Here is a 57,671-nt window from a genome sequence, read left to right on the forward strand (position 1 = left end):
GTTATAGCGGTTAAAGTTCGGCACTTAGAAAGAATTTGCCTGGCGGCAGTAGCGCGGTGGTCCCACCTGACCCCATGCCGAACTCAGAAGTGAAACGCCGTAGCGCCGATGGTAGTGTGGGGTCTCCCCATGCGAGAGTAGGGAACTGCCAGGCATCAAACAAAACAAAAGGCCCTGTCGAAAGACGGGGCCTTTTGTTTTATCTGCTGTTTACCCATAAACATCATCTCCTGATGAGGATAAATCGTCGGGGAGATGTTGAACGTTGCGCTCGACCTCTCGTAAAACACCATAACATTAGAACGCGAGCGATAAAAAAGGCCACCCGTAGGTGGCCCTGAAATACGGCGATAACGATCAGTGGATAACTTGCGACAGGAAAGCGCGGGTACGTTCTGATTTCGGGTTCGCAAAGAACTCTTCAGGTGGCGCCTGCTCAACAATCTCACCGCGATCCATAAAGATCACACGATCAGCGACGGTGCGGGCAAAGCCCATTTCATGGGTTACGCACAGCATCGTCATACCAGATTGCGCCAGGCCAATCATCGTATCCAGCACTTCTTTCACCATTTCCGGATCCAGCGCTGACGTGGGTTCATCAAATAGCATGATCTTTGGCTTCATGCAGAGCGAGCGGGCAATCGCCACACGCTGCTGCTGACCACCCGAAATCTGTCCGGGGAATTTGTGCGCATGCTCGGCAATACGCACGCGCTCAAGATAGTGCATTGCCAGCGCTTCAGCTTCCTTCTTCGGCATTTTGCGCACCCAAATTGGTGCCAGCGTACAGTTCTGTAACACGGTGAGATGCGGAAACAGATTGAAGTGCTGGAAAACCATGCCCACTTCCTGGCGAACCTTTTCAATATTGCGGATATCTTCGTTCAGTTCGATACCATCAACAACGATACGGCCCTGCTGATGCTCTTCCAGATGGTTGATACAACGGATAGTCGTTGATTTCCCTGAACCAGAAGGGCCGCAGAGTACAATACGTTCACCCTGCTTAACGTTCAGATTGATGTCTTTCAGGACATGGAACTGCCCGTACCACTTGTTCACATTATCGAGCGTAATCATCGCGTCGGCAGGTTGCATAATCATATTACTCATGGTGTTCCTCAGTGCGGTGTACGCCCGGTGTTAAAGCGCTTTTCCAGATGCTGGCTGTAGCGCGACATGCTAAAACAGAAAACCCAATAAACTAATGCGGCGAAAACATAGCCCTCAGTCGACATACCGAGCCAGGCCGGATCGACTGTAGCCTGCTGCACGCTGCTGAAAAGATCGAACAGGCCGATGATGATCACCAGGCTGGTATCTTTAAACAGCGCAATAATGGTGTTCACCAGGCCCGGGATCACCAGCTTCAGCGCCTGCGGCAGAATCACCAGCCCCTGCGTTTTCCAGTAGCCCAGCGCCAGAGATTCCGCGGCTTCGTACTGGCCTTTCGGTAGCGCCTGCAAACCGCCGCGCACCACTTCCGCCACATAAGCAGACTGGAACAGGATCACGCCGACCAGCGCGCGGATCAGCTTATCAATGCTGGTTCCTTCCGACATAAACAGCGGTAGCATGACCGAGGACATAAACAGAACGGTGATCAGCGGCACACCGCGCCAGAACTCAATAAACACTACTGACAAAATACGCACGACTGGCATTTTTGAACGACGCCCCAGCGCCAGTAAAATGCCCAGCGGCAGCGCACCGGCAATACCGACAGAAGCGATAATCAGCGTCAACGTCAGACCGCCCCACTGGCGGGTTTCAACGCGATCCAGTCCCAGAAAGCCGCCAAACATTAACCACCAGACAACGATCGGGTAGATAACAGCCCAGCAGGCAATGTAGCGGCCACGACTTGGTAAAGCTTTCCAGAACATCGGCACAATCGAGAGCAGGCCGATAATCAGCGCCAGATTAATACGCCAGCGCTGTTCATGCGGGTAAAGGCCATACATAAACTGGCCAAAACGCTCATGAATAAATACCCAACAGGCACCCGCTTTTGTACAGTCCGCCCGGGTTGAGCCCACCCAGTTCGCCTGAAAAAACGCCCACTCCAGCAGCGGTGGGATCAGTTCCCACATCAGCCACAGGCAAACGATCGTTAGCAGTGAGTTAGACCAACTGGAGAACAGATTTTTTCGTACCCACAACACCGCGCCATTGCTTCTTGCAGGTGTCTGGCGCGCAGAGGGAGACAGAATAGCTTTTGTCATCGTAATTCCTTAGCGCTCAATCAGTGCAATGCGACGGTTATAAATGTTCATCAGTAGTGAGATCGACAGACTGATAAGCAGATAAACAGACATAGTGATAGCGATGGTTTCAATGGCCTGACCGGTCTGATTCAGCACTGTTCCCGCGAAGAGTGACACCATATCCGGATAGCCGATAGCGGCCGCCAGAGAGGAGTTTTTCGCAATGTTCAGGTACTGGCTGGTCAGTGGCGGAATAATGACGCGTAATGCCTGAGGGATGATGACCTGGCGCAGCGTCACCGGATTCGGCAGCCCCAAAGAACGCGCGGCCTCATGCTGACCATGAGGAACGGACTGAATGCCTGAACGGATAATCTCAGCGATAAACGCTGAGGTATAAACCGATAACGCAAGCGTCAGCGCGGCAAGTTCCGGGATCAGCACCATTCCGCCCTGGAAGTTAAAACCGCGCAGTTGCGGAATCTCCCAGTGCAATGCTGCGCCGAAAACCCAGTGCGTCAGCAGCGGTAGCGCAATAATCAACCCCAGCGCAGCCGGCCAGGTACGACGCAACTGACCGGTCTTGATCTGATGGGCTTTATTAAAACGAAACAGACCGACAGAAATGATCACTGCCACGATAACAGCGGCAGCAAAGGCCAGCAGACCTTCGCCAATTTGTGGCGAAGGAATATAGAGGCCACGGTTGCTTAAAAACAGCAAATCCATTGCATTAACCGCCTGGCGTGGGCCGGGCAAGTTACGCAGTACGGCAAAGTACCAAAAAAAGATTTGCAGCAGCGGCGGGATATTGCGAAAGGTTTCGATATAAATCGTCGACAGTTTTCGCAGTAACCAGTTTTCCGACAGGCGCGCCAGACCAAGGAAGAAGCCGAGGAAAGAGGCGAATACAATACACAATGCCGAGACCAGCAGGGTGTTAAGTAAACCGACAAGGAACACACGGCCATAGGTGTCGCCCTGCTCATAATCAATCAAGTGTTGAACAATTCCGAAACCAGCGGCGCGATCGAGGAACGCAAAGCCGGAGGTGATCCCGCGATTGTTCAGGTTAGTAACCGTGTTGTGTACCAAATAGATTGCGATAACGACCACGGCGACAATCGCAAGGATTTGAAACAGCCAGGCACGAACCGCAGGGTTAGAAAGGGAGAAGGAGCCTTTCACGGTTGGGCGGCGATGGGACATAGCAAAAACCTCAGTAACCATGACTCTGGGCTGGGCACCACGCGAGGTGGTGCCCGTTACAGCACTTGCGAATTAACGCACTGGCGGAGCGTACTGGATACCGCCGTTATTCCAGAGGTTGTTCTGGCCACGTTTGATTTTCAGCGGGCTTTCAGAACCTACGTTACGTTCAAAGATTTCGGAATAGTTACCGACTTTCTTGATGATGTTGTAAGCCCATTTATTATCAAGCTTCAGATCTTTACCAAAGTCGCCTTCTTTGCCGAGCAGGTGAGCCATATCCGGTGTCGCCGGGTTTGCGGCTTTCTGATCAACGTTCTTCGAGTTAACGCCCATCTCTTCGGCGTTCAGCATCGCGAACAGCGTCCAGCGCACGATGGCAAACCAGTCGTCGTCGCCACGGCGAACAACCGGACCCAGCGGCTCTTTAGAAATCACTTCCGGCAGGACGATCCACTCAGTCGGGTTGCTCAGTTTGATACGCAGCGCGTACAACTGAGACTGGTCGGAAGCCAGCGTATCGCAACGGCCTGACTCCAGCGCTTTTGCCGATTCGTCAGAACGATCGAAGGTTACCGGGGTATATTTCATGTTGTTGGACTTGAAGTAATCCGCCACGTTCAGCTCGGTATCGGTACCGGCCTGAATACAAACGGTTGCGCCATCCAGCTCTTTAGCACTTTTCAGACCCGCTTTGTTATGGGTCAGGAAGCCGATACCGTCGTAATAAGTTACGCCAGTAAATGACAGCCCCATGCCGCCGTCGCGGGAAGAAGTCCAGGTGGTATTACGGGAAAGAATATCCACTTCGCCGGACTGCAAAGCGGTAAAACGCTCTTTCGCGGTCAGCGGGGTATATTTCACTTTGCTGTCGTCACCGAAAACGGCGGCGGCGACGCCACGGCAAACGTCTACGTCGATACCGGTGAATTTACCGCTCGCGTCCGCGTAGGAGAAGCCAGGCAGGCCGTCGCTGATACCGCATTGTACAAAACCTTTCTTTTTAACGGCATCCAGCGTTGTGCCCGCATGCGCCTGATTTGCAAGAGCAAACAGCGCACCGGCAGCGACCAGGCTGGCGATCATCATCTTTTTCATAATGTATCCTGTGTGGCGAAAAATTTATCGTTATATAAAGGCGTCCGGGAAACGCCTGAAACCTGTCTGTGGCTATGGCCATTCTCTCTTAAGCAAAGGGAATGCCAATATTGCGAATGACGTGTTTGAAAGGGGCGTATACGCAATATTGAGAGTGTAGACAGGAAAAAATAAAACCAGCGCCCCGTCGTGGTGCAAAACTACAACCTGCGCCACAAAATGGAGCAAAAAAATCACAGAAATTACTTTTTATTAACAGACAGGTTTCGCAGGTGAATATAAGCAATATAGTGAATGGCTGCGTTTGTGAATCAGCTCACGAAGAAAGGGGAGAGATAGAAAAACAGGATATTAATACGCGGTGGTTAATCATTTATTTTTGAATAACGACAGATATGAAATGCTGGACATTTACTGGCGGGAAAAAGAGTGCACCACAATAAAGCAAAAGCGCGGTAAGCCGCGCTTTTGCTAATTTATCGGGTCAATGCCACGATGCCGAGCGTCAGACCAGCCAGCGCCGCTGCGCCGCCCGCAATCGCTCCGGCAGTTTCCCAGTTATCCTGAGTTGTCCCTTTCATGCAGGTATTGGTATGTACCAGGCGACCCTGATCGTCATACACCGGCACGCAAGGAGAATCATGAGCACAACCGGCAAGCAGTGTTGTCAGTAATGCTACAGCGATGAAATTTTTCATAATGTTACCTCGAATAAACACAACTCCCGATATCAATACCCGTGATATCTCTACTGAGTCGATATTGATTATTTTACCATCCGGTAACGGCGATTCCCTGGTGCAATAATCTCAAAGTATGTGCAGTGTAAACATCATGGAGGGAAAAGTGCGCTCAGGAATAGAAAATGCAGAAAAGATGAAGCAGAGAATAAAAATAGCGCCTGTTCAACTACAACGTATTGATTAATGGCCAACCGGCGCGGCATTGTGAAATTAACTGGATACGAATAATAATTCAGTTTATCGGTCAGGTAAAATAAAAGCGCCGTTAAGCGCCTGGATTTAACTGCTTAATTATTTTCAGGAAAAGGTGTCCGTCGGGCTAAGTTTATTACCATAAGCGGTAATGGATTCCGCACTTACTGGTTTCCCTAATAAATAACCTTGCAGCGTGTTGCAGCCCAGTTCAGTGAGAAAAGCCTGTTGTTCTTCCGTTTCCACCCCTTCCGCCACAACTTTCAGGTTCAGCGTTTTGGCCAGCGCGACGATCGCCGAAACAATCGTGGCATCTTCTCCTTCTTTACATAGTTCCCGAACAAAGGCGCGATCGATTTTTAACTCGCAAGCCGGTAGACGCTTCAAATAAAGCAGGCTGGAGTAACCGGTGCCGAAATCATCAATCGATGCCTGCACGCCCGCATTCGTTAACTCGGTTAATACACGTACGCTCTCATCAGGATTGCTCATAGCGGTGGTTTCTGTCACCTCAAGAATCAGCTTTTCTGGCGGAACATCATGCTTTTTCAGTGCGTCCAAAATGGTCTGCACCAGCCCATTTTGCTCGAATTGCATGGTGGAAAGATTAACGGCAATCGACCACTCCAGATGGCCCTGTTTGCGCCATTCGCTAAGCTGCCGACAGGCTTCATCCACCACCCAGTTACCTAGCGGAATAATCAGGCCGGTTTTCTCCGCCAGCGGAAGAAACACCTCCGGCGACAGAACCCCCTGAAAAGGATGATGCCAGCGCAATAGGGCTTCAAAACCAATGACCGGCCCGGACGGTGCTTTAAATTTCGGCTGGTAAACCAGGCGAAACTCCTGGCGTTCCAGCGCTAACCACAAATCATTGAGCAGCTGCAGTTGGGTTTGCGCCAGCGTATTCATTGAAGGCTGGAAGAAGTGATAGCCGTTACGCCCCATATGTTTGGTGTGATACATCGCCGCATCGGCGTTAAACATCAGCTCGCGCTCGTTTTTACCATCGTGAGGATAGAGGGCAATCCCGACACTCAGCGTGACGATCACATCGTAAGGATCGATGTTGAAGGGTTTGTCGATTGCACGGACCAGCGCATTGGCAAGCGTTGCTGCTTCATCCGGGGCATTGACTTCCGCCAGCAGAACAAACTCATCGCCGCCGATACGCGCCAGCGTATATTGCCCTTTCAGCGGTTGCCTCAGACGATCGGTAACCGCCACCAGAAGCTTATCGCCAACATCATGGCCCCAGGCATCATTTACGGTTTTGAAACCATCCAGATCCATAAACATCAGCGCAAAGAAAGATCCTTCGCGCCTGGCTTTATTGATCGCTTGTTCAAGGCGGTCTTCCAGCAATACGCGGTTTGGCAGACGGGTCAGCGTATCATGCAGAGCCAGACGCGCCAGCTCGCGGTTAGCCGCCGCCAGTGAAGCCGCCAGCAGGGAAGTCCGCACCTGTAAACGGGCATCGAACATTGAGACCAGCAGAGTAATACCGAGTACAGAGAACGCCATCATACTGACCAGAATGACCAGCCAGTTGTTGTTGAATCCGTGGTGCCCTGTTGCATGCTGTGGAGGAAATTGCGCCGCCATCATGCCGGTATAGTGCATTCCGGCAATGGCAATCCCCATCAGGATCGCCGCGCCAAAGCGCATCAGCGCTACTTGAGCGCCTTCATGACGCAGACGGAAAGTGAGCCACAATGCAGCGAAGGATGCCGCCAGGGCAATCACCACCGACAGCGCGATCCAGTTCATATTCCAGACGATAGCAGGCGAAACCTGTAATGCAGCCATGCCAGTGTAATGCATAGCGACAATTCCCAACCCCATAATAATGGCGCCGGGTATCAGGCGCTGGAGATGAAGTTGCGAGCCGCTGACGAGCCACAGGGCGAACAGTGATGAGCCGATGGCGATAACCATCGAAAGGGCAGTCAGAAAGGGTTCATACAGCATGCTCATCGAAATGTTCATCGCCAGCATGCCAATAAAATGCATCGCCCAGATGCCGATCCCCATCGCCACGCCGCCGCCGCTTAACCAGACCCAGGACGCGGTTCCGCTACTGGAGGTGACGCGTCCGGCCATATTCAGGGCGGTGTAAGAGGCCAGAATGGCGACAATAAAAGAAACAACAACAAGGATATAGTCGTATTGGCTAACCAGCATGATGTCATCAACTCATTCACTAAGATCGTTACGTATTACTACGGTCGTACGGGCGAAAAGGGCTGAGACATTATCATCGACTAAGGATGACGCAAAATGATTTAAATCCCCGAGATATACAGGGGATAGCAGCAAGTTCGCGAATTTTCGCTACAAGCAATCACTTACAGATTATCGCAATTCACCAGTTTGAGAGGGTTGACGGAATTCATATTGCGGCATTTATCGACCTCGGTGGTGATGTACTCCACCCAGTGCATGATTAAGCCATCCAGCGCAAGGATTGAGAGGGCGAAAACGACCAGCCACCAATATTTGCGAATCATTCCGTATCTCCCTTTCTTGCAACCATTGGCTGAAAATATACACGAATCCGCAACCGTGCAAAGAGAGGGAAAGCGGCGTTTTTAGCGTCATTTCAGGCAATAAAAAAGGCGCTTCCCCATGCCGGTTAGCGCCTTTTTATCAATACAACTTACTGATTCAGAATCAGTTCATGCCGTATTTTTTCAGTTTTTTACGCAGCGTGCCGCGGTTGATGCCCATCATCAGCGCCGCGCGGGTCTGATTACCACGGGTGTATTGCATCACCATGTCCAACAGTGGCTGTTCTACTTCAGCCAGTACCAGCTCATACAGGTCATTAACATCCTGACCATTCAGTTGAGCAAAATAGTTCTTCAGTGCCTGTTTTACCGAGTCACGGAGCGGTTTTTGGGTTACCTGATCCTGAGAGTTAACGGTAGAAACGGTCAGTACGTCAGAATTTACGCGTTGTTCGAACATAGTTCTGTCAGCTCTTTATTTCTGTTTACGCAAAATTTTCGAAGTATGCCTCCAACGCCTCCAGCTGTTCGCTGGCATCCTCAATGGCGTTGAATGTGCGCCGAAACTGGTCATTCGGAGCGTGCTCCTGAAGATACCAGGAGACGTGTTTACGTGCGATTCGGTAACCTTTTGCCTGGCCATAAAAGTCATGCAGTTCCCGAACATGCGCGCAAAGCAAGCGCTTAACCTCTGCCAAAGGCAGCGGGGCCAGCAGCTCCCCAGTGTCCAGATAGTGCTGGATTTCCCGGAAGATCCAGGGTCTTCCCTGAGCTGCGCGGCCTATCATCAGGGCATCCGCCCCTGTATAGTCGAGCACAGCTCTGGCTTTTAGCGGGTCAGTAATGTCGCCATTCGCGATAACCGGAATGGAAACTTTCTGCTTAACTGCCCGAATACTGTTGTACTCAGCTTCTCCGTTGAACAAACAGGCGCGGGTGCGTCCATGAATGGTCAGAGCCTGAATACCACATTCTTCAGCCAGTTGGGCAATTTCTACGCAGTTACGGTGTTCCGGAGCCCAGCCTGTGCGAATCTTCAGCGTAACAGGCACATCTACTGCATTCACTACCGAGGTCAGGATAGACTTCACCAGATCCGGGTACTGCAACAGAGCCGAGCCTGCCAGCTTGCGATTCACCTTTTTCGCCGGGCAACCCATATTGATATCAATAATCTGGGCGCCGCTTTCCACGTTAATGCGTGCGGCTTCCGCCATTTCATCCGGATCGCTCCCTGCAATTTGCACGGTGCGAATACCGGGTTCATCAATGTGCACCATCCGCAGTCGGGATTTGTCGCTTTCCCACACTTGCGGGTTAGACGACATCATCTCGGATACGGTCAAACCTGCTCCCATCTCGTAGCACAACGTCCGGAATGGTCTGTCAGTAATGCCAGCCATGGGCGCTGCGATCAGGCGATTTCTGAGCTGGTGATGTCCGATACGCATGAGTTAAGAAATGACCATACTGTGACTGCAAGGCGGCGTATATTACGCATTTTTTGCACGAGATGAAAGGCCAAACTTTGAGCAATCCTCTGTTGTAGATCAAGGAATCGCCAGTCCGCCAGAGTGATTCTGGAATTAAATTATATATTTCATGGCGTTATGATTAAGATAAAAATTTCACGTAACTAATAAATTCGCGCGAGTTATCGTTTTTTACCAGGCCATCAGCGGCAGAATTGCTGTTTTTTACAGCAGAAAAAAGCGGATTTTGCGAACCTGCTCGCATTTTTATGCCGATGTTTTTTCGTGGCCAGGCCGCCACACATCGGCTTTAGCGGCGATGATGAGCGTGAAAAGCGTCCGGATTGCGATGGGAAAATTGTCAAAGGATGTTTTGACGACAGATAAAGGCGAGGGGAGATAAAAAACGTGGCCCGCAGGCCACGCTTAAGTCCTATTTCTTCTGGCCAGTGATACGGCACCACTCCTCTTTCTCGACCACCGGATCGAGCGTGAAGAGATCGGCGTAAGCCTCGCAGACGCTTTCCGCCTGGCTGGCGAGGATACCAGAAAGCCCCAGCAGGCCGCCCTCTACGGGCAGTACGCTGATTAATGGCGCCAGTTCGCGCAGAGGGCCAGCCAGGATATTAGCGACCACGACATCCGCTTTCATCACCTCTGGCTGGTCATTGGGCAGATAGAGATCCAGACGATCGGAGACGCCGTTACGTTCGGCGTTGTCGCGGCTTGCCTGGATCGCCTGCGGATCGATATCAATGCCGATCGCCTTTGCAGCGCCCAGTTTCAGCGCCGCGATCGCCAGGATCCCCGAACCGCAGCCAAAGTCGATCACTGTCTTGCCGCTCAGATCGAGGCTGTCCAGCCATTGCAGGCACAGCGCCGTCGTTGGATGGGTGCCGGTGCCGAATGCCAGGCCCGGATCGAGCATCACGTTGACCGCGTTTTCGTCCGGTACATCGCGCCAGCTTGGGCAGATCCATAGCCGCTCGCCAAAGCGCATCGGGTGGAAGTTATCCATCCATTCGCGTTCCCAGTCTTTATCTTCCAGCTGCTCGATTTTATGGGCGAAGCCTTCACCCAGCAGTGGGTGCAGCGCAAGCTGGGCGACCACATCGGCCATCTCTGTTTCGGCGTCAAACAGGCCGATAACGTCGGTATCGCCCCACAAGCGAGTTTCGCCCGGCAATGGTTCAAACACGGGCGTGTCGTGCGTATCCTGGAACGTGATGGATACCGCACCCGCTTCCATCAAAGCATCGCTCAGATCTTCAGCATTTGCGCCGGTGGTGTTCAGTTTCAGTTGGATCCATGGCATGTCGTAACTCTTTATTCATTAACAGAAACAGTCGGAGCCTGCGGCGCCGGTTGACCAAAACGGTTCCCGACGACGAAGGCCAGCAAACTTAACAGCAACGAAGGCACAATCGGATGAAAGCCCAGGTACTGAATATTAAACGTGGCGAGAACGGCATACAGTACGCCGCCCGTGACCATGGCGCTCAATGCGCCAGCAGCATTCGCCCGCTCCCAGTACAACCCCAAAACCAGCGGCCACAGGAATACCGCTTCCAGACCGCCAAACGCCAGCAGGTTTAACCAGATAATCATCTCTGGTGGACGCCATGCCGCCAGCATCATCAGTACGCCGAGTATCAGGGTTGTCACGGTGGAGATGCGTTTTAAACGCGGTTCATGACGAATTTTAGTCGGCTGGGCGCTTAACCACAGATCTTTGATGATTGTGGCCGAAGCCTGCAACAAATGCGCATTGACGTTCGACATGATCGCGGCCATTGGCGCAGCAAGAAACAACCCGGCAGCCCAGGGCGGTAAGACCTCGACCATCAGTGTCGGGATCACCTGATCGGGTACCGAAAGATGCGGTAACACGGCGCGGCCGAGTGCGCCAGCGAGATGCATTCCCAGCATTAACAGCGCGATGACAATAGTGCCGATAATAATGCCGCGATGAACCGATTTGCTGTCTTTATAGGAAATACAGCGAACGGCGGTGTGCGGCAAGCCAATAACACCAAAACAGACCAGCACCCAGAATGAGGTCATAAATGCAGGCGAAAGGATATCGTGGGCGCCGTGCGGGCTTACCAGTTGTGGATCGATCTGTTGCAGCGTTTCTACCGCACTGTGCAGCCCGCCAGCGGCATGGATCACGCCGACGAGCAGCACCAGCGTGCCAATCAACATCACCATCCCTTGCATCGTATCGTTGAGTACGCTGGCGCGAAAACCGCCAAATGCGGTGTATAGCGCAATGGTGATGCCAAAGATCAGCAGGCCGGATTCGTACTTGATCCCGGCGGCGGTTTCCAGCAGACGCGCGCCGCCGATAAATTGCACGGCGATGGCGCCGACAAAGGCAACCAGCAGGCTAAGGCTGGCGATCCACACAACCGCACGGTTCTGGTAGCGCGCCATCAGCATGTCGTTCAGGGTAATCGCATTGTAACGGCGCGCCAGGATAGCGAACTTTTTGCCGAGGATACCCAAAGAGAGCCAGATGGTTGGCACCTGGATCATCGCCAGCAACACCCAGCCGAGGCCAAATTTATAGGCTGCGCCCGGTCCGCCGATAAATGAACTGGCGCTGACATAGGTTGCCGTCAGCGTCATAGCCAGCACAAAACCGCCCATCGAACGACTGCCGAGGAAGTATTCACTCAGGAACGTGCCTTTGCTGCGCTGGCGCATAGCATAAAAGGAGAGACCGAATACTACGATCAGGTAGATAACCAGTACGGCGATAATTTCACTCTGCATCGTTATCCTCCAGCGGAATATCACGGAAGATAAAGCGCACCATGGCCCAGCACAGCAACACAAAGACCAGCGGCGTCAACAGGCAGGCCAGCTCAAACCAGCGCGGCAGCCCGGTAAATCCCTGCTCCGTACCAGGTAGGTAAGCGCACACTAACCATGCAGCAAGATAGAGAAGGGTCAGCCACAGTGCCCAGCGGGCTTCTTTGTGGGCCTGAACAAAACGGTTGTCCATTTTTTTCCCTTGTGGATGAAGAAAGCGGGGATTGTACCCTATGGAAAAGATGAGGGGAGAGAAAAAGAAAAAAGGCCGGAAAATCCGGCCCTTTGCGATGATTGCAGATTATTTTTCCTGCAAGCCGAGTTTTTTCTCCAGGTAGTGGATATTGGTGCCACCGTGCTGGAAATTCTCGTCGTTCATGATGCGGGTCTGCAACTCCACGTTGGTTTTGATACCGTCGATAATCAGCTCCTGCAGTGCATTCTTCATGCGCGCAATCGCCACATCGCGGCTCTCGCCGTAGCAGATCAGTTTGCCGATCATGGAATCGTAATACGGCGGCACGGTATAGCCAGCGTAGATGTGCGATTCCCAGCGAACGCCAAAACCACCCGGCGCGTGGAAGCGCGTAATTTTACCCGGGCTTGGCAGGAAGGTGTTCGGATCTTCGGCGTTAATACGGCATTCCACCGCATGGCCTCTGACCACAACTTCATCCTGCTTGATGGAGAGCGGCTGACCGGCAGCAATGCGCAGCTGTTCTTTGATCAGGTCAACACCGGTGATCATCTCAGTAACCGGGTGCTCAACCTGAATACGGGTGTTCATTTCAATGAAGTAGAACTCGCCGTTTTCAAACAGGAACTCGAACGTACCCGCTCCGCGATAACCGATATCGACACAGGCTTTGGCGCAGCGTTCGCCGATATAGCGACGCAGTTCCGGGGTAATGCCCGGCGCCGGTGCTTCTTCGACCACTTTCTGGTGGCGGCGCTGCATGGAGCAGTCGCGCTCGGCCAGATAGATGGCGTTGCCCTGGCCGTCTGCCAGCACCTGGATCTCGACGTGGCGAGGATTTTCCAGGTATTTTTCCATGTACACCATGTCGTTGTTGAAAGCGGCTTTCGCTTCCGCACGGGTCATGGCGATGGACTGCGCCAGGTCGGCATCTTTGCGCACAACGCGCATACCGCGACCGCCGCCGCCGCCGGAGGCTTTGATAATGACCGGATAACCGATGCGTTTGGCATGCGCGCGGTTAGCGTCATTATCATCGCCCAGTGGGCCGTCAGAACCCGGAACGGTCGGTACGCCGGCTTTCTTCATGGCGGTAATCGCGGACACTTTGTCGCCCATCAGGCGAATGGTGTCGGCTTTCGGGCCGATAAAGATAAAGCCGGAGCGTTCAACCTGCTCAGCAAAGTTGGCGTTCTCTGAAAGGAAGCCGTAACCCGGGTGAATCGCCACTGCGCCGGTGATTTCGGCAGCAGAGATGATCGCCGGGATATTCAGATAGCTTTTCACGGACGGTGCCGGACCGATACAGACCGTTTCGTCCGCCAGCAGTACGTGTTTTAAATCGCGATCCGCAGTGGAGTGCACGGCGACAGTCTTGATGCCCAGCTCTTTGCAGGCACGAAGAATACGCAGTGCGATCTCGCCGCGGTTAGCGATAACAATTTTATCCAGCATGTGCGCCTCGTTACTCGATGACGACCAGCGGCTCGTCAAATTCAACCGGTTGGCCACTTTCCACCAGAATGGCTTTCACCACGCCTGCTTTATCCGCTTCGATCTGGTTCATCATTTTCATGGCTTCAACGATGCACAGGGTGTCGCCCACGTTGACTTTCTGGCCGATTTCGATAAACGCTTTCGCGTCCGGGCTCGGGGTGCGATAGAAGGTTCCAACCATCGGGGAACGTACGATGTGGCCACTGATTTCTGCTGCGGCAGGTGCTTCCGTAGCGGTTGCGGCTGGTGCGACAGCGGCTGCCATAGGCTGAGCTACCGGCGCAGCATAAGCCTGCTGCATCATCGGATAGCCGACATTCGGCGCGCTGCGACTGATGCGAACAGACTCTTCGCCTTCAGAAATTTCCAGTTCGGAGATGCCTGATTCTTCAACCAGCTCGATCAGTTTTTTAATCTTACGAATATCCATGAGTGGGTTCCGTACTCTTGTTTAGTGTGTTTGTGACAGGCGTTTTACCGCCGTCTGTAAAGCGTATGTATAACCATCGGCGCCTAATCCACAGATAACGCCGACAGCGATATCGGAGAGATAAGAGTGATGTCTGAATGGCTCGCGCGCATGGACATTACTCAGATGGATCTCGATAAACGGGATATCCACCGCCAGCAGCGCATCACGAATCGCGACGCTGGTATGCGTAAAAGCGGCCGGATTGATCAGGATGAAGTCCGCAGTGTCTTTTGCCTGATGAATACGGTCGATCAACGCAAACTCGGCGTTCGACTGAAAATGCGTGAGCGTGACGTTTAGCGCTTCCGCTTCATTTGTTAAACGGTTAACAATCTGCTGCAGGGTAAGCGAACCATAGGTTTTTGGTTCACGGGTTCCCAGCATATTCAGATTGGGGCCGTTCAAAAGCAAAATACGCAATTTGTCCGCCATTGTGCTGCTATCTCCTGCAATTTTCCGGTAAAAAACAAAATATACCTTCGTTGCGTGGTTGTCACGTTGTTAAAGTCCGAAAACCCTGCCGTGAAAACCAAGGTCGCACATTATAACGATTTCGTAGCATTTGGCAGCTAAATACTGGTCTTATCAGGGAAGATTATTAACCACCCGGCTAACATATGGACGCGGATGATAATAGATTTGCGGGAAACTGCACAGATTGCTGCATTAACGCCACCATTGGCGGAACTTCTTGTAACGCCATGCTAAAAGCGCGATCGCGGCAGCGGCGTACAGGAGCGGTTGCGGGGAAAGAATCTTTACGGACCAGAGATAGTGAATCGGAGCGAGGATCGCCACCAGATAGACGAAGTTATGTAATTGTTGCCAGCGCTTGCCCATTTTGCGCTGCGCCCACTGCGTTGATGTGGCCGCCAGCGCCAGCAAGATCAGCCAGCTTACGGCTCCCAGCGTTAAATAAGGACGCGTGGTCAGCTCCTGGCCGAGCAGCGCCAGATTATTGATGCCCAGCTCCAGCAACGTATAGCTGGTCAAATGAAGCGTCGCCCAGGCAAAACACCACAGCCCGAGCAGTCGCCGCGTGCGGATCAATAAAGGTTGTTTTGCATAGCGCGCCAGCGGTGTCACCAATAGCGTCGCCAGCAGGAATTTCAGCGCCATTCTGCCGGTAAAATGCTGAATATCTTTCGCTGGATCGGCGCTGAAGTAGCCCTGATTTGCCGCCCAGAACAGCCAGAGAAAAGGCAGTAGTCCCGCAAGATGTAACGCGACTTTAAGCCAGGTAACCTGTTTTGCCGTTAAACGCACTTAAAAATTCTCCCGTAGATCCAGCCCGTGATAAAGCGAAGCCACTTCCTCAGCGTAGCCGTTAAACAGTAATGTTGGCTGGCGTTTTACATCCAGCGCGCCGCCGGAACCAATAAAGCGCTCCGTTGCCTGCGACCAGCGCGGGTGATCCACATGTGGATTCACGTTAGCGTAAAAACCATATTCGTCCGGCGCGGCGAGGTTCCACGTGGTGGGGGGCCGTTTACTGGTGAGCTTAATGCTGACAATCGATTTAATGCCTTTAAAACCGTACTTCCACGGTACGGTCAGCCGAATCGGCGCGCCATTTTGCGGCGGTAGCGCTTTGCCGTAGACACCCACCGTCAGCAGCGTTAACGGATGCATTGCTTCATCTATACGGAGTGCTTCGACATAGGGGTATTTCAACCCGCCGCCGATAAACCGATCTTTTTGCCCCGGCATCTCCTCCGGCGCGTAACGGGTTTCGAAAGCGACATACTTGGCGTTGCTGGTGGGTTCGACCAGCGCCAGCAGCTTATGCAGCGGGAAACCAATCCACGGCACGACCATTGACCACGCCTCGACGCAGCGCATGCGGTAAATGCGCTCTTCCAGCGGGAAGCGCGACGTCAGCGCAGCATGATCGAGGGTTAATGGTTTCGCCACTTCACCATCAATGGTCAGTGTCCAGGGATCGGTTTTCATCCCCCCGGCGTTAGCGGCGGGATCGGCTTTATCCAGGCCAAATTCATAAAAGTTATTGTAGCCAGTAACTTTATCTTCCGGTGTCAACTCAAGCTTGGCTTGCCACTGCGCCGGCTGGCTGAAGTCGAGGGGTTTTCCTGCTGGCGCTTTCGGACGGTCATGACCTTTAAACCAATCCAGCAGATCCGCTTGCGCCATCGGCGACAAACTTAGCGTTGTCGCGCCAATACCGAGCATTTTTAGCACCTGACGGCGCTGTAACATAAATACGGATTCAGCGGTTACGTCGGCTTCAGTCAGTTTTTTCTTCATTGCATCCTCCGCGAATTTTGTTAATAAGCATGGTGTAAGCGATGCGATAGCGCGAGTGGGAGTGTGTTACCAAACATTGGGATCATTTGCCGAAACAATCATCCATATGATTGCTGATTGGAAAAATATTTATGAGGACTATACTCGCAGGGGTAAAAACGGCCTCGGATTTTTCTAACTTTACTCCTGACTATTCCATATCGCGGTTAGATTTGAAAGTTAGTGCTTACTTTTTAACAAGCTCCGGGTCGATATCGTCTTGTTCTTTAATACAACGGAGTTAACACAGGGATGCGATTAACGACGAAATTTTCCGCTTTTGTGACACTGCTGACCGCGTTGGCGATTTTCGTCACGCTGATCGGCTGCTCACTGAGCTTTTATAATGCCATACAAAACAAGGTGGCTAATCGCGTGGCGGCGGTCGCAGCGGTTGTGGATACCCGACTGATTTCTACACCTGTCAACCAGCTTTCGCCTCAGCTTGATGAGCTGATGGTGCCGCTGGATATCATTAAAGTTGAGATCAAGCAGGGGAAGAAAACCCTGCTCAGCTATGCGCGCAATGGTAGCTACCGTCCGGCAGGCAGTAGTTTGCAGACCCGTGAACTGTCCGTTTCGGGGCTGAAAAACCCCGGCCTCACGATTTCGCTTATCTACCAGGATCCGATGGCCAACTACTTTCGTTCGCTGGTCAATACGGCGCCGCTGACTCTCGCGATCGGTTTTATGATCGTCATTATCTTTCTTGCTGTGCGCTGGCTGCGTCGTCAGCTTTCCGGACAAGAACTGCTGGAAGGGCGAGCGACGCGGATCCTTAATGGTGAGCGAGGCCCGCAGGTTCGCGGCAGCATCTACGAGTGGCCATCACGCACCAGCAGTGCGCTGGATGTGCTGCTGACCGATATCCAGTTTGCCAGCGATCAGCGCAGCCGGATGGATACGCTGATCCGCTCTTATGCGGCGCAAGATACGCGTACCGGCCTGAATAACCGTCTGTTTTTTGATAATCAACTGGCGACACTGCTGGAAGATCAGGAAAAAGTCGGTTCGCACGGCGTGGTGATGATGATCCGCCTGCCGGATTTTGATCTTATGCGCGAAAGCTGGGGGCTGACTACGGCGGCGGAAGAGTATTTCTTCACCCTCATCAACTTACTTTCTACTTTTATTATGCGTTACCCTGGCGCGCTGCTCGCACGTTATCACCGCAGCGATTTTGCCGTGCTGTTGCCGCACCGGACATTAAAGGAAGCGGAAAGTATCGCCGGGCAGATCCTGAAATCTGTCGATGGGCTGCCGCACAATAAGGCGCAGAACCGCGAAGATATTATGCACATTGGCGTTTGTGCATGGCGTAGCGGCCAGTCAACGGAACAAGTGATGGAGCATGCGGAAGCTGCGGCGCGTAATGCGGTATTGCAGGGCGGTAACAGCTGGTCGGTTTATGATGATTCATTGCCCGAGCAAGGGCGTGGCAATGTGCGCTGGCGGACGCTGATAGAGCAGATGCTGAGCCGGGGCGGGCCGCGCGTTTATCAGAAACCCGCGGTTAATCGCGATGGACTGGTGCATCACCGGGAGCTGATGTGTCGTATTTTCGACGGTGAACAAGAAGTGATCGCCGAAGAATATATGCCGATGGTGCTCCAGTTTGGTCTCTCTGAAGAGTATGACCGCCAGCAGATCACCCGTCTTATTCCCTTCCTGGGTTTCTGGCCGGAAGAGAATTTGGCGATGCAGGTGACAGTTCAGTCTCTGGTACGCCCGCGTTTTCAGCGCTGGCTACGCGACACATTAATGGAATGCGAAAAATCTCAACGCAAACGGATTATTTTTGAACTTGCTGAGGCTGATGTTTGTCAACATATCAGCCGGTTACAGTCGGTGGTGCGATTAATTAACGCTCTGGGCGCGCGCGTAGCGGTGGTGCAGGCGGGTCTGACGTTGGTGAGCACCAGTTGGATTAAAGTGTTGGATGTGGAGTTATTAAAGCTGCATCCGGGACTGGTCAGGAACATTGAAAAGCGTACCGAAAATCAGTTGCTGGTTCAGAGTCTTGTGGAGGCGTGCAAAGGCACACGGACACGCGTTTTCGCGACAGGCGTTCGCGCGCGGGCTGAATGGCAGACGCTGGTGGATCGGGGCGTTGTCGGGGGACAGGGCGATTTTTTCGCGTCTTCTCAACCGCTCGATACCAATGTGAAAAAATATTCGCAAAGATACTCGGTTTGAACTGCTGTTTGAGTCGTTTTCACGTAGAATAATGCGCGCTGCCATTTTTGGGGGTGTGCTTGCCTGCCCGCCGGATTGTGACAGTAATACAAAGCCGGTTTGACCTTTGAAATAACGCAAAAGCAATACGCTGGAACAGAAGAGTTTTTTCTGCTTCCGGCTGAAGTCGTGTCGTTTTGCAACAAAGGAAACAAACTGCACTAATTTTCACCGTAGCAGATGATTCTTACGCCTTGTCGCTGCTGCGTGTGGTTGGTAAAGTAAGCGGATTTTGTATCCGCCCCAGCTTTCAGGATTATCCCTTAGTATGTTGAAAAAATTTCGTGGCATGTTTTCCAATGACCTGTCCATTGACCTGGGTACCGCGAATACCCTGATTTATGTAAAAGGACAAGGCATCGTATTGAATGAGCCGTCCGTGGTGGCCATTCGTCAGGATCGTGCCGGTTCACCGAAAAGTGTGGCCGCAGTAGGTCATGAAGCGAAACAGATGCTTGGGCGTACACCGGGCAACATCGCAGCGATTCGCCCGATGAAAGATGGCGTTATTGCTGACTTCTTCGTGACCGAAAAAATGTTGCAGCACTTTATTAAACAAGTGCACAGCAACAGTTTTATGCGTCCAAGCCCGCGTGTGCTGGTTTGTGTGCCGGTTGGCGCGACCCAGGTTGAACGCCGCGCGATTCGTGAATCCGCACAGGGCGCAGGCGCGCGTGAAGTGTTCCTGATTGAAGAACCGATGGCGGCCGCAATCGGCGCAGGCTTGCCGGTATCTGAAGCGACCGGCTCTATGGTTGTGGATATCGGTGGTGGTACCACGGAAGTTGCGGTTATCTCTCTTAACGGCGTGGTTTACTCCTCTTCTGTGCGTATTGGCGGCGATCGCTTCGACGAAGCGATCATTAATTATGTCCGTCGTAACTACGGCTCCCTGATTGGTGAAGCGACCGCTGAACGTATCAAACACGAAATCGGCTCCGCTTACCCGGGCGACGAAGTGCGTGAAATCGAAGTGCGTGGTCGTAACCTGGCTGAAGGCGTACCGCGCGGCTTTACTCTGAATTCTAACGAAATCCTCGAAGCGCTGCAGGAACCGCTGACCGGTATCGTCAGCGCCGTGATGGTTGCCCTGGAACAGTGCCCGCCGGAACTGGCTTCCGACATCTCCGAACGCGGCATGGTATTGACCGGTGGTGGCGCGCTGCTGCGTAACCTCGATCGCCTGCTGATGGAAGAGACCGGTATTCCTGTTGTGGTTGCAGAAGATCCACTGACCTGTGTAGCGCGTGGTGGCGGCAAGGCGCTGGAAATGATCGACATGCACGGCGGCGACTTGTTCAGCGAAGAATAGTCCGCGTCAGAACCGGAGTGATATTCCGCTCCGGTTCTGTCTGGCCTGAGAATACGCAAAGCCTATGAAGCCAATTTTTAGCCGTGGCCCGTCGCTACAGATTCGCCTTTTTCTGGCGGTTTTGGTGGCGCTTGGAGTCATCATCGCCGACAGCCGCCTCGGTACGTTCAGCCAGATCAGAACGTACATGGATACTGCCGTCAGTCCCTTCTATTTTATTTCCAACGGTCCCCGTGAATTACTCGACAGCGTGTCACAAACGCTGGCATCGCGCGATCAACTCGAGCTTGAAAACCGGGCATTGCGTCAGGAACTGCTGCTGAAAAACAGCGAACTGCTGATGTTAGGGCAGTACAAACAGGAGAATGCGCGCCTGCGTGAACTGCTGGGATCGCCGCTGCGTCAGGATGAGCAGAAAATGGTGACCCAGGTGATCTCGACGGTGAACGATCCGTACAGCGATCAGGTGGTGATCGACAAAGGCAGCGCGAACGGCGTTTACGAAGGCCAACCAGTGATCAGCGACAAAGGCGTCGTCGGTCAGGTAGTCGCGGTGGCGAAACTGACCAGCCGCGTGCTGCTGATTTGCGATGCGACGCATGCGCTGCCGATTCAGGTTCTGCGTAACGACATCCGCGTAATTGCCGCCGGTAACGGCTGTACCGATGATCTGCAACTGGAACACCTGCCCGCGAACACCGATATTCGCGTGGGCGATGTGCTGGTTACCTCCGGTCTTGGCGGTCGTTTCCCTGAAGGATATCCGGTTGCTGTTGTTTCATCGGTGAAACTGGATACGCAGCGTGCGTACACGGTGATTCAGGCGCGTCCGACGGCAGGCCTGCAACGTTTACGTTATCTGTTGCTGCTGTGGGGGGCGGATCGTAACGGCACCAATCCACGGACGCCGGAAGATGTGCACCGTGTGGCGAATGAACGTCTGCTGCAAATGATGCCGCAGGTTCTGCCTTCACCTGATGTGATGGGGCCGCCTGCGCCGATGCCTGCTCCGGCAACCGGTATTACACAGCCGCCGCCGCAACTCTCTCCGGGAGGGCAATAGTGGCAAGTTACCGTAGCCAGGGGCGCTGGGTTATCTGGCTCTCGTTTTTCATTGCTCTGTTGCTTCAAATCATGCCCTGGCCGGATGACATTCTTGTTTACCGGCCAAACTGGGTTCTGCTTATTCTGCTTTACTGGATCCTGGCGCTCCCGCACCGCGTAAATGTCGGTACGGGTTTCGCTATGGGTGCCATACTGGATCTTATTAGCGGATCCACCCTTGGCGTTCGTGCGTTGTCATTAAGCATTGTCGCCTATCTGGTTGCACTGAAATTTCAGTTATTCCGTAATCTGGCGCTCTGGCAACAGGCGCTGGTGGTAATGTTGTTGTCGCTGGCGACCGAAGTGATTGTTTTCTGGGCTGAGTTCCTGGTCATCAACGTTTCGTTCAAGCCCGACATTTTCTGGAGCAGCCTCGTAAATGGCGTGCTCTGGCCGTGGCTCTTCCTGTTAATGCGTAAGATCCGCCAGCAGTTTGCGGTGCAATAAAGGTTGTTATGACAGATATCTGGCTCGCTTCCGGCTCCCCCCGTCGTCAGGAACTGCTCACCCAATTGGGTGTGGCTTTCGAACGTATCGTTCCGGGAATTGAAGAACAACGCCAGCCGCAAGAGAGCGCGCGGCAGTACGTTCTGCGCCTTGCGCGTGAGAAGGCACTGGCGGGCGTAGCGATGGCACCGCGCGATCTGCCGGTGTTAGGCGCGGACACGATTGTGATATTTAATGGTGAAGTGCTTGAAAAACCGAAAGACTCCTCGCATGCTGCCAGTATGTTACGTCTGCTTTCCGGGCAAACACACCAGGTCATGACTGCTGTGGCGTTGGCCGATCGCCAGCACCTGCTCGATTGTCTGGTAGAAACAGAAGTGACCTTCAGAGTGTTATCAGAAAAGGATATTGCCGCCTACGTCGAAAGCAAAGAACCGCTGGATAAAGCCGGCGCGTACGGCATTCAGGGGCTGGGTGGGTGTTTCGTCAGGAAAATTAACGGTAGTTATCATGCCGTTGTGGGTTTACCGCTGGTGGAAACCTGGGAATTGCTGAGCAATTTTAACGCACTGCGTGAAGGAAGAGATAATCATGACGGCTGAATTGTTGGTCAACGTTACACCATCGGAAACACGCGTCGCCTATATTGACGGCGGTATTCTTCAGGAAATTCACATCGAGCGCGAAGCACGGCGCGGGATAGTAGGCAATATCTACAAAGGTCGGGTCAGCAGGGTACTTCCGGGTATGCAGGCGGCTTTTGTAGATATTGGTCTGGAAAAGGCGGCGTTTCTACACGCCTCCGACATTATGCCGCACACCGAATGCGTCGCCGGAGAAGAACAGAAAAACTTCACCGTTCGCGATATCTCTGAACTGGTTCGCCAGGGGCAGGATCTGATGGTGCAGGTGGTCAAAGATCCTCTCGGTACCAAAGGCGCGCGCCTTACCACAGATATTACGCTGCCGTCCCGCTATCTGGTGTTTATGCCGGGTGCGGCGCATGTTGGCGTTTCCCAGCGTATTGAAAGTGAAGCCGAGCGTGAGCGCCTGAAGCAGGTAGTGGCCAGCTACTGCGATGAGCAGGGCGGTTTTATTATTCGTACTGCCGCCGAAGGCGTGTGCGAAGAGGATCTCGCGTCTGATGCCGCTTATCTGAAGCGTGTCTGGACGAAAGTGATGGAGCGCAAGAAGCGCCAGCAGACGCGCTGCAAGCTCTACGGAGAACTGGCGCTGGCGCAGCGCGTACTGCGCGATTTTGCCGACGCGCATCTGGATCGTATCCGCGTTGATTCACGGCTGACTTTTGAGGCACTGCTTGAATTCACGGCCGAATACATTCCGGAAATGACCAGCAAACTGGAACATTACAGCGGCCGCCAGCCGATCTTCGATCTCTACGATGTGGAAAACGAAATTCAGCGCGCGCTGGAGCGTAAGGTTGAACTGAAATCGGGCGGCTATCTGATCATCGATCAAACCGAAGCGATGACCACTGTCGATATTAATACCGGCGCATTTGTCGGCCATCGCAACCTTGATGACACCATCTTCAACACCAATATTGAAGCCACTCAGGCGATCGCCCGCCAGCTACGGTTACGTAACCTTGGCGGCATTATCATTATTGATTTTATTGATATGAATAATGAGGATCACCGCCGCCGCGTGCTGCATTCGCTGGAGCAGGCGTTGAGCAAAGATCGGGTAAAAACCAGTATTAACGGTTTTTCCCAGCTTGGGCTGGTAGAGATGACCCGCAAACGCACGCGCGAGAGCGTGGAGCACGTCCTGTGCAACGAATGTCCCACCTGTCATGGCCGGGGAACGGTGAAAACCGTGGAAACCGTGTGCTATGAGATCATGCGCGAGATTGTTCGCGTCCACCATGCCTACGATTCCGATCGCTTCCTGGTCTATGCTTCACCTGCGGTAGCGGAAACCCTGAAAGGCGAAGAGTCGCACGCGCTGGCCGAGGTGGAAATCTTTGTCGGCAAGCAGGTAAAAGTGCAAATCGAGCCGCTCTATAATCAGGAGCAGTTTGACGTAGTCATGATGTAATGCGCAGCGTGCTGCGACACAAGCGGGTCTGATTGGGTTGACAAGGAGAGAGGCGTGAGGCGACTGCCGGGGATATTGCTGCTTACAGGGGCGACGCTGATTGTTATCGCGGCGCTGCTGGTGAGCGGTTTGCGCCTGGTGTTGCCGCACCTGGATAACTGGCGCGAGGAGATCCTGACGCGCATCACGGCGCAAACCGGTATTCCGGTTTCGGCCAGCCAGTTGCAGGCGCGCTGGGAGAATTTTGGCCCAGAGCTGGAAGTGCGCGATATCAAAGCCCGCCTGAATGACGGCGGCGATCTTTCCGTTAAGCGCGTGACGCTGGCGCTGGATGTCTGGCAGAGCCTGCTGCACCTGCGCTGGCAGTTCCGTAATCTCACCTTTTATCAACTGGTCGCGCGCACCAATACCCCGCTGCAACGGAATGACAACGGTGAGCCGATTGCCAGCGATCGCATCAGCGATCTCTTCTTACGCCAGTTCGATCATTTCGATCTTCGCGACAGCCGCGTCAGTTTTCTGACGCTTTCCGGCCAACGCGCCGAACTGGCGATCCCGCAGCTTACCTGGCTTAATGGCAACGATCGTCACCGCGCTGAGGGGCAAGTCAGTCTCTCGAGTCTGACCGGGCAGCACGGTGTGATGCAGGTTCGGATGGATCTCCGCGACGACAACGGGCTGCTGAATAATGGTCGTGTCTGGCTGCAAGCCGATGATATCGATGTTAAACCGTGGCTCGGCACATGGATGCAGGACAACGTGGCGCTCGATTCTGCCCGTTTTAGCCTTGAGGGCTGGATGACGCTGAATAAAGGCGTGGTGGAAAGCGGCGATGCGTGGCTGAAAAAAGGCGGCGCAAGCTGGCAGGGAGAGCAGGCTACCACCCACCATTTGACGGTCGATAACCTGACCGTCCATGTTTCCCGTCAACAGCAAGGCTGGCAGTTTGATGTACCGGTAACACGTATCGCTATTGATGACCGCGCATGGCCGCAGGGCGCTCTGAGTTTTGCCTGGGTTCCGGCGCAGGAAGCGGGCGGGGTGAACGGCGTTCGCAGCGATGAATTGCGCGTTCGCGCCAATAACCTTGAGTTGAGCGGGCTGGAAGGGCTGCTGCCGATTGCGCAGAAGATCTCGCCGTCCCTGTACGACATCTGGCGCACTATGCAGCCGGAAGGTTCGCTGGAGCAACTGGCGCTGGATATCCCGTTGCAGGCAGCCGACAAAACGCGTTTCCAGGCACAGTGGAAAGATATCCGCTGGAAACAGTGGCAGTTGTTGCCGGGCGTTGAACATTTCAGCGGCAAGCTGGAAGGCAGCCTTGCTGACGGGCGCTTAACGGGCACAGTGATGCAGGCGAAAATGCCGTACGTCGGTGTGTTCCCGGCACCGCTGGAGATTGAGAAAGCGGATGCCACGCTGAACTGGCAGAAGAACGAACATGGCTTCCAGCTTGATGGGCATAACATTGATGTGCAGGCGAACGCGTTACATGCGCACGGTGGTTTCCGTTATCTCCAGCCGCAGGATGATGAACCCTGGCTTGGCATTCTGGCGGGGATCAATGTTTCCGACGCCGGGCAGTCCTGGCGCTACTTCCCGCAAAACCTGATGGGCAAAGCGCTGGTGTCGTATCTCAGCGCCGCCATTAAAGGCGGGCAGGCGCAGGATGCCACGCTGGTGTACGGCGGTAACCCGCACTTATTCCCCTATAAGCACAATGAAGGTCAGTTTGAAGTACTGGTGCCACTGCGTAATGCGACCTTTGCTTTTCAACCTGACTGGCCAGCGCTGCAAAATCTGGATATCGAGCTGGATTTCCTCAATGACGGTCTGTGGATGAAAAGCGATAAGGCGGCCCTCGGCGGCGTGACCGCCAGCAATCTGACCGCGGTTATTCCGGATTATGAAAAAGAGAAGCTGCTGATCGATGCCGATATTAACGGCCCGGGCAAAGCCGTTGGCCCCTATTTCAAAGAGACGCCGCTACACGATACGCTGGCCAGCGCGCTGGATGAACTGCAACTTGATGGCGACGTAAGCGCTCGCTTACATCTTGATATTCCGCTGGATGGCGAGATGACTGTCGCCAAAGGCGATGTGGCGTTGCGTAACAACAGCCTGTTTATTAAGCCGCTCAACAGCACGCTGAAAAACCTCAGCGGCAAATTCAGTTTTGATAATGGCACCCTGAAGAGCGAGCCGTTACAGGCGAGCTGGTTTAATCAACCGCTGAACCTCGATTTTTCCACCACCGAAGGCGATAAAGCGTACCAGGTTGCGGTCAATCTCAACGGCAACTGGCAGCCAGCGCACACGGGCGTATTACCCGCTCAACTTGAGTCTGCGCTCAGCGGCAGCGTGGCGTGGAAAGGGGATGTTGGTATTGAGCTGCCGCATCGCGGCGGTGCGACTTACAAGGTCAATATTGATGGCGATCTGAGTAACATCGCCAGCACCTTGCCGCCGCCGCTGGATAAAGCCGCGGGTAAAGCGCTGCCGGTAAAACTGAAAGTGGATGGCGATCTGCGTAGCTTTACGCTGACCGGCAACGCCGGTAGCAATAATCACTTCAACAGCCGTTGGCTGCTTAACAACAAACTCACTCTCGATCGTGGGATCTGGGCGTCGGATAGCCGCACCCTTCCGCCATTGCCGGAGCAGGCCGGGCTGGAGCTAAATCTCCCCGCGATGAACGGCGCGCAGTGGCTGGCGCTGTTCCGCCAGGGCGTGGCGAATAATGTCAGTAATTCAACGAGCTTCCCGTCCAGCATCACGTTACGCACGCCAGCGTTGACGCTGGGCGGGCAGCAGTGGAATAACCTGAGTATCGTCTCACAGCCGCAGCTTTCCGGCTCAACCATTGAGGCGCAGGCACGGGAAATTAGCGGTACGTTGACGCTGCGCGATAATGCGCCGTGGCAGGCGGCCATCCGTTACCTCTATTACAATCCGGCGAATACGCAGCCGAATGATGATGACATTTCGTCGCCGTCGACGTTGTTGCGCGGCAAAACCCGTATTGATTTTACCGGCTGGCCGGATTTGCAGTTGCGCTGCGCTGAATGCTGGCTGTGGGGGCAAAAATATGGGCGCATCGACGGTGATTTCACGATCAATGGCGATACGATGACACTGGCAAACGGCCTGGTGGACAGCGGCACCGCGCGTCTGACGGCAGACGGCGAATGGGTGAACCGGGAAGGAGCGGAACGCACATCGCTGAAAGGCGTGCTGCGCGGCGAGAAGCTCGATTCGGCGATGAGTTTCTTTGGCGTGCCGACGCCGGTACGTGGCTCCTCTTTTGATATCAACTATGACCTGCACTGGCGCAGCCCGCCGTGGCAGCCGCAGGAAGAGTCGCTGAACGGCATTCTGCGTACGCGGCTGGGGAAAGGGCAGATCACCGATATCAGCACCGGTCATGCGGGTCAGGTATTGCGCCTGTTCAGCGTCGACGCGCTGCTGCGCAAACTGCGCTTCGATTTTAGCGATACCTTCAGCAGTGAAGGGTTCTGGTTTGATTCGATCCGCAGCACCGCATGGATCAAAGATGGCGTGCTGCACAGCGACGATACGCTGGTGGACGGGCTGGAAGCGGATATCGCGATGAAAGGTTCGGTCGATCTGGTGCGTCGCGAGCTGGATGTTGAAGCGGTCGTGGCACCGGAAATTTCGGCAACCGTAGGTGTGGCAGCCGCTTTCGCCGTCAACCCGATTGTAGGCGCGGCAGTGTTTGCCGCCAGTAAAGTGCTGGGGCCGCTATGGAATAAAGTCTCTATTCTGCGCTACCGCATTACTGGCCCGGTCGATCAGCCGCAGATTAACGAAGTCCTGCGCCAGCCGCGCACGGACAAAACGCAATGATTTGACGGCATCGGCGAATTGCCTCAAGCTCCTTGTATCGCTTTTTTTATTGCCCGATGTGGCGGCAACGATGAGTAAAAAATGATGAGTCTTAATCTGGTGAGTGAACAACTGCTGGCAGCGAATGGCCTGAGTCATCAGGATCTGTTTGCCATTCTCGGTCAATTGACCGCACGTCGTCTTGATTATGGCGATCTCTATTTCCAGTCGAGCTATCACGAATCCTGGGTTTTAGAAGACAGCATCATTAAAGATGGCTCTTACAATATCGATCAGGGCGTGGGCGTTCGCGCGGTGAGCGGTGAAAAAACCGGTTTTGCTTATGCCGACCAGATAAGCCTGCTGGCACTGGAGCAGAGCGCGCAGGCCGCGCGTACCATTGTGCGTGAAGATGGCGACGGCAAAGTGAAGACGCTGGGCGCGGTGGAACATACGGCGCTTTATACCAGCCTTGATCCGCTGCAAAGCATGAGCCGCGAAGAGAAGCTGGATATTCTGCGCCGCGTGGATAAAGTGGCGCGCGCGGCCGACAGGCGCGTGCAGGAAGTGACTGCCAGCCTGACCGGCGTTTATGAATTGATTCTTGTCGCGGCGACCGACGGTACGCTGGCCGCCGATGTGCGTCCGCTGGTGCGTCTCTCGGTGAGCGTGCAGGTGGAAGAGGATGGCAAACGCGAGCGCGGTTCCAGCGGTGGCGGCGGTCGTTTCGGTTATGACTGGTTCCTGCAAGACGTTGATGGCGATGTGCGTGCAGATGCGTGGGCGAAAGAGGCCGTGCGCATGGCGCTGGTGAACCTGTCTGCTGTTGCGGCGCCTGCGGGCACGCTGCCAGTGGTGCTGGGCGCGGGCTGGTCGGGCGTGCTGTTGCACGAAGCGGTCGGTCACGGTCTGGAAGGCGACTTCAACCGTCGCGGCACATCGGTATTCAGCGGTCAGATGGGCCAACTGGTGGCTTCAGAGCTTTGCACGGTGGTTGATGACGGCACGATTGCCGATCGTCGCGGTTCAGTGGCAATTGACGATGAAGGCACGCCGGGGCAATACAATGTGCTGATCGAAAATGGCGTGCTGAAAGGCTACATGCAGGACAAGATGAACGCGCGTTTGATGGGCATGAAACCGACCGGTAACGGCCGCCGTGAATCTTATGCTCATCTGCCGATGCCGCGCATGACCAACACTTATATGCTGGCCGGTAAATCGACGCCGCAGGAGATTATCGAATCCGTTGATTACGGGATCTACGCGCCAAACTTCGGTGGCGGCCAGGTGGATATCACCTCCGGCAAGTTCGTCTTCTCCACCTCGGAAGCGTACCTGATTGAGAAAGGTAAAGTGACCAAAGCGGTGAAAGGCGCAACGCTGATTGGCTCCGGGATCGAAGCCATGCAGCAGATCTCTATGGTCGGTAACGATCTGAAGCTGGATAACGGCGTTGGCGTATGCGGCAAAGAGGGACAAAGCCTGCCGGTTGGCGTGGGTCAACCGACGCTGAAAGTAGATAACCTGACGGTAGGCGGTACGGCTTAATCGTTAAAATCCTCTCCCTGCGGGGAGAGGATTATCCGCTCAGGCACTGCGCCCCTGCATTCCCTGATATACCTTTCCCACTTCAATAAAATATTCCGTCATGTAGTTAATACAGACCTGCACTTTCAGCGGGAGCTTATCTTTTTCTGTATACAGCGCATAAACCGGGCGCGGATCGGACTGATAGCGCGGCAGCAGGATCTCCAGCTGGCCGCTGTTGATCTCATCGATCACCCACATCAGCGGGACATAGGCCAGCCCGGCACCGGCGGTCAGCCAGCGCGTCAGCGTCATCGGATCGTTGGTGACAAAGCGTCCCTGCGGGATCAGCCGCGTTGAGATCCCTTCTGGCGCGATCAGTTCAAATTCGTTATCCGGACGGACGCTATATTCCAGCCACGAATGATTTGCCAGGTCGGTGGGTTTTTCCGGCACGCCATATTGGGCAAGATAGTTTTTCGCCGCGCACAGCACCATCGGCATCGCGCCGAGGCGGCGGGAGAAGAGGCTGGAATCCTGAAGTGCGCCGACGCGGATCACCACGTCCAGCCCGTCGGCGATCAGATCCGGCGCCGGGATACCGGTTACCAGGTTAACAGTCAACCCTGGATGCTCTTTCAGCATCTCTGCCGTCATTTTTGCCAGCACATTTTGCGCCATGGTTGAAGAACTACCAATGCGCAGCGTACCAATCGGCGTGTTGTTGAAAGCGTAAAGTTGCTCGTGAACATCCTGCACTTCATGCAGCATGCGACGACACCCCTGATAGTAAATTTTTCCGGCTTCGGTCAGCCCCAGGCTGCGTGTGCTGCGGTTTAGCAGCTTGACCTGTAATTCATCCTCCAGCTTCGCCACCGTCTGGCTGATGGACGAAACGCTCATTTCCAGCTGTCGGGCGGTGGCGGTAAATGAACCTAATTCCACCACTTTGGCAAACACCGACATGCGTTTTAGTCGTTCCATTATTCATTCTTACTTAAAAGTGATTTAGATCACACAATATAGATAACAGCATAACAGTTACGTTAATATACTATCTCTTAAGAATATCCACGTCACTCTCGCCCTGGCACGCCTGTCCTATTCCTGCGGTGACGTAAAAACAATTTCACCTGCTTGTTCTCGAATCAAGGTCAACATGAGTCTGTTTCCCGTAATCGTGGTGTTCGGTTTGTCGTTCCCACCGATTTTTTTCGAATTGATTTTGTCACTGGCGATTTTCTGGCTGGTGCGACGGGTGCTGATCCCCACAGGAATCTATGATTTCGTCTGGCATCCCGCGTTATTTAATACTGCGCTGTACTGCTGCCTGTTTTACCTGCTGTCGCGTCTGTTTGTTTGAGGTTGAAGTGAAAACACTAACAAGAAATATCTCCCGTACCGCTATTACGGTCATTCTGGTTATCCTGGCGTTCATCGCAATTTTCCGTGCCTGGGTCTATTACACCGAATCGCCCTGGACGCGCGATGCGCGCTTCAGCGCGGATGTGGTTGCCATTGCGCCGGATGTCACCGGGCTGGTGACCTCGGTCAACGTGCATGACAACCAACTGGTAAAAGAGGGACAAGTGCTGTTCACCATCGATCAGCCTCGCTACCAGAAAGCGCTGGCAGAAGATGAAGCGGATGTTGCTTATTACGACGCGCTGGTCAACGAGAAGCGCCGTGAGGCCGGTCGTCGTAATCAATTAGGCGTACAGGCGATGTCGCGTGAAGAGATCGACCAGGCGAACAACATACTGCAAACGGCGATGCATCAGCTTGCGAAAGCGCAAGCGGCCCGCGACCTGGCGAAACTCGATCTGGAGCGCACTATCATCCGCGCGCCGGCTGACGGCTGGGTCACCAACCTGAATGTTTACGCCGGTGAGTTTATTACCCGCGGTTCCACCGCTGTGGCGCTGGTAAAACAGAACTCCTTCTATATTCTGGCTTATATGGAAGAGACCAAACTCGAGGGCGTTCGTCCTGGCTACCGGGCAGAGATCACGCCGCTCGGCAGTAACCTGGTGCTGAAAGGCACGGTAGACAGTATTGCCGCTGGTGTGACCAACTCCAGCAGCAGCAACGACAGCAAAGGGATGGCAACCATCGACTCCAATCTGGAATGGGTGCGTCTGGCCCAGCGCGTACCGGTACGTATTCGCCTCGATAAACAGCCGGGAAATCTCTGGCCTGCGGGTACTACCGCGACCGTTGTCGTGACCGGGAAAACCGATCGTGACGAGAGCCAGGACTCCTTCTTTCGTAAAATGGCCCACCGCCTGCGTGAGCTGGGGTAATCGCTATGGGGCTGTTGTCGATAGCCAGCCAGCATTTGCGCTTTGCCGTCAAGCTGGCCTTTGCCGTGGTGCTGGCTCTGTTTGTCGGTTTTCACTTTCAGCTTGAAACACCGCGCTGGGCGGTGCTGACCGCTGCGATTGTTGCGGCTGGCCCGGCGTTTGCCGCCGGTGGCGAGCCCTATTCCGGCGCTATCCGTTACCGCGGGATGTTGCGTATTGTCGGGACGTTTATCGGCTGTATTGCTGGTCTGGCGATCATCATTGTATTGATCCGCACGCCGCTGCTGATGCTGATGGTGTGTTGTATCTGGGCCGGTTTTTGTATCTGGCTCTCCTCGCTGGTACGGGTTGAAAACTCTTATGCCTGGGGGCTGGCCGGGTATACCGCGTTAATCATCGTCGTTACCATTCAGACCGAGCCGCTGTTGGCACCGCAATATGCCGTGGAGCGTTGTAGCGAAATCGTCGTCGGCATCCTCTGTGCCATTGTTGCCGATCTGCTGTTTTCCCCCCGCTCGATCAAACGTGAGATTGACCGTGAACTGGATGCTCTGCTGGTGGCGCACTATCAATTGATGCGATTGTGTATCAAGCACGGCGATAGAGAAGAGGTGGATCAAGCGTGGGCTGCACTGGTGCGCCGTACCACCGCGCTGGAAGGCATGCGCAGCAACCTGAAGATTGAATCCTCCCGCTGGGGGCGTGCTAACCGGCGGTTAAAAGTCATCAACACGCTGTCATTAACGCTGATCACTCAGGCTTGCGAAACCTACCTTATTCAGAATACGCGCCCGGAACTGGTCACTGATACTTTCCGGGAATTGTTCGCGGATCCCGTCGACAATGTGCAGGATGTGCATAAACAGTTGAAACGCATGCGCCGGGTGCTAGCCTGGACCGGTGAGCATGATACGCCGGTAACCATCTATAGTTGGGTGGGTGCGGCGACACGCTACCTGCTGCTGAAACGCGGTGTCATCGGTAATGCCAAAATCAGTGCGGTTGAAGAAGAGGTTCTGCAGGGCGAAGTGGTGGTAAAACCGGAATCCGCCGAACGTCACCATGCAATGGTTAACTTCTGGCGCACTACTTTATCGTGCATGCTGGGTACGCTTTTCTGGCTGTGGACCGGCTGGACATCCGGCAGTGGATCAATGGTCATGATTGCCGTCGTTACCTCGCTGGCGATGCGTCTGCCGAACCCAAAAATGGTGGCGAAAGACTTTATCTACGGCATGCTGTGGGCGCTACCAATCGGGGCGTTGTTCTATCTGGTGATTATTCCCTCGACACAACAAAGCATGCTGCTGCTTTGTATCAGTCTGGCGGTGCTGGCCTTTTTCATCGGCATTGAGGTACAGAAGCGCCGTCTGGGATCGATGGCGACGCTGGCGGGCACCATCAACATTCTGGTGCTTGATAACCCAATGACCTTTAAATTCAGCCAGTTTCTCGACAATGCGCTTGGCCAGTTAGTGGGCGTGGTGCTGGCTATGGTGGTTCTGCTGCTGGTGCGGGATAACTCGCAGGCGCGCACCGGGCGTACGTTGTTGAATCAGTTTGTTTCGGCGGCGGTATCGGCAATGACCACCAATACAGCGCGACGTAAAGAGAACCATCTGCCCGCACTGTATCAGCAACTGTTTTTACTGCTGAACAAATTTCCCGGCGACGTGGCGAAGTTTCGTCTGGCATTAACGTTGATTATTGCCCACCAGCGTCTGCGCGATGCGCCGGTGCCGATCAACGATGATCTTTCCGCTTTTCATCGCCAGTTACGCCGTACCGCGTCGCAAGTGATTTCGGCTGGATCGGATAACAAACGACGGCGCTACTTTACGCAACTGCTGGAAGAGCTGGATATCTACCAGGAGAAACTGCGCATCTGGGATGCGCCGCCACAGGTGACGGAACCGGTGCAGCGATTAACCGGGATGCTTCACAAATATCAGCATGCGCTGACCAGCAACTAAACAGAGAACCGACGCTAAAAAGCGTCGGTTTTTTTATGGCTATACTTTGTGAAAGCTGATAACACACCGATCGGGAGAACAAATGACAACGCAGGTATTGCAGGACAACCCACTTTTTCAGACCGGCTATCTGGTGGATGGCGTCTGGAAATCCCTGAACACCACATTTGACGTTCTGAATCCGGCCACCGGTGAAGTCATCGCCAGCGTCGCGAAAGCAGGGAAAAAAGAGACCGAAGATGCCATTGCTGCGGCGAGTCGGGCTTTTCCGGGCTGGCGGGCGAAAACCGCGAAAGAGCGTTCCGCCATCCTCTATCGTTGGTATGAATTGATCATTGAAAATAAAAGCTGGTTAGGGCGCTTAATGGCCACCGAGCAGGGGAAACCATTGAAAGAAGCTGAGGGGGAAGTCGAGTATGCCGCCAGCTTTATTCAGTGGTTTGCCGAACAGGCAAAACGCGCCAACGGTGAAATTATCCCGCCGATCAAGCCGGGGTCGCGCATTCTGGCGACCCGGGAACCGGTAGGTGTGGTGGCTGCCATCACGCCGTGGAACTTCCCGATGGCAATGCTGACCCGCAAACTGGGGCCTGCGTTGGCGGCAGGGTGTACCGGCGTTATCAAACCGGCGAACAATACCCCGCTCAGCGCGTTTGCTTTGTTGGCGCTGGCGAAGAAGGCGGGCGTACCGGATGGTGTGCTCAATGCTATTGCCGGTAACACGGCAGAAATCAGCGATGCGATTATGGCCAGCCACGAGGTACGTAAGATCTCTTTCACCGGTTCGACTGCGGTAGGGAAAACCCTGGTTCGCAACGCCGCCGAAACCATGAAAAAAGTGTCGATGGAACTGGGGGGCAACGCGCCGTATATCGTCTTTGAAGATGCCGACATCGATGCGGCAGTTCAGGGGGCGATTGCTAACAAATTCCGCAATGCTGGCCAGGTATGCGTTAGCGTAAACCGCTTCTATATTCATGAGTCTGTCTACGATACTTTCACGCAAAAGCTGAGTACGGCGGTAAGCGCATTGAAAGTGGGAAATGGTCTGGAAGAGGGCGTGGTAGTGGGGCCGTTGATTGAGCCGGCCGCCGTCGAGAAAGTGCGTGAGCATGTGGAAGATGCGGTGGCCAAAGGCGCTAAAGTGCTGGCTGGTGGTAAAGCGCACAGCCTTGGCGGTAACTTCTGGCAACCAACCGTACTGGGCGATTGTAGCGATGGCATGAAGCTGGCGCAGGAAGAGACATTTGGTCCGGTTGCTGCCTGTTTCCGCTTTACCAGCGAGGAAGAAGTCGTCCAGCGTGCGAATGCGACGCCGTTTGGCCTGGCTGCTTACTTCTATACGCAAAACTTGCAGCGGGTGTTCCGCGTTTCGCAGGCCATTGAGAGTGGAATGATCGGTATTAACGAGTGCGCAGTATCCACCGAACTGGGGCCGTTCGGCGGAGTGAAAGAGTCGGGTCTCGGTCGCGAAGGGTCGGTGCTGGGGCTGGAGGAGTTTCTTGAGGTGAAAACCCTGCATCTCGGCGGATTATAACGCGTCGGCGGCGGATGCCGCCCTGTTGGGCTGGTGGCGGAAATAATGAATACCTACACTTTCGATTTTAAAAACATCGACGATCAGGGCGCGTTCTACCGGGAGTTCTCGCGCCAGTTCGAGCTGGGAAGCGGCAAAATTCGCGATCTCGATTCACTGTGGGACGCGGTGATGGCGGGAGCATTACCTTTACCGCTGGAGATAGAGTTTGTTCATCTGCCGGAGCGACAGCGCCGCCGTTTTGGCGCATTGATCCTGTTGTTTGATGAAGCGGAAGAGGAGTTGGAAGGCGAGCTGCGTTTTAATGTGCGTTAAAGGCAAAAAAAAGCCCCTGACAGGCAGGGGCAAGTCGTCGGACTAGACGACGAGGGTTTATTTATACAGTTCCGCCGTGACGTGGGTGTGGTCACCCGTACGTGCTTCAACGATGCGATAGCTGCTGGCGCCCGCCTGGTCAGCTTTCGCAGAGAGTTCCTGGCGAATATCCATCGGTACACCGGCAACCTGTGAAACAGAAACACTGCCCATAGGTTGGAGGTTGCTTGCTTGTTCGCTGTTAACCAGCGTTGCAGCGCTTGCGCCGAAAGAGATCAGGGATGCAAGGCCAAGGGATGCGATGATTAGATTGCGTTTCATAGTTTGTCTCCTTAAGAGAGTCTCAACGGCAGGGAGGATTGAACTGCTATTTTTGTGCCTGGCGCCGTTGAGTGATGGCATAGGGTTATCGGTAAAACTTATTTGTACAGTTCGGCTGTTGCGTGCCAGTTGTCACCGGTACGTGCTTCGATAATGCGATAAGAAGAAGCACCTTGTTCTTCCGCTTTTTTGTTCAGTTCAGCACGCATATCCATCGGAGAGGAGGCGACAGATCCTACGGATACTGTGCCCAGAGACTGGCGTGATTGCGCCTGGTCTGCGCTGATGGAATCGGCAGCAAAAGCGCCAAATGACAGTGCTGAGAGAATGCCGAGTGTTGCAACAGTTGATTTGATATTCATGATTCTTCACCTCGTCGTATTCTTTTACTTCAATTCATTGGGGCCTTGTTTCGTGACCCTCATCACAAAATCAAGTATACACTAGTCACAGAAAAAATTAATACCATGCTAATTGTTTCTATGGTAATTAAGCCTCTCTGAAATCATTTTTTATAACAAGAAAGCATAAAAAACCTGGATGCGATTAAAAAATGATTGGTGATATCTAAGAAAATCATATAGATATTTGAATTTGATTTTTTGTGCGATGGCATTCACTGCGCCGGGGGTTTGAAACAGGAAATCGCACTAACTGTTAAATTAATGTGAGTGAAAAGTCGTGAACGAAGGGGGAGGCGGCAGAACATTCCCCCGCAATCGAAGCGGGGGGAAGTGATATCAGAGTTCCTGCTCGAACAACACGAGGATCGCTTCGTAGAGATCTTTAACGGTGAAACCTCTGGCTGGGGTGGTAAAAATCGTATCGTCACCAGCAATGGTGCCGAGGATACCTTCTGCTTTACCTAGGGAATCCAGCAGGCGTGCAATAAGCTGCGCTGCGCCCGGGCTGGTGTGAATCACCACGACGGCATCGTTGTAATCGATATCCAGCACCAGGTTCTTCAGCGGGCTGGAGGTTGTCGGGACGCCCAGTTCAATCGGCAGGCAGTAGACCATCTCCATTTTTGCGTTGCGCGTACGCACCGCACCGAATTTGGTCAGCATGCGGGAGACTTTAGACTGATTGATATTGTCGAAGCCTTCATCTTGTAAAGCCTGGACAATTTCTCCCTGAGAACTGAATTTCTCTTCTTTAAGAAGCGCCTTAAACGCTTTAACTAATTCTTCTTGTTTTGCCGAGCTTCGCATAAGTCACCCGTAATATGGCCGTGAAAACAACATTATTATGCATATTAATGAATTTTTATGCAAACAATCTCGTCTGGGAAATTCTGAAATGTATGCTGAAAGGCGCGGAGTTTACCAAATCCTGCGCTGAAGGACAGGCACATGTGTCTTACGTCGCAAATAACATTAAAAAGTAAATTAAATGTTATAAAGTTGATGTTATTTTGGTGGATATCGCAGCTATATTATAAACTCTCAGTGTTAGTTGCTTAGTTTGCCGATCTGACGACGTATTTACCTTCTTATAAGATCTTAAAGTGGAGCGTGCCGCAGAATTTTTGCGCATGCATTGCCATAATTATCAGGGTGAATTAAGGTCGCCGCAACGGAGTAACAAGATATTTAGCTAACCATAATAAGGAGTTTAGGATGAAAGTCGCAGTCCTCGGCGCGGCCGGCGGTATCGGTCAGGCGCTAGCCCTACTACTGAAAACACAACTGCCTTCTGGTTCAGAACTCTCTCTCTATGATATTGCTCCTGTAACCCCCGGGGTTGCTGTTGATCTCAGCCATATTCCAACTGATGTGAGCATTAAAGGTTTCTCCGGCGATGATGCGACTCCTGCGCTGGAAGGGGCCGATGTCGTACTGATTTCCGCTGGCGTGGCGCGTAAACCGGGTATGGATCGTTCCGACCTGTTTAACGTCAACGCGGGCATTGTGAAAAACCTGGTCACTCAGGTGGCGAAAACCGCGCCGAAAGCCTGTATTGGCGTCATTACTAACCCGGTTAATACCACCGTCGCCATTGCGGCGGAAGTGCTGAAAAAAGCGGGTGTCTACGACAAGAACAAACTGTTTGGCGTCACTACGCTGGACATTATTCGCTCCAATACTTTTGTTGCCGAACTGAAACATAAATCACCGGGCGATATCGAAGTGCCGGTGATTGGTGGCCATTCCGGCGTTACCATTCTGCCGCTGCTGTCGCAGGTACCGGGCGTCAGCTTTAGCGAGCAAGAAGTCGCAGAACTGACAAAACGCATTCAGAATGCTGGTACTGAAGTGGTGGAAGCGAAGGCGGGTGGCGGTTCGGCTACGCTCTCGATGGGGCAGGCCGCTGCGCGTTTTGGTTTGTCGCTGGTTCGTGCGCTGCAAGGCGAGAAAGGCGTGGTTGAATGCGCCTATGTTGAAGGCGATGGCGAATATGCGCGCTTCTTCTCACAGCCGCTGCTGCTGGGGAAAAACGGCATTGAAGAGCGCCATGCTATCGGCAAGCTTAGCGCTTATGAACAACAGTCGCTGGAAGGTATGCTGGACACGCTGAAAAAAGATATTCAACTGGGCGTGGATTTCGTTAACCGCTAACGTGTTATCGCCGCCATAAAAAAACCGGAGCCTGTGCTCCGGTTTTTTTATGGCAATCAGTTAGTTGCCGGATACTCTTCGATGGTGACTTGCAGGGTCAGTTTCTTATCGTCACGCATCACTTCAACCGGAATGACGGAACCCGGGCGGATCTCGGCGACCTGATCCATAGTTTCAAGCGCGGAAACGGCCGCTTTACCATTGACGGAGGTGATAACGTCATTGACCTGAATCCCGGCGCGCGCGGCAGGACCGCCAGGCGAAACTTCGTTAACGACAATCCCCTGAATTGGGTCGATACCGCCGCCTTGCGAATGCAGAGGCGCAATTTCTCGCCCGCCGATACCAATGTAACCCCGGATCACCCGACCATCGCGGATCAGCTTATCCATAATCTTGGTGGCCAGCTGGAAAGGGATGGCAAAACCGATGCCTTCCGGTGTTTCGCCGTCGTTGCTCTTATCAAACGACAACGTGTTGATGCCCATCAGCTCGCCCAGTGAGTTGACCAGTGCGCCGCCGGAGTTCCCATGGTTGATAGAAGCATCGGTCTGCAAAAAGTTCTGCCGTCCGCTCGGGTTCAGGCCGATACGCCCGGTAGCGCTGATAATCCCCTGCGTTGTCGTTTGACCAAGGTTGTACGGGTTTCCGATTGCCAGCACCACATCGCCGATATGCGGCGTGCGTTTCGTATTGATGGGGATCACTGGCAGACCGCCGGTTGCGTTGATTTTCAGCACCGCTAAGTCGGTCAGGGAATCCGAGCCAACCAGCAATGCTTCAAACACCCGGCCATCCTGCAGGGCGACGATAATCTGGTCCGCATCATTGATGACGTGCTTGTTGGTAATGATGTAGCCACGCTGATCCATAATCACGCCGGAACCAAGCGTACGGATCTCCAGACGATCATGAGTGGAGCTATTCAGGCTGCGGTTATAGACGTTGACCACCGCCGGCGCTGCGCGGCGTACAGCCGGGTTATAGCTGGCTGGCGTTTCGTCAGCGCTTTCAAGCTGGGGAGCGCTAAGTGGGATGTTTTTGCGCAGCGAAGGCATGGCGACGATGATCAGGCCACCCACAACCAAACCGATTGCAACTGAACGTAAAATCTTCACATACATGATGGGATTATCGCTAAAAGGAAGAACGGCAGCAGCATAACATGAGTTCTCCGGACATCACATGATGATGTCCGGAGAGTGAGGGACCTAGCGCAACAGCAGATAGATGCTGTCGTTGCCGCGCACGATATGCAGCGCCATTACCGAAGGTTTCGTTTCCAGCAATTTACGCATTTCAGCGATCGACTGAACGCGCTCACGGTTGATGCCAATGATCACATCATCTTTATGCAGACCGGCCTGCGCGGCGGCGCTGCCTTTTTCGACATTATTTATCGCGATGCCTTTGGTGCCATCTTTGAGCTGGCTGTCGCTCAGTTCTGCACCCTGCAATGACGGTGAAATCAGATCGGCGCTGGCGGACGAAGACGTGCTTTTATCCAGCGTGACTTCCACCTCCAGCGGCTTGCCATCGCGCAGCAGGCCGAGCTTCACTTTCGCGCCGGGTTCCGTCGTGGCAATACGTGAACGCAGTTCGGCAAAGCTGTTCAGCGGCTTACCGTTCAGACTGACGATAACATCACCGGATTTGATCCCGGCTTTTGCCGAGCCGGAGTTAGGCAGCACTTCGCTGACAAAGGCGCCGCGCTGGACGTTAAGGTTAAAGGCTTTGGCGATATCCGCACTCATTTCCGTGCCTTTGATGCCCAACAGACCGCGTTTGATCTCGCCAAACTGAATCAATTGCCTGGAGAGGGTTTGTGCCATATTGCTCGGAATGGCGAAGCCAATCCCTACACTACCGCCGCCTGGTGCGAGGATAGCAGTATTAATGCCGATAAGCTCGCCATTGAGATTAAGCAGCGCGCCGCCGGAGTTACCACGGTTAATTGAGGCATCCGTCTGGATAAAGTTTTCCAGCCCTTCCAGATTCAGGCCGCTGCGGCCCAGCGCGGAAACAATCCCGGAAGTGGCTGTCTGCCCAAGGCCGAACGGGTTACCTACGGCAATGACAAAGTCGCCGACGCGCAGTTTATCGGAGTCGGCAATCGCAATTTGCGTCAGATTGCTGGCGTTCTGTAATTGCAGCAGAGCAATATCACTCTGATCATCACCGCCGATCAGCTTGGCATCGAACTCGCGACCATCGTTCAACTGCACGCTGATTTTTTGCGCCTGATTGATCACATGATTGTTTGTCAGCACGTAGCCTTTCGCGGCGTCAATGATCACCCCGGAGCCCAGCCCTTCAAAAGGTTGCGGTTGCTGCGGTTGATCCGGCACATCGTCGCCGAAAAACTTCTTAAGCTCTTCCGGAACTTTCTGACCTTGTGTCGTTGTCCCCTCTACCTGCACGCTAACCACCGCAGGCAGTACCTTTTCCAGCACGGGCGCAAGGCTTGGCAACGCGCCCTGACCGGGCACTTGTGATGGCATGGCGGCCATCGCCTGAAACGGTGCCGAGAGAGTTAACCCGACACTTAACGCAAATGCACTCAACAGCAGGGTTGGTTTCTTCATTGATGCTGGCTCTCGTAACCTGAAGTGAAAGGAATGACGCCCCAAAACAGTTTGATGTTATTGAAATTTCAACCGGGTAACAATGAGGTGAATGACTAAATAATAGCTATGATGCGGAAGATGGGGTGGGCGCGGGGAACGCGCCCGAAAAAAACAGATGACAGGGCGGAATTATTTACGGCTTGCGCCGCCGCGCAGCAGGCCGGAAGCGCCATCAGAATAATCACGCGGGATCTGCACCGGCGCCTGATCGTTACTGGCTTCAGATTCGGCCAGACGGTTGCGGAACGGATTCTCTTCTGCGGACATTTCCGGCAGCAAGTTGGACGAGCTTTTCGCCATGTGCTGATACAGTTGGCGATAATCATGCGCCATGTTATCCAGCAGTTCCGCGCTGCGGGCAAAATGGCTCACCAGTTCTTCGCGATACTCTTCCAGTTCCGCTTTGTTTTTTTCCAGCTCATACTGCAAGGCCTGTTGCTGGCGCAATTTACGGTTTCCGAAACGCATACCCACGGCACCAATGATAATGCCGACAACCAACCCGATTAGCGCGTATTCCCAGGTCATGTACTTCTCCCGTTATTTTGTGATTCCGTAGGGTGTGGGCTGCAAGCTCCTTGCCTGCGCCTGATAGTGCCACTATAACCGCTTCTGGTGTAGAAGTGGAATCCTGACAAATCATCGCGTAGTGTAGAACGGCCTTTTTTTCGTCAACCCTGTGGGGGCGGATCGATTTTCAAGGAACAACAATAACACCATGCAAAGCCTTACCCCGACATCGCGATACAACAGCGCCCTCAACGAGGGGAGCCATCAGCCGGATGATGTGCAAAAAGAAGCCGTTCAGCGGCTGGAACATATCTATCAAGAACTTATTACCCGCAGCGACAACAGTGCACCGACAAACGGTGGTTTGCTGGCGAAGTTCGGCAAACTGCTGGGAAAACGAGAACCGCGTGAAAGCGCGCCAGTGCGCGGTCTTTATATGTGGGGCGGCGTTGGCCGTGGCAAAACCTGGCTGATGGACATGTTCTATCAGAGCCTGCCGGGTGAGCGTAAACAACGTCTGCACTTTCACCGTTTTATGCTGCGCGTGCACGAAGAACTGACTTCACTTCAGGGGCATAGCGATCCGCTGGAAATTGTTGCCGATCGCTTCAAAGCTGAAACCGATGTGCTGTGCTTCGATGAATTTTTCGTTTCGGATATTACCGACGCCATGCTGCTGGGCGGGCTAATGAAAGCGCTGTTCGCCCGTGGTATCACGCTGGTGGCGACGTCGAATATTCCGCCGGATGAGCTCTACCGCAACGGCTTGCAGCGTTCGCGCTTTTTACCTGCTATCGATGCCATCAAGCAGTTTTGCGATGTGATGAATGTCGATGCGGGCGTCGATTATCGTCTGCGCACATTAACTCAGGCGCACTTATGGCTGACTCCGCTGGATAGCGAGACCGCGCGGCAAATGGATACGTTGTGGTTAGCGCTGGCGGGCGCAAAGCGTGAGCATGCGCCACAGCTGGAGATTAATCACCGTGCGCTGCCGACGTTGGGTGTGGAAAACCAGACGCTGGCAGTGTCGTTTGCCACGCTCTGCGTCGATGCGCGCAGCCAGCACGATTACATCGCGCTCTCGCGATTGTTCCATACCGTAATGTTGTTCGATGTGCCGGTAATGACGCCACTGATGGAGAGCGAAGCACGACGTTTTATTGCTTTAGTGGATGAGTTTTACGAGCGCCATGTGAAGCTGGTGGTGAGTGCGGCTGCGCCGCTACATGAGATTTATCAGGGCGAACGGCTGAAATTTGAGTTTCAGCGCTGTTTGTCCCGCCTGCAAGAGATGCAGAGCGAAGAATATCTCAAGCGCGCGCATATGCCGTAATCGGTAAATCCCTTTCCCACCGGGAAAGGGATTCGCCTTGCACAAAAGCCGCGCCAAATCACAAAAAGGGGTCGATCTTTGCCCACGACTTCTCTATAATCCTGCGACCCCACGTTACTACAAGGTTTTTTTCCCGAAACTCTTGTGTGCCGGCTAAACATATCCGAAGGGGTAGGTTTACTGGACAATGTCGTGTGAACCTCACTTGTATTTAGGCGTTTGGGTGTTCACCAACGTGTAACTTATTATTTGGGTAAGCTTTATAATGAAAACTTTTACAGCTAAACCAGAAACCGTAAAACGCGACTGGTATGTTGTTGACGCGACCGGTAAAACTCTGGGCCGTCTGGCTACCGAACTGGCTCGTCGCCTGCGCGGTAAGCATAAAGCGGAATACACTCCGCACGTTGATACTGGTGATTACATCATCGTTCTGAACGCAGAAAAAGTTGCTGTAACCGGCAACAAACGTTCTGACAAAATGTACTACCACCACACCGGCCACATCGGTGGTATCAAACAAGCGACCTTTGAAGAGATGATTGCCCGCCGTCCTGAGCGTGTGATTGAAATCGCGGTTAAAGGCATGCTGCCAAAAGGCCCGCTGGGTCGTGCTATGTACCGTAAACTGAAAGTTTACGCGGGTAACGAGCACAACCACGCGGCACAGCAACCGCAAGTTCTTGACATCTAATCGGGATTATAGGCAATGGCTGAAAATCAATACTACGGCACTGGTCGCCGCAAAAGCTCCGCCGCTCGCGTGTTCATCAAACCGGGCAACGGTAAAATCGTAATCAACCAGCGTTCTCTGGAACAGTACTTCGGTCGTGAAACTGCCCGCATGGTAGTTCGTCAGCCGCTGGAACTGGTCGACATGGTTGAAAAACTGGATCTGTACATCACCGTTAAAGGTGGTGGTATCTCCGGTCAGGCAGGTGCGATCCGTCACGGTATCACCCGCGCTCTGATGGAGTACGATGAGTCTCTGCGTTCCGAACTGCGTAAAGCTGGCTTCGTCACTCGTGACGCTCGTCAGGTTGAACGTAAAAAAGTCGGTCTGCGCAAAGCACGTCGTCGTCCGCAGTTCTCCAAACGTTAATTGCTTTCTGCTTCGGCAGAACGATTGGCGAAAAAACCCGGTGCAAGCCGGGTTTTTTATGGATAAAAATCGTGTTATCCACAGTAATCAATCGCTTATTGCGTCTTTTTCAGCATTTGCAGAATCCCCTCACCACAAACCCCGCAAAATCTGGTAAACTATCATCCAATTTTCTGCCCAAATGGCTGGGATTGTTCATTTTTTGTTTGCTTCCTGAACGAAAGTGACAGTACGGGCGGGTAGGTAACTCACATCTGACCGGTCGAGTAAGTCCGGTAGCAGTAAATTCTTGAATATACCTGGAGGTTTTCATGGCTGTCGCTGCCAACAAACGTTCGGTAATGACGCTGTTTTCTGGTCCTGTGGACATCTATAGCCATCAGGTCCGTATCGTGCTGGCCGAAAAAGGTGTCAGCTTCGAAATTGAGCACGTGGAAAAGGATAATCCTCCTCAGGATCTGATTGACCTCAACCCGAATCAAAGCGTACCGACACTTGTAGATCGTGAACTCACCCTGTGGGAGTCACGCATCATTATGGAATATCTGGACGAGCGTTTCCCGCATCCGCCGCTAATGCCGGTTTACCCGGTCGCGCGCGGTGAAAGCCGCCTGTACATGCATCGCATTGAAAAGGACTGGTATTCCCTGATGAATATCATCCAGAACAACAGCGGCGCACAGGCCGATGCCGCCCGTAAGCAACTGCGTGAAGAGCTGCTGGCAATTGGCCCGCTGTTCACCCAGAAACCTTACTTCCTGAACGACGAGTTCAGCCTCGTTGACTGCTACCTCGCACCGCTGCTGTGGCGCTTACCGGTACTGGGCATCGAGCTGAACGGCGCAGGCGCCAAAGAGCTGAAAGGATATATGACGCGCGTATTTGAGCGTGATTCCTTCCTCGCTTCTCTGACTGAAGCCGAGCGCGAAATGCGCCTTGGCCGGGGTTAACTGAATGGATTTGTCACAACTGTCTCCACGCCGTCCGTATCTGCTGCGGGCCTTCTATGAATGGTTACTGGATAACCAGCTAACGCCGCATCTGGTTGTTGATGTGACGTTGCCGGATGTTCGCGTGCCGATGGAGTATGCGCGTGACGGTCAAATCGTGTTGAACATCGCGCCGCGCGCGGTAGGCAATCTGGAACTGGCGAACGACGAGGTGCGTTTCAATGCGCGCTTCGGTGGCGTGCCGCGTCAGGTTGCGGTACCGATGGCGGCCGTACTGGCTATTTACGCCCGTGAAAACGGCGCGGGTACCATGTTCGAACCGGAAGCTGCCTACGATGAAGACGTCGCCATGATGAATGACGACCACGAAACTTCAGCGCAGGAAAGTGAGACGGTGATGTCGGTTATCGACGGTGATAAACCCGATCATGCTGACGATCAGGACAACGACCCTGATGACGATCCGCCGCCGCGAGGTGGACGCCCGTCGTTGCGGGTAGTGAAGTAATCAAACAGGGCCGAATGGCCCTGTTTTACTATCTGCGATCCGCCAATAAAAAAGGAGGCCGAAGCCTCCTTTTGGGTCGCTACATGGGTATTACACTTCGAGGTAGTTCATGATGCCGTCAGCCGCTTTACGGCCTTCGGCAATCGCGGTCACCACCAAATCGGAGCCACGTACAATGTCGCCACCGGCAAAGATTTTCGGGTTGCTGGTCTGGAACGGATTTTCGCTGCCTTCCGGTGCGATAACGCGGCCCTGAGCGTCAAGTTCAACGCTGTGCTTCGCCAGCCACTCCATACTGTGAGGACGGAAACCAAACGCCATCACCACAGCATCGGCCGGAACCACATGCTCAGAACCCGGGACGATTTCCGCACGGCGACGGCCTTTAGCATCCGGCTCGCCCATTTCGGTCCGCGCCATCTTCACGCCGCACACTTTGCCGTTGGCATTGATTTCGATGCCCAGCGGCTGCACGTTAAACTGGAATTCCACGCCCTCTTCACGCGCGTTTTTCACTTCGCGGCGGGAACCCGGCATGTTCTCTTCATCACGGCGATAAGCACAAATTACGTGCGTTGCGCCCTGGCGAATAGAAGTACGCACGCAGTCCATTGCGGTATCACCACCGCCAAGCACCACGACGCGTTTGCCTTCCATGCTGATATACGGCTCATTTGGCGTTTCGCCAAAGCCCATAATCTGACGTGTATTAGCGATGAGGAACGGCAGCGCGTCGAATACGCCCGTAGCGTCTTCGTTCTCCAGCCCGCCGCGCATTGACTGATAGGTACCGACGCCGAGGAACACCGCGTCGTAATCTTTCAGCAGTTCGTCGATCTGCACATCGCGACCCACTTCGGTATTGAGTTTGAACTCAATGCCCATACCGGTAAAAATCTCACGGCGGCGGGTCATCACCTCTTTTTCCAGCTTGAAGGCCGGGATACCAAAGGTCAGCAGGCCGCCGATTTCCGGATGACGGTCGAAGACGACGGCTTTTACGCCGTTGCGGGTCAGTACATCGGCACACGCCAGACCTGCCGGACCTGCACCGATAATCGCCACGCGTTTACCGGTTTGCTTCACGCCGGTCAGATCGGGACGCCAGCCCATTTCGAACGCTTTATCGTTGATATAGCGCTCGATGTTGCCGATGGTGACTGCGCCGAACTCGTCGTTCAGCGTGCAGGAACCTTCGCACAGACGATCCTGCGGGCAGACGCGTCCGCATACTTCCGGCAGGGTGTTTGTCTGGTGCGACAGCTCTGCTGCTTCAAAAATACGACCTTCGTTGGCCAGCTTCAGCCAGTTAGGAATGTAGTTATGAACCGGACATTTCCACTCGCAGTACGGGTTACCGCAGGAGAGGCAGCGATCGGCCTGCGCTTTAGCTTGCCCTTCAGAGAAGGGCTCGTAGATTTCAACAAATTCAATTTTACGCAGCTTGATCGGTTTCTTGGGCGGATCAACACGCTGTAAGTCGATAAATTGGTAAACGTTCTGACTCATCTCAATTCCTTACTGCGCCTGCACGCGCAACTCTGCCGCGCTACGACTACGGTGACCTAACAGGGCTTTCACATCGCTGGACTTCGGTTTCACCAGGGCGAATTTCGATGAGAATGCCGGCCAGTTCGCCAGGATCTCTTCGCCACGCTGAGAACCGGTATGGTGCACATGCTCGGTGATCAGACCGCGCAGATGCTCTTCATGGATGGCGAGGTCATCGACGCTCAGCACTTCCACCAGTTCCGGGTTAACGCGTTTACGGAATTCACCGTCTTCATCCAGTACATAGGCAAAGCCGCCGGTCATCCCTGCGCCAAAGTTGACGCCGGTTTTACCCAGCACGCAAACAATGCCGCCGGTCATATATTCACAACCGTTGTCGCCGATGCCTTCTACAACCGTGATGGCGCCGGAGTTACGCACCGCAAAACGCTCGCCTGCGCGGCCCGCAGCGTACAAACGACCGCCGGTTGCGCCATACAGGCAGGTGTTACCGATAATGCTCGCTTCATGGCTACGGAAGGCCGAACCCACCGGCGGACGCACCGCCAGCAAACCGCCCGCCATACCTTTACCGACATAGTCGTTGGCATCGCCGGTCAGATAGAGCTCAACGCCGCCAGCGTTCCACACGCCGAAGCTCTGGCCTGCGGTGCCGCTGAAATGCGCTTTAATCGGATCGGCTGCCAGCCCTTGATCGCCGTGAGACTGCGCGATATAGCCAGACAGTGAAGCACCCACGGAACGATCGGTGTTGCGGATATCGAACCAGAAAGTTTTGCTCTGCTTCTCATCGACATACGGTTTCGCCTGCTGCAATAACTGCGCGTTCAGCACGCCATTATCAAACGGCGGGTTGTTTTCCGTGCAGTACAGCGCTTTGCCTGGGTGCGGCTCGGCGGTTTCCAGCAGTTTCGCCAGATCCAGCTTCTGCTGCTTGGCGGTAAAACCGTCCAGCTCTTTCAGCAGATCGGTGCGGCCAATCAGATCGACCAGGCGTTTCACGCCCAGTTGCGCCATTAACTCGCGAGTTTCACGGGCGATAAATTCAAAGTAGTTGGTCACTTTGAACGGCAGACCGTGATAGTGATTCTTACGCAGTTTGTCATCCTGAGTCGCTACGCCGGTTGCGCAGTTATTCAGGTGACAAATTCGCAGGTATTTACAGCCCAGCGCGACCATTGGCCCGGTACCGAAACCAAAGCTTTCGGCGCCCAGAATGGCAGCTTTGATGATGTCCTGGCCGGTTTTCAAACCGCCATCCACCTGCAAACGGATCTTGTGACGCAAACCGTTCGCGACCAGCGCCTGCTGGGTTTCCACCAGCCCCAGTTCCCACGGACAACCGGCATATTTCACCGAAGAGAGCGGGCTTGCACCAGTACCGCCGTCGTAGCCGGCGATAGTGATCAGATCGGCATAGGCTTTCGCCACACCGGTAGCGATGGTACCGACGCCCGGTTCGGAAACCAGCTTCACGGAGATCATCGCTTTCGGGTTGACCTGCTTCAGGTCGAAAATCAGCTGCGCCAGATCCTCGATAGAGTAGATATCGTGGTGCGGAGGCGGAGAGATCAGCGTTACGCCGGGTACGGAGTAGCGCAGTTTGGCGATGTACGGGGTGACTTTGTCACCCGGTAGCTGGCCGCCTTCTCCCGGTTTTGCCCCCTGGGCGACTTTGATCTGAATGACATCAGCGTTCACCAGGTACGCTGGGGTTACACCAAAGCGGCCAGAAGCAACCTGCTTGATACGCGACACTTTATTGGTGCCGTAGCGCGCCGGATCTTCGCCGCCTTCACCGGAGTTGGAGAAACCGCCGAGGCTGTTCATTGCTTCTGCCAGCGCTTCGTGAGCCTCCGGGCTGAGCGCGCCGATAGACATCGCTGCGGTATCGAAGCGTTTAAACAGCTCGGTCGCCGGTTCCACATCTTTCAGACTGACCGCTTCACCGTTCGGCGTGATGGCCAGCAAATCGCGCAGCGTAGCTGCCGGGCGTTCGTTAACCAGCTTCGCATATTCCTGATAATCGCTGTACTCGCCGCTCTGTACGGCCTGTTGCAGCGTGCGTACGACATCCGGGTTATAAGCGTGGTATTCACCGCCATGGACATATTTCAGCAGGCCGCCCTGCGACAGCGGTTTACGCGCCAGCCAGGCCAGTTTAGAGAGGTTCAGCAGATCTTGCTGAAAGTCGCTAAAGCCCGCGCCGCCAATACGGCTGATAACGCCCTGGAAGCAGAGCGCAGCAACGTCATCGTGCAGGCCCACGGCTTCAAACAGTTTTGAGCAACGGTATGAGGCGACCGTCGAAATGCCCATTTTGGACATGATTTTGTACAGCCCTTTATTGATGCCGTTACGGTAGTTCAGCATCACTGTACGGTAATTTTTCTCGATGGCATTGTTGTCGACCAGTTTCGCCAGCGTTTCATACGCCAGGTACGGGTAGATGGCCGTCGCGCCGAAGCCGAGCAGCACCGCAAAGTGGTGCGGGTCGCGGGCACTTGCTGTTTCAACAATAATGTTGGCATCGCAGCGCAGGCTCTTATCCACCAGGCGTGTCTGGATCGCGCCCACTGCCATCGGCGCCGGAACCGGCAGGCGATTTTTGGCGATGTTACGGTCAGAGAGCACCAGCAATACAGTACCATTACGCACCATCTGCTCTGCTTTATCACACAGCGCTTTGACGGTCTCTTCCAGCGACGTTTCAGTCACGTCGAAGGTGATGTCCAGCGTGTCGGCGCGGTAGTGCTCCTCTTCCATCGTCGTCAGCTGCTTGAAATCGGAGTACAGCAGGATCGGTGATTTGAAGCTCAGGCGGTGCGCCTGGCCTTCCGCTTCGCAGAAGACGTTCATTTCGCGACCGATGCTGGTAGCCAGCGACATAACGTGGGCTTCACGCAGCGGATCGATCGGCGGGTTGGTGACCTGCGCGAACTGCTGACGGAAGTAGTCATAAATAATGCGTGGCTGGCTGGAAAGCACCGCAAACGGGGTGTCATCGCCCATGGAGCCGACCGCTTCCTGGCCATTTTCGCCCAGCACGCGGATAACCGAATCCAGCTCTTCAAAGCTGTAGTTAAACTGCTTCTGGTAGCTTGCCAGCAGATCGTCGTCCATCTCGCGGGTACCGACTTCTTCATCAGGCAGATCTTCAAACGGCACCAGACGGCGAACGTTTTTCGCCATCCACTCTTTATACGGGTGGCGGCTTTTCAGATCGTCATCGGTTTCGGCAGAGTGCAGAATGCGCCCGTCTCGGGTATCGATAACCATCAGTTCGCCCGGGCCGACACGGCCTTTTTCGACCACTTCGTCCGGCTGATAATCCCAGATCCCCACTTCTGAAGCACAGGTGATCAGCTTATCTTTGGTAACGACATAGCGCGCCGGGCGCAGACCGTTACGGTCGAGGTTACAGGCAGCGAAACGCCCGTCAGACATCACGATGCCCGCCGGGCCGTCCCACGGTTCCATGTGCATGGAGTTAAAGTCGAAGAAGCTGCGCAGGTCCGGATCCATATCCGGGTTATTCTGCCAGGCTGGCGGCACCAGCAAACGCATGGCGCGCACAATATCCATCCCGCCTGCCAACAGCAGCTCGAGCATGTTATCCATTGAACTGGAGTCAGAGCCGGTTTCGTTGACGAACGGCGCGGCATCATGAAGATCCGGGATCAACGGCGTTTTGAATTTGTAGGTACGCGCGCGCGCCCACTGGCGGTTACCGGTAATGGTGTTGATTTCACCGTTGTGCGCCAGGTAGCGGAACGGTTGCGCCAGCGGCCAGCGTGGCACGGTGTTGGTGGAGAAGCGCTGGTGGAACAGGCAAATGGCCGATTCCAGACGCAGATCCGCCAGATCCAGGTAAAAGCGCGGCAGATCCGCCGGCATACACAGACCTTTATAGATGTTCACCAGATTGGAGAGGCTACAAACGTAGAACTCTTTATCTTCCTGCAGGCGTTTTTCAATGCGGCGACGAGCGATAAACAGACGACGCTCCATATCGCGCGGGCGCCAGCCTGCGGGGGCGTTCACGAAAATTTGTTCAATACGAGGCAGCGAGGAGAGGGCGATTTCACCGAGCACCCCTTCGTTGGTTGGCACATCGCGCCAGCCGACGATCGACAGGGTTTCTTGTTGCAGCTCTTCTTCAACAACGCGACGTGACGCGCTGGCTTTTTCTGGATCCTGATTCAGGAACAGCATGCCCACGGCGTAATTTTTGGCTAAGCGCCAGCCGCGCTCTTCCGCCACAATACGGAAGAAACGGTCGGGTTTTTGCAGCAGCAGGCCGCAACCATCGCCGGTTTTACCATCGGCAAGGATTGCGCCACGGTGCTGCATTCGGGCCAGTGCGTGAATAGCGGTACGCACTACCTTGTGGCTAGGTTCGCCTTCTATGTGGGCGATCAGGCCGAAACCACAGTTATCTCTCTCGAGAGATTTATCGTACAACATATCAGTGAACCTCCCCAGGCTCTACGAGACACCCTCCGTTGATCGATACGCACAGGCGCAAAAAGAGCATGGCGACGGGGCATATGCCTCGCATGTCGCCCTCTTTAATTTCCTTTTCGCATCGATACACAAGTGTTGAGGACTTGCTTAAGAGGGAATCTCAATTACTGCATAAATATGATGAGCAGACTGCTCATCCAGAAAGCTTCCAGCGGATTCCCAAGTTATCGGGAATCCGTACACAGGTCAAATGCCGAGCTTATTTATACAAAAATGTGCTAAAGATGGTTTATGTATTTGATATTTATATTTATTTAAGCTTTTTTACATTCATGGAGCGCAGCGACAAGCGGTAGCGGAGTGTGATCTGACTCACTATACCAAAGCGTAGTTTCTGATGTTCTGTCCTGAGCGTGTCTTTAACGGCAGATTTTTATTCTGCTGTGTGGGTGAGAGTTGCATGAAGACACTGTTTTTCACTTACGCACGTATTTCTGCAAAATAAGGCAGGAATATAAGGAAAAGTAATCGCCTTTGAGGTGAATGAAATTGCGATTATATTGACTTTTTATGCAATGAATAAAAGCCTTCCGGGGCGATTGATCCAGGTCATCGCCGATGAAAGCTAAAAGTGGCAGGCTACACCCTTTCGTCAGGGCGGCCTTTCAGATTATGCAGTTACAGAAATTAGTCAATATGTTTGGTGGGGATCTTGCTCGCCGGTATGGAGGAAAAGTCCATAAACTCACTTTGCATGGCGGTTTTAGCTGCCCAAACCGCGATGGCACCATTGGACGCGGCGGGTGTACGTTCTGTAATGTCGCTTCTTTTGCCGATGAGGCACAGCAGCACCAATCCATTGCTGACCAGCTTGCTCATCAGGCGAACCTCGTCAATCGCGCACGTCGCTATCTCGCCTATTTCCAGGCTTACACCAGCACCTGGGCGGAAGTGCAGGTGCTACGGTCGATGTACCAGCAGGCGATAAGCCAGGCGAACATTGTGGGTTTGTGCGTCGGCACGCGCCCTGATTGCGTGCCGGAAGCGGTGCTGGATTTGCTTTGTGAATACCATCAACAGGGTTATGAAGTGTGGCTGGAATTGGGCCTGCAAACTGCTCACGATAAAACGCTGCATCGCATCAACCGTGGGCATGATTTCGCCTGCTACCGGAAAACGGCGCAACAGGCCCGTCAACGCGGTCTGAAAGTCTGCACGCATTTGATTGTCGGGTTACCGGGGGAACGTCGCGTGGATTGCCTGGAGACCCTACAGCGCGTTACAGATGCTGGCGTTGATGGCATTAAGCTGCATCCGCTGCATATCGTAAAAGGCAGTATTATGGCGAAGGCATGGGAAGCTGGCCGCCTGAATGGTATTGGCCTGGAAGAGTATACCGTTATTGCCGGAGAGATGATTCGCCATACGCCGCCGGAGGTGATCTATCACCGCGTTTCCGCCAGCGCGCGCCGTCCGACCCTGCTGGCGCCGCTGTGGTGCGAAAACCGCTGGACCGGCATGGTGGAGCTGGATCGCTATCTGAATGAGCAGGGCGGACAAGGTTCGGCGCTTGGGCGCTGCTGGCAATTGCCCGTCTGAACCGGCGACGAAACTCTAACTCTCACCGCATTTTTCACACAAGCTTCAATCCCTTGCCCAGAATTGAGTATTATTGAGCGCAATTGTCCGAGGGAAACTCTATGAAGCAAATCCGTTTACTGGCGCAATACTACGTCGATCTGATGATGAAGCTTGGTCTGGTGCGCTTTTCCTTGCTGCTGGCTTTAGCGCTGGTGGTGCTGGCAATCGTCGTGCAGATGGCGGTCACCATGGTATTGCAGGGTCAGGTGGAGAGCATTGATGTTATCCGCTCGATCTTTTTTGGTCTGCTGATCACTCCGTGGGCGGTCTACTTCTTATCGGTGGTGGTTGAGCAACTGGAAGAATCTCGCCAGCGGTTATCGCGGCTGGTAGAAAAACTCGAAGAGATGCGCGATCGCGATCTGAAGCTCAATGTGCAATTAAAAGATAATATTGCCCAGCTTAACCAGGAGATCAGCGATCGTGAAAAGGCTGAAGCGGAGCGCCAGGCGACCTTTGAACAGCTAAAAATAGAGATGCAGGAGCGCGAGCAAACGCAGATCCAGCTCGAACAACAATCCTCCTTTCTGCGCTCTTTCCTTGATGCCTCACCGGATTTGGTTTTCTACCGTAACGAAGATAAAGAATTTTCCGGCTGTAACCGGGCGATGGAACTGCTGACTGGCAAAAGCGAGAAGCAGCTCATTCACCTGAAACCGCAGGATGTCTATTCTGAGGAAGCCGCAGCGAAAGTTATTGAAACCGATGAAAAAGTCTTTCGTCATAACGTATCGCTGACCTACGAACAGTGGCTGGATTATCCGGACGGGCGCAAAGCCTGTTTCGAAATCCGTAAAGTGCCTTATTACGACCGAGTGGGTAAACGCCACGGGCTGATGGGCTTTGGCCGCGATATTACTGAGCGTAAACGCTACCAGGATGCGCTGGAGCGGGCCAGCCGGGATAAGACCACCTTCATTTCCACGATTAGCCATGAACTGCGTACACCGCTGAATGGCATCGTCGGCCTGAGCCGGATCCTGCTCGACACGGAGTTAACGCAGGAGCAAGAGAAATACCTGAAGACCATCCATGTTTCCGCCGTGACGCTGGGAAATATCTTCAACGATATTATCGACATGGATAAAATGGAGCGCCGTAAAGTTCAGCTTGATAACCAACCGCTGGATTTCACCAGCTTCCTTGCCGATCTGGAAAACCTTTCCGGTTTGCAGGCGCATCAAAAAGGGCTGCGTTTTGTACTGGAGCCAACGTTGCCGCTGCCGCACAAGGTGATTACCGACGGTACGCGTCTGCGGCAGATTCTGTGGAACCTGATCAGCAATGCGGTGAAATTTACTCCGCAAGGTCAGGTTGAAGTGCGCGTTCGCTACGATGAAGGCGAAATGCTGCACTTCGAAGTGCAGGATTCCGGTATCGGTATTCCGCGCGACGAGCAGGATAAGATCTTTGCCATGTATTACCAGGTCAAAGATAGCCACGGCGGCAAACCGGCCACGGGAACGGGTATCGGGCTGGCCGTTTCACGTCGCCTCGCCAAAAATATGGGGGGGGATATCTCTGTCAGCAGCCAGCCAGGCGCCGGGTCCATCTTTACGCTGACCGTTCATGCGCCCGCAGTGGCGGAAGAAGTTGATGACGCTTTCGAAGATGATGATATGCCGTTGCCTGCGCTGCATGTGCTGCTGGTTGAGGACATTGAGCTGAATGTCATTGTCGCGCGCTCGGTGCTGGAAAAGCTGGGTTGTAGCGTCGATGTGGCGATGACCGGAAGCGCCGCGCTGGAGATGTTCGCCCCTGGCGAATACGATCTGCTGCTGCTGGATATTCAGTTGCCGGACATGACCGGGCTGGATATTTCCCGCACGCTAACCAGCCGTTACCCGCGCGAAGATCTGCCGCCACTGGTAGCACTGACAGCCAACGTGCTGAAAAACAAACAGGAGTATCTCGATGCGGGCATGAATGACGTATTGAGCAAACCGCTGGCGGTCCCGGCATTAACTGCCATGATTAAAAAGTTCTGGGATACAAACGCCAATGAGGAGAAGCAGGTGACAACTGTCGATAACAGCAAAGTACAAACGGTGCTGGATACGGCCATGCTTGAGCAATATATCGAGCTGGTTGGGCCTAAATTAATCACCGATGGGCTGGCTGTCTTTGAGAAAATGATGCCGGGCTATCTCAATGTGCTTGAGTCAAATCTTACGGCCCGCGATCAGAAAGGCATAACCGAAGAGGGACATAAGATTAAGGGCGCGGCAGGCTCTGTCGGTTTACGTCATCTGCAGCAACTGGGGCAACAGATCCAGTCTCCCGATCTTCCGGCGTGGTGGGACAATGTCGGCGAATGGGTGGAAGAGATGAAACAGGAGTGGCAGAACGATGTGGCGGTACTGAAAGCCTGGGTTGCGGCAGTGGACGCTGGAAAAAAATGACCCCGGATTAACCGGGGTGCGCGAATACTGCGCCAACACCAGGGAAACCGTAGCTGCGCCGTAGTTTTTACTCTTTTTTGCAAGGGCGTAGCCTGAAAAAATTCGACCACACGCACATAAGATAGCAAATCTTAAATGATTTGTTACATCAATCAGTGAAATGTGTGAAGCAAGGCTCCCTTATCAAAATTTTTAATTATCGACAGTACGCTGCATAAAGGATGAGCAAAATGAAAAAAGTAGGCGTGATTCTTAGCGGCGCGGGTGTCTATGACGGTGCGGAAATCCATGAAGCGGTGATCACGTTACTGGCGATCGCCCGTTCAGGTGCTGAGGCAGTTTGTTTCGCGCCGGATAAATGGCAGAGCGATGTGGTGAATCACCTGACAGGTGATGTCATGACGGAGAGCCGCAATGTGCTGGTCGAAGCGGCCCGAATTGCGCGTGGAAATATCCGGCCGCTGGCACAACTATCAGTAAATGATCTGGATGCGCTGATTGTGCCTGGTGGTTTTGGTGCGGCCAAAAATTTGAGTAATTTTGCCAGCCAGGGCAGCGCGTGTGTTGTCGATAATACGCTTAAACAGCGAGTGCTGGAGATGCATCAGGCGGGTAAACCGCTGGGATTTATGTGTATCGCTCCGGCGTTGCTGCCGAAAATTTTCGACTTCCCGCTGCGTCTGACAATCGGTACGGATGTCGATATCGCTGAAGTGCTGGAAGAGATGGGCGCGGAACATGTGCCGTGCCCGGTGGACGATATTGTGGTGGATGAAGAGAATAAAGTGGTAACCACGCCAGCGTATATGCTTGCTGAGGATATTGCGCAGGCTGCGGCGGGGATCGAAAAGCTGGTTGCGCGCATACTGGTGCTGGCGGAATGAGAAATGGCTTTCGCGGCCCGCTGAAAACTATGCTGAAACGTATTGCGCTGCGGGTTTTACTGGTACTGGCCATTTTCTGGGGCGGCGGCATTGTGCTGTTCAGCTTTCTGCCGGTGCCATTTTCTGCCGTGATGGTCGAGCGGCAAATTGGGGCCTGGCTGACAGGTAACTTTGGTTATGTTGCTCATTCCGACTGGGTCAGTATGGATGAAATTTCGCCGTGGATGGCGCTGGCTGTTGTCGCAGCAGAGGATCAGCGTTTCCCCGATCACTGGGGGCTGGATTTTGGCGCGATCCAGAAGGCACTTTCACATAATGAACGCCATGAGAACCGTATTCGCGGCGCGTCGACTATCTCTCAGCAAACGGTGAAAAACCTGCTGTTATGGGATGGAAAAAGTTGGGTGCGAAAAGGGCTGGAAGCCGGGCTGACGCTGGGGATGGAAGCGGTGTGGACGAAACGGCGTATCCTGACGGTGTATCTTAATATTGCGGAGTTTGGCGACGGCGTGTTTGGCGTGGAAGAGGCGGCTCAGCGCTATTTTCACAAACCGGCCAGCCGGTTAACCATGTCGGAAGCGGCATTGCTGGCGGCAGTACTGCCAAACCCAATACGTTTCCAGGCGGCAGCGCCATCCGGCTATGTCCGCAGCCGTCAGGCGTGGATCCTGCGCCAGATGCGCCAGCTCGGAGGCGAAGGCTTTTTGCAGAACAATAAGCTGTACTAACTCAGTCTTCGTCAAAGCCCGCGTTAAACAGGGCAATCACGGCTGCCAGGGCTTCTTCTTCCTGCGGGCCGCTGGCTTCGACTTCAATTTGCCGCCCTTTTGCGGAATCCAGCATCAGCAATGCAATCACGCTGCTGGCTTCCGCTTCGGTGCCTTCGTCGTTACGCAGTAACACTTCTGCGTCAAACCCCTGTACCAGCTCAAACAGTTTCATCGCCGGGCGCGCATGCATGCCCAGTTTATTGGTGATCTCAACGGTTTGTTTTACGGTCATGTTTTGCGTTTTTCCAGCGTACGGTGACGGGACTGAACGTTTTTACCGCGCGAGCGGAAATAATCTGCCAGCTGTTCGGCGACATAAACAGAACGATGCTTACCGCCAGTACAGCCGATAGCGACGGTCAGATAGCTACGGTTGTTGGTTTCCAGCATCGGTAACCACAGTTCAAGATAACTGCGGGTCTGGTAAATAAAATTGTGCACTTCGGTATGCCGGTCAAGGAACGCCGCGACAGGTTTGTCGAGACCGGTCATCGGGCGCAGTTTCGGATCCCAGTGCGGGTTGGGCAGAAAGCGAACGTCAAAGACGTAGTCAGCATCGATAGGAATCCCGTGCTTAAAGCCGAACGACTCAAAGACCATGGTCAGTTCGCGCTCGCGCTTGCCGAGCAGGCGAGTGCGCAGCATTTCGGCCAGCTCATGTACCGACATTTCGGAGGTATCGACAATCAGGTCCGCGCGG

General features: G+C 53.9%; 51 protein-coding genes and 1 rRNA gene (1 of these 52 cut by a window edge). 24 read left to right on the forward strand and 28 right to left on the reverse strand.

What is annotated here, in order from left to right; translation table 11 throughout:
* The first annotated feature begins 38 nt into the window (after positions 1-38).
* Positions 39-154 (forward strand): 5S ribosomal RNA (gene rrf, locus DK872_RS09775).
* Between the two features lie 203 nt (positions 155-357).
* Here the strand turns inward: rrf and DK872_RS09780 are convergent.
* From DK872_RS09780 to msrP, 17 genes are all read right to left on the reverse strand, one after another.
* Positions 358-1,116, reverse strand: coding sequence for an amino acid ABC transporter ATP-binding protein (locus tag DK872_RS09780; protein ID WP_007369845.1), 759 nt, complete (start codon positions 1,114-1,116; stop codon positions 358-360).
* An 8-nt stretch (positions 1,117-1,124) separates the two neighbouring features.
* Positions 1,125-2,228, reverse strand: a complete 1,104-nt coding sequence (locus DK872_RS09785; protein ID WP_007369846.1) for an amino acid ABC transporter permease — start codon at positions 2,226-2,228, stop codon at positions 1,125-1,127.
* 9 nt (positions 2,229-2,237) lie between these two features.
* On the reverse strand, positions 2,238-3,419 hold the full coding sequence (locus DK872_RS09790) for an amino acid ABC transporter permease (protein WP_007369847.1): 1,182 nt from the start codon (positions 3,417-3,419) through the stop codon (positions 2,238-2,240).
* A gap of 72 nt (positions 3,420-3,491) precedes the next feature.
* The gene (locus tag DK872_RS09795) at positions 3,492-4,517 is read right to left on the reverse strand and encodes an amino acid ABC transporter substrate-binding protein (RefSeq protein WP_007369848.1); all 1,026 of its coding nucleotides are present in this window, start codon (positions 4,515-4,517) and stop codon (positions 3,492-3,494) included.
* Between the two features lie 476 nt (positions 4,518-4,993).
* Positions 4,994-5,215, reverse strand: a complete 222-nt coding sequence (locus tag DK872_RS09800) for a hypothetical protein (protein WP_035888016.1) — start codon at positions 5,213-5,215, stop codon at positions 4,994-4,996.
* 342 nt (positions 5,216-5,557) lie between these two features.
* Entirely contained in the window at positions 5,558-7,636 is a 2,079-nt protein-coding gene (locus tag DK872_RS09805) for a bifunctional diguanylate cyclase/phosphodiesterase (RefSeq protein ID WP_035888015.1), read from the reverse strand.
* Positions 7,637-7,800: 164 nt separating this feature from the next.
* Positions 7,801-7,962, reverse strand: a complete 162-nt coding sequence (locus tag DK872_RS09810; RefSeq protein WP_007369851.1) for a DUF2556 family protein — start codon at positions 7,960-7,962, stop codon at positions 7,801-7,803.
* 163 nt (positions 7,963-8,125) lie between these two features.
* Positions 8,126-8,422 carry a DNA-binding transcriptional regulator Fis gene (gene fis, locus DK872_RS09815; protein WP_000462905.1) on the reverse strand — a complete coding sequence of 99 codons (297 nt, stop codon included), beginning with the start codon at positions 8,420-8,422 and terminating at the stop codon, positions 8,126-8,128.
* A gap of 25 nt (positions 8,423-8,447) precedes the next feature.
* On the reverse strand, positions 8,448-9,413 hold the full coding sequence (dusB, locus tag DK872_RS09820) for a tRNA dihydrouridine synthase DusB (RefSeq protein WP_035888013.1): 966 nt from the start codon (positions 9,411-9,413) through the stop codon (positions 8,448-8,450).
* 454 nt (positions 9,414-9,867) lie between these two features.
* Complete coding sequence (gene prmA / locus DK872_RS09825) at positions 9,868-10,749, reverse strand: 50S ribosomal protein L11 methyltransferase (RefSeq protein ID WP_007369854.1); 882 nt, start codon at positions 10,747-10,749, stop codon at positions 9,868-9,870.
* Between the two features lie 11 nt (positions 10,750-10,760).
* A complete protein-coding gene (gene panF / locus DK872_RS09830; protein ID WP_072439290.1) occupies positions 10,761-12,212 on the reverse strand; it encodes a sodium/pantothenate symporter in 1,452 nt (483 codons plus the stop codon).
* Positions 12,202-12,444 (reverse strand): YhdT family protein, encoded by a 243-nt coding sequence (locus DK872_RS09835; protein WP_007369856.1) that lies wholly within the window; start codon positions 12,442-12,444, stop codon positions 12,202-12,204. Before DK872_RS09835 ends, panF begins: the two co-directional genes overlap by 11 nt.
* 108 nt (positions 12,445-12,552) lie before the next feature.
* On the reverse strand, positions 12,553-13,902 hold the full coding sequence (gene accC, locus DK872_RS09840) for an acetyl-CoA carboxylase biotin carboxylase subunit (RefSeq protein ID WP_035888007.1): 1,350 nt from the start codon (positions 13,900-13,902) through the stop codon (positions 12,553-12,555).
* A gap of 10 nt (positions 13,903-13,912) precedes the next feature.
* Positions 13,913-14,374 carry an acetyl-CoA carboxylase biotin carboxyl carrier protein gene (gene accB, locus DK872_RS09845; protein WP_007369858.1) on the reverse strand — a complete coding sequence of 154 codons (462 nt, stop codon included), beginning with the start codon at positions 14,372-14,374 and terminating at the stop codon, positions 13,913-13,915.
* A gap of 21 nt (positions 14,375-14,395) precedes the next feature.
* Positions 14,396-14,848, reverse strand: a complete 453-nt coding sequence (gene aroQ, locus DK872_RS09850; protein WP_007369859.1) for a type II 3-dehydroquinate dehydratase — start codon at positions 14,846-14,848, stop codon at positions 14,396-14,398.
* A 234-nt stretch (positions 14,849-15,082) separates the two neighbouring features.
* Positions 15,083-15,682 carry a protein-methionine-sulfoxide reductase heme-binding subunit MsrQ gene (gene msrQ, locus DK872_RS09855; RefSeq protein ID WP_007369860.1) on the reverse strand — a complete coding sequence of 200 codons (600 nt, stop codon included), beginning with the start codon at positions 15,680-15,682 and terminating at the stop codon, positions 15,083-15,085.
* A complete protein-coding gene (msrP, locus tag DK872_RS09860; RefSeq protein WP_007369861.1) occupies positions 15,683-16,681 on the reverse strand; it encodes a protein-methionine-sulfoxide reductase catalytic subunit MsrP in 999 nt (332 codons plus the stop codon).
* Positions 16,682-16,972: 291 nt separating this feature from the next.
* Between msrP and csrD the strand changes: the two genes are divergently transcribed.
* The 8 genes from csrD to tldD all read left to right on the forward strand — a co-directional run bounded on the left by csrD (position 16,973) and on the right by tldD (position 29,276).
* On the forward strand, positions 16,973-18,916 hold the full coding sequence (gene csrD, locus DK872_RS09865) for an RNase E specificity factor CsrD (RefSeq protein ID WP_090397658.1): 1,944 nt from the start codon (positions 16,973-16,975) through the stop codon (positions 18,914-18,916).
* A 307-nt stretch (positions 18,917-19,223) separates the two neighbouring features.
* On the forward strand, positions 19,224-20,267 hold the full coding sequence (gene mreB / locus DK872_RS09870; protein WP_006818047.1) for a rod shape-determining protein MreB: 1,044 nt from the start codon (positions 19,224-19,226) through the stop codon (positions 20,265-20,267).
* 64 nt (positions 20,268-20,331) lie between these two features.
* A complete protein-coding gene (gene mreC / locus DK872_RS09875; protein WP_007369863.1) occupies positions 20,332-21,330 on the forward strand; it encodes a rod shape-determining protein MreC in 999 nt (332 codons plus the stop codon).
* A complete protein-coding gene (gene mreD, locus DK872_RS09880) occupies positions 21,330-21,818 on the forward strand; it encodes a rod shape-determining protein MreD (RefSeq protein WP_007369864.1) in 489 nt (162 codons plus the stop codon). The genes mreC and mreD overlap by 1 nt, the downstream gene beginning before the upstream one ends.
* 8 nt (positions 21,819-21,826) lie before the next feature.
* Positions 21,827-22,420, forward strand: coding sequence for a nucleoside triphosphate pyrophosphatase (locus tag DK872_RS09885; RefSeq protein ID WP_007369865.1), 594 nt, complete (start codon positions 21,827-21,829; stop codon positions 22,418-22,420).
* Positions 22,410-23,879 (forward strand): ribonuclease G, encoded by a 1,470-nt coding sequence (gene rng / locus DK872_RS09890; protein ID WP_007369866.1) that lies wholly within the window; start codon positions 22,410-22,412, stop codon positions 23,877-23,879. Before DK872_RS09885 ends, rng begins: the two co-directional genes overlap by 11 nt.
* A gap of 54 nt (positions 23,880-23,933) precedes the next feature.
* The gene (yhdP, locus tag DK872_RS09895; RefSeq protein WP_079517289.1) at positions 23,934-27,746 is read left to right on the forward strand and encodes an AsmA2 domain-containing protein YhdP; all 3,813 of its coding nucleotides are present in this window, start codon (positions 23,934-23,936) and stop codon (positions 27,744-27,746) included.
* Between the two features lie 84 nt (positions 27,747-27,830).
* Positions 27,831-29,276: a metalloprotease TldD gene (gene tldD / locus DK872_RS09900; protein WP_161518399.1), complete on the forward strand. Its 1,446-nt coding sequence runs from the start codon at positions 27,831-27,833 to the stop codon at positions 29,274-29,276.
* 39 nt (positions 29,277-29,315) lie between these two features.
* On the opposite strand, the gene aaeR is transcribed toward tldD, so the two are convergent.
* Complete coding sequence (aaeR, locus tag DK872_RS09905; protein ID WP_007369869.1) at positions 29,316-30,239, reverse strand: HTH-type transcriptional activator AaeR; 924 nt, start codon at positions 30,237-30,239, stop codon at positions 29,316-29,318.
* 175 nt (positions 30,240-30,414) lie between these two features.
* Here aaeR and aaeX point away from each other — a divergent pair, with 175 nt between their 5' ends.
* The 5 genes from aaeX to DK872_RS09930 all read left to right on the forward strand — a co-directional run bounded on the left by aaeX (position 30,415) and on the right by DK872_RS09930 (position 35,383).
* Positions 30,415-30,618, forward strand: coding sequence for a p-hydroxybenzoic acid efflux pump operon protein AaeX (gene aaeX, locus DK872_RS09910; RefSeq protein ID WP_007369870.1), 204 nt, complete (start codon positions 30,415-30,417; stop codon positions 30,616-30,618).
* Between the two features lie 7 nt (positions 30,619-30,625).
* Positions 30,626-31,558: a p-hydroxybenzoic acid efflux pump subunit AaeA gene (gene aaeA, locus DK872_RS09915; RefSeq protein ID WP_007369871.1), complete on the forward strand. Its 933-nt coding sequence runs from the start codon at positions 30,626-30,628 to the stop codon at positions 31,556-31,558.
* Positions 31,559-31,563: 5 nt separating this feature from the next.
* The gene (gene aaeB / locus DK872_RS09920) at positions 31,564-33,531 is read left to right on the forward strand and encodes a p-hydroxybenzoic acid efflux pump subunit AaeB (RefSeq protein WP_161518304.1); all 1,968 of its coding nucleotides are present in this window, start codon (positions 31,564-31,566) and stop codon (positions 33,529-33,531) included.
* 82 nt (positions 33,532-33,613) lie between these two features.
* The gene (locus DK872_RS09925; protein WP_007369873.1) at positions 33,614-35,068 is read left to right on the forward strand and encodes an NAD-dependent succinate-semialdehyde dehydrogenase; all 1,455 of its coding nucleotides are present in this window, start codon (positions 33,614-33,616) and stop codon (positions 35,066-35,068) included.
* Between the two features lie 45 nt (positions 35,069-35,113).
* A complete protein-coding gene (locus DK872_RS09930; protein ID WP_007369874.1) occupies positions 35,114-35,383 on the forward strand; it encodes a barstar family protein in 270 nt (89 codons plus the stop codon).
* Between the two features lie 57 nt (positions 35,384-35,440).
* Here DK872_RS09930 and yhcN (DK872_RS09935) read toward each other — a convergent pair whose 3' ends face one another.
* The 3 genes from yhcN (DK872_RS09935) to argR form a co-directional block, all read right to left on the reverse strand.
* A complete protein-coding gene (gene yhcN, locus DK872_RS09935; RefSeq protein WP_035887996.1) occupies positions 35,441-35,704 on the reverse strand; it encodes a peroxide/acid stress response protein YhcN in 264 nt (87 codons plus the stop codon).
* 98 nt (positions 35,705-35,802) lie between these two features.
* The gene (gene yhcN, locus DK872_RS09940) at positions 35,803-36,066 is read right to left on the reverse strand and encodes a peroxide/acid stress response protein YhcN (RefSeq protein ID WP_007369876.1); all 264 of its coding nucleotides are present in this window, start codon (positions 36,064-36,066) and stop codon (positions 35,803-35,805) included.
* 378 nt (positions 36,067-36,444) lie between these two features.
* Entirely contained in the window at positions 36,445-36,915 is a 471-nt protein-coding gene (gene argR, locus DK872_RS09945; RefSeq protein WP_007369877.1) for a transcriptional regulator ArgR, read from the reverse strand.
* 408 nt (positions 36,916-37,323) lie between these two features.
* On the opposite strand from argR, the gene mdh reads away from it, so the two are divergent.
* Positions 37,324-38,262, forward strand: a complete 939-nt coding sequence (gene mdh, locus DK872_RS09950; protein ID WP_007369879.1) for a malate dehydrogenase — start codon at positions 37,324-37,326, stop codon at positions 38,260-38,262.
* 56 nt (positions 38,263-38,318) lie between these two features.
* Here mdh and degS read toward each other — a convergent pair whose 3' ends face one another.
* From degS to zapG, 3 genes are all read right to left on the reverse strand, one after another.
* Positions 38,319-39,386 (reverse strand): outer membrane-stress sensor serine endopeptidase DegS, encoded by a 1,068-nt coding sequence (gene degS / locus DK872_RS09955; RefSeq protein ID WP_007369880.1) that lies wholly within the window; start codon positions 39,384-39,386, stop codon positions 38,319-38,321.
* An 87-nt stretch (positions 39,387-39,473) separates the two neighbouring features.
* Entirely contained in the window at positions 39,474-40,847 is a 1,374-nt protein-coding gene (gene degQ, locus DK872_RS09960) for a serine endoprotease DegQ (protein WP_007369881.1), read from the reverse strand.
* Positions 40,848-41,018: 171 nt separating this feature from the next.
* Positions 41,019-41,417, reverse strand: coding sequence for a Z-ring associated protein ZapG (gene zapG / locus DK872_RS09965; protein ID WP_007369882.1), 399 nt, complete (start codon positions 41,415-41,417; stop codon positions 41,019-41,021).
* 190 nt (positions 41,418-41,607) lie between these two features.
* On the opposite strand from zapG, the gene zapE reads away from it, so the two are divergent.
* From zapE to sspB, 5 genes are all read left to right on the forward strand, one after another.
* Positions 41,608-42,735 (forward strand): cell division protein ZapE, encoded by a 1,128-nt coding sequence (gene zapE / locus DK872_RS09970; protein WP_007369883.1) that lies wholly within the window; start codon positions 41,608-41,610, stop codon positions 42,733-42,735.
* 265 nt (positions 42,736-43,000) lie between these two features.
* Positions 43,001-43,429 carry a 50S ribosomal protein L13 gene (rplM, locus tag DK872_RS09975; protein WP_007369884.1) on the forward strand — a complete coding sequence of 143 codons (429 nt, stop codon included), beginning with the start codon at positions 43,001-43,003 and terminating at the stop codon, positions 43,427-43,429.
* Between the two features lie 15 nt (positions 43,430-43,444).
* Positions 43,445-43,837, forward strand: a complete 393-nt coding sequence (gene rpsI / locus DK872_RS09980) for a 30S ribosomal protein S9 (protein ID WP_000829818.1) — start codon at positions 43,445-43,447, stop codon at positions 43,835-43,837.
* Between the two features lie 311 nt (positions 43,838-44,148).
* Positions 44,149-44,787: a stringent starvation protein SspA gene (gene sspA / locus DK872_RS09985; protein ID WP_161518310.1), complete on the forward strand. Its 639-nt coding sequence runs from the start codon at positions 44,149-44,151 to the stop codon at positions 44,785-44,787.
* Positions 44,788-44,791: 4 nt separating this feature from the next.
* Positions 44,792-45,295 carry a ClpXP protease specificity-enhancing factor gene (sspB, locus tag DK872_RS09990; RefSeq protein WP_007369886.1) on the forward strand — a complete coding sequence of 168 codons (504 nt, stop codon included), beginning with the start codon at positions 44,792-44,794 and terminating at the stop codon, positions 45,293-45,295.
* A gap of 90 nt (positions 45,296-45,385) precedes the next feature.
* Here the strand turns inward: sspB and DK872_RS09995 are convergent, their stop codons facing one another.
* Complete coding sequence (locus DK872_RS09995; protein WP_007369887.1) at positions 45,386-46,804, reverse strand: glutamate synthase small subunit; 1,419 nt, start codon at positions 46,802-46,804, stop codon at positions 45,386-45,388.
* A gap of 9 nt (positions 46,805-46,813) precedes the next feature.
* Positions 46,814-51,274 carry a glutamate synthase large subunit gene (gltB, locus tag DK872_RS10000; protein WP_007369888.1) on the reverse strand — a complete coding sequence of 1,487 codons (4,461 nt, stop codon included), beginning with the start codon at positions 51,272-51,274 and terminating at the stop codon, positions 46,814-46,816.
* A 672-nt stretch (positions 51,275-51,946) separates the two neighbouring features.
* On the opposite strand from gltB, the gene DK872_RS10005 reads away from it, so the two are divergent.
* The 4 genes from DK872_RS10005 (at position 51,947) to mtgA (ending at position 56,929) form a co-directional block, all read left to right on the forward strand.
* Entirely contained in the window at positions 51,947-52,873 is a 927-nt protein-coding gene (locus DK872_RS10005; RefSeq protein ID WP_161518400.1) for a TIGR01212 family radical SAM protein, read from the forward strand.
* Between the two features lie 101 nt (positions 52,874-52,974).
* Positions 52,975-55,317 (forward strand): aerobic respiration two-component sensor histidine kinase ArcB, encoded by a 2,343-nt coding sequence (gene arcB, locus DK872_RS10010; RefSeq protein ID WP_079517293.1) that lies wholly within the window; start codon positions 52,975-52,977, stop codon positions 55,315-55,317.
* Between the two features lie 230 nt (positions 55,318-55,547).
* Positions 55,548-56,201, forward strand: coding sequence for an isoprenoid biosynthesis glyoxalase ElbB (gene elbB / locus DK872_RS10015; RefSeq protein ID WP_007369891.1), 654 nt, complete (start codon positions 55,548-55,550; stop codon positions 56,199-56,201).
* On the forward strand, positions 56,198-56,929 hold the full coding sequence (gene mtgA, locus DK872_RS10020; RefSeq protein WP_035942012.1) for a monofunctional biosynthetic peptidoglycan transglycosylase: 732 nt from the start codon (positions 56,198-56,200) through the stop codon (positions 56,927-56,929). Before elbB ends, mtgA begins: the two co-directional genes overlap by 4 nt.
* 1 nt (position 56,930) lies before the next feature.
* On the opposite strand, the gene npr is transcribed toward mtgA, so the two are convergent.
* Positions 56,931-57,203: a PTS phosphocarrier protein NPr gene (npr, locus tag DK872_RS10025; RefSeq protein WP_007369893.1), complete on the reverse strand. Its 273-nt coding sequence runs from the start codon at positions 57,201-57,203 to the stop codon at positions 56,931-56,933.
* Positions 57,200-57,671, reverse strand: the 3' portion of a protein-coding gene (gene rapZ / locus DK872_RS10030; RefSeq protein ID WP_007369894.1) for an RNase adapter RapZ. Its footprint extends 383 nt past the window's final position; the window shows 472 of its 855 coding nt (coding positions 384-855); its start codon lies off the right edge, out of view; its stop codon occupies positions 57,200-57,202. Before rapZ ends, npr begins: the two co-directional genes overlap by 4 nt.

The sequence above is a fragment of the Kosakonia sp. MH5 genome (assembly GCF_009935945.1).
Classification (GTDB): Bacteria; Pseudomonadota; Gammaproteobacteria; order Enterobacterales; family Enterobacteriaceae; genus Kosakonia; species Kosakonia radicincitans.

What these genes read in the sequence shown, in the direction of transcription:
- npr (WP_007369893.1), bottom strand. Translation starts at nt 57,203, where the DNA reads ATGACCGTAAAACAAACCGTTGAGATCACCAATAAACTGGGCATGCAT.
- aaeB (WP_161518304.1), top strand. Translation starts at nt 31,564, where the DNA reads ATGGGGCTGTTGTCGATAGCCAGCCAGCATTTGCGCTTTGCCGTCAAG.
- DK872_RS09795 (WP_007369848.1), bottom strand. Translation starts at nt 4,517, where the DNA reads ATGAAAAAGATGATGATCGCCAGCCTGGTCGCTGCCGGTGCGCTGTTT.
- arcB (WP_079517293.1), top strand. Translation starts at nt 52,975, where the DNA reads ATGAAGCAAATCCGTTTACTGGCGCAATACTACGTCGATCTGATGATG.
- mreB (WP_006818047.1), top strand. Translation starts at nt 19,224, where the DNA reads ATGTTGAAAAAATTTCGTGGCATGTTTTCCAATGACCTGTCCATTGAC.
- DK872_RS09930 (WP_007369874.1), top strand. Translation starts at nt 35,114, where the DNA reads ATGAATACCTACACTTTCGATTTTAAAAACATCGACGATCAGGGCGCG.
- DK872_RS09800 (WP_035888016.1), bottom strand. Translation starts at nt 5,215, where the DNA reads ATGAAAAATTTCATCGCTGTAGCATTACTGACAACACTGCTTGCCGGT.
- mdh (WP_007369879.1), top strand. Translation starts at nt 37,324, where the DNA reads ATGAAAGTCGCAGTCCTCGGCGCGGCCGGCGGTATCGGTCAGGCGCTA.
- zapE (WP_007369883.1), top strand. Translation starts at nt 41,608, where the DNA reads ATGCAAAGCCTTACCCCGACATCGCGATACAACAGCGCCCTCAACGAG.
- DK872_RS09810 (WP_007369851.1), bottom strand. Translation starts at nt 7,962, where the DNA reads ATGATTCGCAAATATTGGTGGCTGGTCGTTTTCGCCCTCTCAATCCTT.
- argR (WP_007369877.1), bottom strand. Translation starts at nt 36,915, where the DNA reads ATGCGAAGCTCGGCAAAACAAGAAGAATTAGTTAAAGCGTTTAAGGCG.
- aaeX (WP_007369870.1), top strand. Translation starts at nt 30,415, where the DNA reads ATGAGTCTGTTTCCCGTAATCGTGGTGTTCGGTTTGTCGTTCCCACCG.
- mtgA (WP_035942012.1), top strand. Translation starts at nt 56,198, where the DNA reads ATGAGAAATGGCTTTCGCGGCCCGCTGAAAACTATGCTGAAACGTATT.
- yhcN (WP_035887996.1), bottom strand. Translation starts at nt 35,704, where the DNA reads ATGAAACGCAATCTAATCATCGCATCCCTTGGCCTTGCATCCCTGATC.
- DK872_RS10005 (WP_161518400.1), top strand. Translation starts at nt 51,947, where the DNA reads ATGCAGTTACAGAAATTAGTCAATATGTTTGGTGGGGATCTTGCTCGC.
- degQ (WP_007369881.1), bottom strand. Translation starts at nt 40,847, where the DNA reads ATGAAGAAACCAACCCTGCTGTTGAGTGCATTTGCGTTAAGTGTCGGG.
- panF (WP_072439290.1), bottom strand. Translation starts at nt 12,212, where the DNA reads ATGCAGAGTGAAATTATCGCCGTACTGGTTATCTACCTGATCGTAGTA.
- DK872_RS09780 (WP_007369845.1), bottom strand. Translation starts at nt 1,116, where the DNA reads ATGAGTAATATGATTATGCAACCTGCCGACGCGATGATTACGCTCGAT.
- sspB (WP_007369886.1), top strand. Translation starts at nt 44,792, where the DNA reads ATGGATTTGTCACAACTGTCTCCACGCCGTCCGTATCTGCTGCGGGCC.
- tldD (WP_161518399.1), top strand. Translation starts at nt 27,831, where the DNA reads ATGAGTCTTAATCTGGTGAGTGAACAACTGCTGGCAGCGAATGGCCTG.
- msrP (WP_007369861.1), bottom strand. Translation starts at nt 16,681, where the DNA reads ATGAAGAAAAAACTGACTGAAGCCGACGTAACCGCTGAATCCGTATTT.
- dusB (WP_035888013.1), bottom strand. Translation starts at nt 9,413, where the DNA reads ATGCGTATCGGACATCACCAGCTCAGAAATCGCCTGATCGCAGCGCCC.
- elbB (WP_007369891.1), top strand. Translation starts at nt 55,548, where the DNA reads ATGAAAAAAGTAGGCGTGATTCTTAGCGGCGCGGGTGTCTATGACGGT.
- csrD (WP_090397658.1), top strand. Translation starts at nt 16,973, where the DNA reads ATGCGATTAACGACGAAATTTTCCGCTTTTGTGACACTGCTGACCGCG.
- gltB (WP_007369888.1), bottom strand. Translation starts at nt 51,274, where the DNA reads ATGTTGTACGATAAATCTCTCGAGAGAGATAACTGTGGTTTCGGCCTG.
- fis (WP_000462905.1), bottom strand. Translation starts at nt 8,422, where the DNA reads ATGTTCGAACAACGCGTAAATTCTGACGTACTGACCGTTTCTACCGTT.
- mreC (WP_007369863.1), top strand. Translation starts at nt 20,332, where the DNA reads ATGAAGCCAATTTTTAGCCGTGGCCCGTCGCTACAGATTCGCCTTTTT.
- DK872_RS09995 (WP_007369887.1), bottom strand. Translation starts at nt 46,804, where the DNA reads ATGAGTCAGAACGTTTACCAATTTATCGACTTACAGCGTGTTGATCCG.
- DK872_RS09925 (WP_007369873.1), top strand. Translation starts at nt 33,614, where the DNA reads ATGACAACGCAGGTATTGCAGGACAACCCACTTTTTCAGACCGGCTAT.
- DK872_RS09785 (WP_007369846.1), bottom strand. Translation starts at nt 2,228, where the DNA reads ATGACAAAAGCTATTCTGTCTCCCTCTGCGCGCCAGACACCTGCAAGA.
- degS (WP_007369880.1), bottom strand. Translation starts at nt 39,386, where the DNA reads ATGTATGTGAAGATTTTACGTTCAGTTGCAATCGGTTTGGTTGTGGGT.
- prmA (WP_007369854.1), bottom strand. Translation starts at nt 10,749, where the DNA reads ATGCCATGGATCCAACTGAAACTGAACACCACCGGCGCAAATGCTGAA.
- aaeR (WP_007369869.1), bottom strand. Translation starts at nt 30,239, where the DNA reads ATGGAACGACTAAAACGCATGTCGGTGTTTGCCAAAGTGGTGGAATTA.
- accB (WP_007369858.1), bottom strand. Translation starts at nt 14,374, where the DNA reads ATGGATATTCGTAAGATTAAAAAACTGATCGAGCTGGTTGAAGAATCA.
- DK872_RS09790 (WP_007369847.1), bottom strand. Translation starts at nt 3,419, where the DNA reads ATGTCCCATCGCCGCCCAACCGTGAAAGGCTCCTTCTCCCTTTCTAAC.
- sspA (WP_161518310.1), top strand. Translation starts at nt 44,149, where the DNA reads ATGGCTGTCGCTGCCAACAAACGTTCGGTAATGACGCTGTTTTCTGGT.
- DK872_RS09885 (WP_007369865.1), top strand. Translation starts at nt 21,827, where the DNA reads ATGACAGATATCTGGCTCGCTTCCGGCTCCCCCCGTCGTCAGGAACTG.
- accC (WP_035888007.1), bottom strand. Translation starts at nt 13,902, where the DNA reads ATGCTGGATAAAATTGTTATCGCTAACCGCGGCGAGATCGCACTGCGT.
- rpsI (WP_000829818.1), top strand. Translation starts at nt 43,445, where the DNA reads ATGGCTGAAAATCAATACTACGGCACTGGTCGCCGCAAAAGCTCCGCC.
- rng (WP_007369866.1), top strand. Translation starts at nt 22,410, where the DNA reads ATGACGGCTGAATTGTTGGTCAACGTTACACCATCGGAAACACGCGTC.
- aroQ (WP_007369859.1), bottom strand. Translation starts at nt 14,848, where the DNA reads ATGGCGGACAAATTGCGTATTTTGCTTTTGAACGGCCCCAATCTGAAT.
- yhcN (WP_007369876.1), bottom strand. Translation starts at nt 36,066, where the DNA reads ATGAATATCAAATCAACTGTTGCAACACTCGGCATTCTCTCAGCACTG.
- rplM (WP_007369884.1), top strand. Translation starts at nt 43,001, where the DNA reads ATGAAAACTTTTACAGCTAAACCAGAAACCGTAAAACGCGACTGGTAT.
- zapG (WP_007369882.1), bottom strand. Translation starts at nt 41,417, where the DNA reads ATGACCTGGGAATACGCGCTAATCGGGTTGGTTGTCGGCATTATCATT.
- DK872_RS09835 (WP_007369856.1), bottom strand. Translation starts at nt 12,444, where the DNA reads ATGGACAACCGTTTTGTTCAGGCCCACAAAGAAGCCCGCTGGGCACTG.
- DK872_RS09805 (WP_035888015.1), bottom strand. Translation starts at nt 7,636, where the DNA reads ATGCTGGTTAGCCAATACGACTATATCCTTGTTGTTGTTTCTTTTATT.